52 protein-coding genes and 1 riboswitch (1 of these 53 running past the window's edge) are annotated in these 56,882 nt (G+C 69.4%); of the genes, 25 read left to right on the top strand and 27 right to left on the bottom strand.

Features of this window, described 5'->3' with window-relative positions; genetic code table 11:
* Window positions 1-30: 30 nt before the first annotated feature.
* From ACX80N_RS09910 to ACX80N_RS09885, 6 genes are read right to left on the bottom strand one after another with little or no spacing between them, the layout of a single operon-like run.
* Window positions 31-561, bottom strand: coding sequence for a hypothetical protein (locus ACX80N_RS09910; protein WP_157940168.1), 531 nt, complete (start codon window positions 559-561; stop codon window positions 31-33).
* A complete protein-coding gene (locus ACX80N_RS09905) occupies window positions 558-3,332 on the bottom strand; it encodes a galactose oxidase-like domain-containing protein (RefSeq protein ID WP_459339247.1) in 2,775 nt (924 codons plus the stop codon). Before ACX80N_RS09905 ends, ACX80N_RS09910 begins: the two co-directional genes overlap by 4 nt.
* A 27-nt stretch (window positions 3,333-3,359) precedes the next feature.
* Window positions 3,360-4,826: an ArnT family glycosyltransferase gene (locus tag ACX80N_RS09900; RefSeq protein ID WP_459339246.1), complete on the bottom strand. Its 1,467-nt coding sequence runs from the start codon at window positions 4,824-4,826 to the stop codon at window positions 3,360-3,362.
* Window positions 4,823-5,611, bottom strand: a complete 789-nt coding sequence (locus ACX80N_RS09895) for a polysaccharide deacetylase family protein (RefSeq protein WP_459339245.1) — start codon at window positions 5,609-5,611, stop codon at window positions 4,823-4,825. The genes ACX80N_RS09900 and ACX80N_RS09895 overlap by 4 nt, the downstream gene beginning before the upstream one ends.
* The gene (locus tag ACX80N_RS09890) at window positions 5,608-5,763 is read right to left on the bottom strand and encodes a peptidase (protein WP_157940170.1); all 156 of its coding nucleotides are present in this window, start codon (window positions 5,761-5,763) and stop codon (window positions 5,608-5,610) included. Before ACX80N_RS09890 ends, ACX80N_RS09895 begins: the two co-directional genes overlap by 4 nt.
* 16 nt (window positions 5,764-5,779) lie before the next feature.
* Window positions 5,780-6,931 (bottom strand): glycosyltransferase family 2 protein, encoded by a 1,152-nt coding sequence (locus tag ACX80N_RS09885; protein WP_459339244.1) that lies wholly within the window; start codon window positions 6,929-6,931, stop codon window positions 5,780-5,782.
* A 545-nt stretch (window positions 6,932-7,476) separates the two neighbouring features.
* On the opposite strand from ACX80N_RS09885, the gene ACX80N_RS09880 reads away from it, so the two are divergent.
* A complete protein-coding gene (locus ACX80N_RS09880; RefSeq protein WP_459339243.1) occupies window positions 7,477-7,914 on the top strand; it encodes a hypothetical protein in 438 nt (145 codons plus the stop codon).
* Between the two features lie 351 nt (window positions 7,915-8,265).
* Here ACX80N_RS09880 and ACX80N_RS09875 read toward each other — a convergent pair whose 3' ends face one another.
* The 5 genes from ACX80N_RS09875 to ACX80N_RS09855 form a co-directional block, all read right to left on the bottom strand.
* Complete coding sequence (locus ACX80N_RS09875) at window positions 8,266-8,883, bottom strand: GAF domain-containing protein (RefSeq protein ID WP_459339242.1); 618 nt, start codon at window positions 8,881-8,883, stop codon at window positions 8,266-8,268.
* 398 nt (window positions 8,884-9,281) lie between these two features.
* Window positions 9,282-9,677 carry a universal stress protein gene (locus ACX80N_RS09870; protein ID WP_459339241.1) on the bottom strand — a complete coding sequence of 132 codons (396 nt, stop codon included), beginning with the start codon at window positions 9,675-9,677 and terminating at the stop codon, window positions 9,282-9,284.
* Entirely contained in the window at window positions 9,674-11,383 is a 1,710-nt protein-coding gene (locus ACX80N_RS09865) for a tripartite tricarboxylate transporter permease (RefSeq protein ID WP_459339240.1), read from the bottom strand. The genes ACX80N_RS09870 and ACX80N_RS09865 overlap by 4 nt, the downstream gene beginning before the upstream one ends.
* Entirely contained in the window at window positions 11,376-11,918 is a 543-nt protein-coding gene (locus ACX80N_RS09860) for a tripartite tricarboxylate transporter TctB family protein (RefSeq protein ID WP_459339239.1), read from the bottom strand. The genes ACX80N_RS09865 and ACX80N_RS09860 overlap by 8 nt, the downstream gene beginning before the upstream one ends.
* A 2-nt stretch (window positions 11,919-11,920) precedes the next feature.
* Window positions 11,921-12,928, bottom strand: a complete 1,008-nt coding sequence (locus ACX80N_RS09855; RefSeq protein ID WP_459339238.1) for a Bug family tripartite tricarboxylate transporter substrate binding protein — start codon at window positions 12,926-12,928, stop codon at window positions 11,921-11,923.
* Window positions 12,929-13,111: 183 nt separating this feature from the next.
* Here ACX80N_RS09855 and ACX80N_RS09850 point away from each other — a divergent pair, with 183 nt between their 5' ends.
* Together ACX80N_RS09850 and ACX80N_RS09845 are read left to right on the top strand one after the other, a co-directional pair.
* The gene (locus ACX80N_RS09850; RefSeq protein WP_459339237.1) at window positions 13,112-14,701 is read left to right on the top strand and encodes an ATP-binding protein; all 1,590 of its coding nucleotides are present in this window, start codon (window positions 13,112-13,114) and stop codon (window positions 14,699-14,701) included.
* Window positions 14,698-15,450 (top strand): response regulator, encoded by a 753-nt coding sequence (locus tag ACX80N_RS09845; RefSeq protein ID WP_459339236.1) that lies wholly within the window; start codon window positions 14,698-14,700, stop codon window positions 15,448-15,450. Before ACX80N_RS09850 ends, ACX80N_RS09845 begins: the two co-directional genes overlap by 4 nt.
* A gap of 27 nt (window positions 15,451-15,477) precedes the next feature.
* Here ACX80N_RS09845 and ACX80N_RS09840 read toward each other — a convergent pair whose 3' ends face one another.
* From ACX80N_RS09840 to ACX80N_RS09830, 3 genes are all read right to left on the bottom strand, one after another.
* Window positions 15,478-16,596 (bottom strand): LamG domain-containing protein, encoded by a 1,119-nt coding sequence (locus tag ACX80N_RS09840; RefSeq protein WP_459339235.1) that lies wholly within the window; start codon window positions 16,594-16,596, stop codon window positions 15,478-15,480.
* A gap of 17 nt (window positions 16,597-16,613) precedes the next feature.
* A riboswitch (cyclic di-GMP riboswitch) is annotated at window positions 16,614-16,688 on the bottom strand.
* Window positions 16,689-16,839: 151 nt separating this feature from the next.
* A complete protein-coding gene (locus ACX80N_RS09835; protein ID WP_105031088.1) occupies window positions 16,840-17,460 on the bottom strand; it encodes a DnaJ family domain-containing protein in 621 nt (206 codons plus the stop codon).
* 160 nt (window positions 17,461-17,620) lie between these two features.
* Window positions 17,621-19,255: a glycoside hydrolase family 13 protein gene (locus ACX80N_RS09830; RefSeq protein ID WP_459339279.1), complete on the bottom strand. Its 1,635-nt coding sequence runs from the start codon at window positions 19,253-19,255 to the stop codon at window positions 17,621-17,623.
* 293 nt (window positions 19,256-19,548) lie between these two features.
* Here ACX80N_RS09830 and ACX80N_RS09825 point away from each other — a divergent pair, with 293 nt between their 5' ends.
* From ACX80N_RS09825 to ACX80N_RS09815, 3 genes are read left to right on the top strand one after another with little or no spacing between them, the layout of a single operon-like run.
* Window positions 19,549-20,688, top strand: a complete 1,140-nt coding sequence (locus tag ACX80N_RS09825; RefSeq protein ID WP_459339234.1) for an ROK family protein — start codon at window positions 19,549-19,551, stop codon at window positions 20,686-20,688.
* Between the two features lie 55 nt (window positions 20,689-20,743).
* The gene (locus ACX80N_RS09820; RefSeq protein WP_459339233.1) at window positions 20,744-21,409 is read left to right on the top strand and encodes an SDR family NAD(P)-dependent oxidoreductase; all 666 of its coding nucleotides are present in this window, start codon (window positions 20,744-20,746) and stop codon (window positions 21,407-21,409) included.
* 23 nt (window positions 21,410-21,432) lie between these two features.
* Entirely contained in the window at window positions 21,433-22,296 is an 864-nt protein-coding gene (locus ACX80N_RS09815) for an NAD(P)-dependent oxidoreductase (RefSeq protein WP_459339232.1), read from the top strand.
* Window positions 22,297-22,301: 5 nt separating this feature from the next.
* Here ACX80N_RS09815 and ACX80N_RS09810 read toward each other — a convergent pair whose 3' ends face one another.
* Window positions 22,302-23,786 carry a CoA-acylating methylmalonate-semialdehyde dehydrogenase gene (locus ACX80N_RS09810; protein ID WP_459339231.1) on the bottom strand — a complete coding sequence of 495 codons (1,485 nt, stop codon included), beginning with the start codon at window positions 23,784-23,786 and terminating at the stop codon, window positions 22,302-22,304.
* A 27-nt stretch (window positions 23,787-23,813) separates the two neighbouring features.
* Window positions 23,814-24,707, bottom strand: coding sequence for a 3-hydroxyisobutyrate dehydrogenase (gene mmsB, locus ACX80N_RS09805; protein ID WP_105031093.1), 894 nt, complete (start codon window positions 24,705-24,707; stop codon window positions 23,814-23,816).
* A gap of 120 nt (window positions 24,708-24,827) precedes the next feature.
* Here mmsB and ACX80N_RS09800 point away from each other — a divergent pair, with 120 nt between their 5' ends.
* Entirely contained in the window at window positions 24,828-25,733 is a 906-nt protein-coding gene (locus ACX80N_RS09800) for a LysR family transcriptional regulator (RefSeq protein WP_459339230.1), read from the top strand.
* Window positions 25,734-25,747: 14 nt separating this feature from the next.
* On the opposite strand, the gene ACX80N_RS09795 is transcribed toward ACX80N_RS09800, so the two are convergent.
* Entirely contained in the window at window positions 25,748-27,130 is a 1,383-nt protein-coding gene (locus ACX80N_RS09795; RefSeq protein WP_105031094.1) for an MFS transporter, read from the bottom strand.
* 231 nt (window positions 27,131-27,361) lie between these two features.
* Between ACX80N_RS09795 and ACX80N_RS09790 the strand changes: the two genes are divergently transcribed.
* The 4 genes from ACX80N_RS09790 (at window position 27,362) to ACX80N_RS09775 (ending at window position 31,753) form a co-directional block, all read left to right on the top strand.
* Window positions 27,362-27,811, top strand: a complete 450-nt coding sequence (locus ACX80N_RS09790) for a hypothetical protein (RefSeq protein ID WP_105031095.1) — start codon at window positions 27,362-27,364, stop codon at window positions 27,809-27,811.
* Between the two features lie 4 nt (window positions 27,812-27,815).
* Complete coding sequence (locus tag ACX80N_RS09785) at window positions 27,816-29,033, top strand: MFS transporter (RefSeq protein WP_459339229.1); 1,218 nt, start codon at window positions 27,816-27,818, stop codon at window positions 29,031-29,033.
* 88 nt (window positions 29,034-29,121) lie between these two features.
* Window positions 29,122-30,354, top strand: a complete 1,233-nt coding sequence (locus ACX80N_RS09780; protein ID WP_459339228.1) for a helix-turn-helix domain-containing protein — start codon at window positions 29,122-29,124, stop codon at window positions 30,352-30,354.
* A 211-nt stretch (window positions 30,355-30,565) separates the two neighbouring features.
* Entirely contained in the window at window positions 30,566-31,753 is a 1,188-nt protein-coding gene (locus ACX80N_RS09775; protein WP_459339227.1) for a ScyD/ScyE family protein, read from the top strand.
* Between the two features lie 113 nt (window positions 31,754-31,866).
* On the opposite strand, the gene ACX80N_RS09770 is transcribed toward ACX80N_RS09775, so the two are convergent.
* Window positions 31,867-32,346, bottom strand: coding sequence for a PGPGW domain-containing protein (locus ACX80N_RS09770; protein ID WP_459339226.1), 480 nt, complete (start codon window positions 32,344-32,346; stop codon window positions 31,867-31,869).
* A 147-nt stretch (window positions 32,347-32,493) separates the two neighbouring features.
* Between ACX80N_RS09770 and ACX80N_RS09765 the strand changes: the two genes are divergently transcribed.
* The 8 genes from ACX80N_RS09765 (at window position 32,494) to ACX80N_RS09730 (ending at window position 42,459) form a co-directional block, all read left to right on the top strand.
* Complete coding sequence (locus tag ACX80N_RS09765; RefSeq protein ID WP_105031099.1) at window positions 32,494-32,754, top strand: GlsB/YeaQ/YmgE family stress response membrane protein; 261 nt, start codon at window positions 32,494-32,496, stop codon at window positions 32,752-32,754.
* A gap of 165 nt (window positions 32,755-32,919) precedes the next feature.
* A complete protein-coding gene (locus ACX80N_RS09760) occupies window positions 32,920-34,155 on the top strand; it encodes a LolA family protein (protein WP_459339225.1) in 1,236 nt (411 codons plus the stop codon).
* A gap of 14 nt (window positions 34,156-34,169) precedes the next feature.
* Window positions 34,170-35,150, top strand: a complete 981-nt coding sequence (locus tag ACX80N_RS09755) for an ABC transporter ATP-binding protein (protein WP_459339278.1) — start codon at window positions 34,170-34,172, stop codon at window positions 35,148-35,150.
* Between the two features lies 1 nt (window position 35,151).
* Window positions 35,152-36,003: an ABC transporter permease gene (locus ACX80N_RS09750; RefSeq protein WP_459339224.1), complete on the top strand. Its 852-nt coding sequence runs from the start codon at window positions 35,152-35,154 to the stop codon at window positions 36,001-36,003.
* Window positions 36,004-36,096: 93 nt separating this feature from the next.
* Window positions 36,097-37,119, top strand: coding sequence for an extracellular solute-binding protein (locus tag ACX80N_RS09745; protein WP_459339223.1), 1,023 nt, complete (start codon window positions 36,097-36,099; stop codon window positions 37,117-37,119).
* Window positions 37,116-38,810, top strand: coding sequence for an ABC transporter permease (locus tag ACX80N_RS09740; RefSeq protein ID WP_459339222.1), 1,695 nt, complete (start codon window positions 37,116-37,118; stop codon window positions 38,808-38,810). Before ACX80N_RS09745 ends, ACX80N_RS09740 begins: the two co-directional genes overlap by 4 nt.
* Window positions 38,807-39,949 carry an ABC transporter ATP-binding protein gene (locus tag ACX80N_RS09735; protein WP_459339221.1) on the top strand — a complete coding sequence of 381 codons (1,143 nt, stop codon included), beginning with the start codon at window positions 38,807-38,809 and terminating at the stop codon, window positions 39,947-39,949. Before ACX80N_RS09740 ends, ACX80N_RS09735 begins: the two co-directional genes overlap by 4 nt.
* A complete protein-coding gene (locus ACX80N_RS09730; RefSeq protein WP_459339220.1) occupies window positions 39,946-42,459 on the top strand; it encodes an AMP-binding protein in 2,514 nt (837 codons plus the stop codon). The genes ACX80N_RS09735 and ACX80N_RS09730 overlap by 4 nt, the downstream gene beginning before the upstream one ends.
* A gap of 13 nt (window positions 42,460-42,472) precedes the next feature.
* Here the strand turns inward: ACX80N_RS09730 and ACX80N_RS09725 are convergent, their stop codons facing one another.
* The gene (locus tag ACX80N_RS09725) at window positions 42,473-43,036 is read right to left on the bottom strand and encodes a 3'-5' exonuclease (protein ID WP_459339219.1); all 564 of its coding nucleotides are present in this window, start codon (window positions 43,034-43,036) and stop codon (window positions 42,473-42,475) included.
* 239 nt (window positions 43,037-43,275) lie between these two features.
* On the opposite strand from ACX80N_RS09725, the gene ACX80N_RS09720 reads away from it, so the two are divergent.
* Complete coding sequence (locus ACX80N_RS09720; RefSeq protein ID WP_459339218.1) at window positions 43,276-44,103, top strand: nuclease-related domain-containing protein; 828 nt, start codon at window positions 43,276-43,278, stop codon at window positions 44,101-44,103.
* A gap of 171 nt (window positions 44,104-44,274) precedes the next feature.
* Here the strand turns inward: ACX80N_RS09720 and ACX80N_RS09715 are convergent, their stop codons facing one another.
* From ACX80N_RS09715 to ACX80N_RS09705, 3 genes are all read right to left on the bottom strand, one after another.
* Complete coding sequence (locus ACX80N_RS09715) at window positions 44,275-45,705, bottom strand: amidase (protein ID WP_459339217.1); 1,431 nt, start codon at window positions 45,703-45,705, stop codon at window positions 44,275-44,277.
* Window positions 45,706-45,747: 42 nt separating this feature from the next.
* The gene (locus ACX80N_RS09710) at window positions 45,748-46,428 is read right to left on the bottom strand and encodes a G5 domain-containing protein (protein WP_459339216.1); all 681 of its coding nucleotides are present in this window, start codon (window positions 46,426-46,428) and stop codon (window positions 45,748-45,750) included.
* Between the two features lie 103 nt (window positions 46,429-46,531).
* Entirely contained in the window at window positions 46,532-47,767 is a 1,236-nt protein-coding gene (locus ACX80N_RS09705; RefSeq protein ID WP_459339215.1) for an amidohydrolase, read from the bottom strand.
* Window positions 47,768-47,979: 212 nt separating this feature from the next.
* Between ACX80N_RS09705 and ACX80N_RS09700 the strand changes: the two genes are divergently transcribed.
* The 5 genes from ACX80N_RS09700 (at window position 47,980) to ACX80N_RS09680 (ending at window position 52,428) form a co-directional block, all read left to right on the top strand.
* The gene (locus tag ACX80N_RS09700) at window positions 47,980-48,639 is read left to right on the top strand and encodes an FMN reductase (protein WP_459339214.1); all 660 of its coding nucleotides are present in this window, start codon (window positions 47,980-47,982) and stop codon (window positions 48,637-48,639) included.
* Between the two features lie 77 nt (window positions 48,640-48,716).
* Window positions 48,717-49,802, top strand: a complete 1,086-nt coding sequence (locus tag ACX80N_RS09695; protein WP_459339213.1) for a CE1758 family FMN-dependent luciferase-like monooxygenase — start codon at window positions 48,717-48,719, stop codon at window positions 49,800-49,802.
* 205 nt (window positions 49,803-50,007) lie between these two features.
* Window positions 50,008-51,135 carry a hypothetical protein gene (locus ACX80N_RS09690; RefSeq protein WP_459339212.1) on the top strand — a complete coding sequence of 376 codons (1,128 nt, stop codon included), beginning with the start codon at window positions 50,008-50,010 and terminating at the stop codon, window positions 51,133-51,135.
* Between the two features lie 194 nt (window positions 51,136-51,329).
* The gene (locus ACX80N_RS09685) at window positions 51,330-51,743 is read left to right on the top strand and encodes an excalibur calcium-binding domain-containing protein (RefSeq protein ID WP_459339211.1); all 414 of its coding nucleotides are present in this window, start codon (window positions 51,330-51,332) and stop codon (window positions 51,741-51,743) included.
* 31 nt (window positions 51,744-51,774) lie between these two features.
* Window positions 51,775-52,428: a class F sortase gene (locus ACX80N_RS09680; RefSeq protein WP_459339210.1), complete on the top strand. Its 654-nt coding sequence runs from the start codon at window positions 51,775-51,777 to the stop codon at window positions 52,426-52,428.
* 99 nt (window positions 52,429-52,527) lie between these two features.
* Here ACX80N_RS09680 and ACX80N_RS09675 read toward each other — a convergent pair whose 3' ends face one another.
* From ACX80N_RS09675 to ACX80N_RS09655, 5 genes are all read right to left on the bottom strand, one after another.
* Window positions 52,528-54,018 carry an amidohydrolase gene (locus tag ACX80N_RS09675; RefSeq protein ID WP_459339209.1) on the bottom strand — a complete coding sequence of 497 codons (1,491 nt, stop codon included), beginning with the start codon at window positions 54,016-54,018 and terminating at the stop codon, window positions 52,528-52,530.
* The gene (locus ACX80N_RS09670; RefSeq protein ID WP_459339208.1) at window positions 54,015-54,632 is read right to left on the bottom strand and encodes an FMN-binding negative transcriptional regulator; all 618 of its coding nucleotides are present in this window, start codon (window positions 54,630-54,632) and stop codon (window positions 54,015-54,017) included. Before ACX80N_RS09670 ends, ACX80N_RS09675 begins: the two co-directional genes overlap by 4 nt.
* Before the next feature lie 204 nt (window positions 54,633-54,836).
* Window positions 54,837-55,460 (bottom strand): 3-hexulose-6-phosphate synthase, encoded by a 624-nt coding sequence (hxlA, locus tag ACX80N_RS09665; protein WP_459339207.1) that lies wholly within the window; start codon window positions 55,458-55,460, stop codon window positions 54,837-54,839.
* 46 nt (window positions 55,461-55,506) lie between these two features.
* Entirely contained in the window at window positions 55,507-56,082 is a 576-nt protein-coding gene (gene hxlB, locus ACX80N_RS09660; RefSeq protein ID WP_459339206.1) for a 6-phospho-3-hexuloisomerase, read from the bottom strand.
* A 134-nt stretch (window positions 56,083-56,216) separates the two neighbouring features.
* Window positions 56,217-56,882: the 3' portion of a helix-turn-helix transcriptional regulator gene (locus tag ACX80N_RS09655; protein WP_459339205.1), read on the bottom strand. 186 nt of this gene lie beyond the right edge of the window; only the last 666 of its 852 coding nucleotides appear in the window; the start codon falls outside the window, past its right edge; it ends in the stop codon at window positions 56,217-56,219.

The raw sequence follows: 56,882 nt of genomic DNA, 5'->3' as shown, positions 1-56,882 counted from the left end.
GTCCGTGTGGTCGTCCTGCCTGTCGTCGTCCTATTTGGCGTCGTCCCCCGCGCCACAGGCGATGCCGTCCCCGTTGGAGTCGAGCCCGAGCGGGTCCTCCTCCGTGGCCAGGCCGTCGGGGATCAGCGCCCGGACATCCTCGCAGGTGTAGAACATGGCCATCTCCGGCCCGTCCATCCCTGCGTGTCCTGCATGCTCCGCCGCCAGCCGGGGCGGGACGGGCGGGAGGCACCCCCCGTCCGTGCCGTAGCCCGGGACGCACCCGCCTGCCAGTGCCGTGTCGGAGACATCACCCGCCTCCAGGCCCTTGACCGTGTCGGAGGTCATGGTGATGCCCTCAGCCTGCTCGGGCCCGGGCTCGTTGACGTCAGCGGCCTCGGGGGCCACGTCCGCGATCGGGACCTTGGCCTCGGGGATCTGCGCATCCGGGCGGGCGTCCGCCGCCTGTACCGGGGGCGCCTCCACACCCGGGGCGCCCGGCGCGCCCACGGCGGGCTCGAGTGCGCACCCGCTGAGCAGCAGCAGTCCTGCTGCGGCGGCTGCCATGATCTTTGCTCTCATCGGACGTTCACCATCCTGGCGACGGAGGGGACACCGCTGGCATCAAGGACCGTGAGCATGTACGGGCCGGGCGGCAGCAGCGCGGAGTTGGACGGCACGGATGCACGACGCGTCGTACCGGTGCCGGTGATGGGCAGGTCGACCAGGCGGGCATTGGTGTCCGTCTGGTGGGTGGCCGACCCGACGGCGGTGAGCGAGGCGCTGACCACGTCGCCGGTGACGCCGAGGTCGAGGCCCGCACCGTAGGTGGTGGACCCCGGAGCTGCCGTGATCGTCGGGCGGGTGCCCTTGAACAGGTAGCCCGGTTCGTAGACCGACACGCGCATCTCGAACGAGCCGTCGGCCGGGTTGGAACCGAAGACCGCCACGCGGCCATCCATCAGCACCAGCGAGGAGGAGTGGTAGTTGCGGCCCACCGGGTCCGCCGCCACCGTGGTCCAGGCGTTGGTCGCGGGGTTGTACGTCGCCGCCCGCAGCACGTTGCCCGCACGGGGTCCGCTGCTGCCGTTGGAGGCCAGGACGGTGCGGTCGGGCAGCGTCGTGAGGTTTACGTACATCCGGCCTTCCGGCCCGGGCAGCGCCGGTCCGGCAGTCCAGGCGGGGTTGGCCGAGTTGAGGTTGATCAGGTCGACGCTGTTGGTCGCCCCGCCCCGGTCGGTCGAGCCGCCACCGGCAATCATGAAGGTCTGGTTCTGCGCCGGAGGGAGCAGGACCGAGCTGGCCTGGTCACGCAGCTGCCGGTCCCGCAGTCCGGGGACGTCGCCGCTGGTGGCGTTGCGCCAGTTGTGGATGACCGATCCCGTGGCCGACGGCGAGTTGCCGAAGGTGTAGCCACCCGTGAAGAACAGGTTGCCGTTGGCCATGAGGAAGAAGTGCGGGTAGGTACCCCAGTACCGGTTGGTCTGGGGGGTGGCCGCACGGGACTGCCACTGGTTGGTCGTGGCGTTGAACATCTCCACGGCCGTCGATCCCTTGGCCACGCCGTCGCGGTTGTCGTAACCGCCGACCGACCAGATGTTGCCGTTCTCGAGCTTGGTCAGCGTCGGGTACCAGTGTCCCTCGATGGTGTCGTTGACCTTCGTGTAGCTGTCGGTGCCCGGGTCGAAGATGTAGGACTGCTTGGACCCCACGTACCCGACCGCGTTCTTGTGACCGGCATAGCCCTCCGTGCCACCGCTGATGAGCACCCGGCCGTCCGGCAGGGTGACGTGCCCCGCGCAGAACATGTCGTAGGGCACCCGGATCTCCTTGAACGCCCCGGTGGAAGGGTTCCACACGGCGCTCTTGAAGGTGCCGGCGTCGAAGTCCCCGGTGTTGTTGCCGGAGCCCGCGAGCAGCAGGACCCTGCCGTCACGCAGCAGCGTGGAGTGGATCGCCCGGGCGGGCAGTGGGGCATTCGCGATGCTCCAGCGCCCTGTCGCCGCCAGGCCGGTGGCCGGGGGCGGCGTGGTGGGTGGCGGCGTCGTGGGCGTCGTCGTCGGTGGCGGCGTACCGCCCGGCAGGGTGACCGTCGCACCGACCGGCGCGTTGACTTCCAGCCAGCGCTCTGACTCGCCGTGGCCGGACAGGACATACCCTCCGCTCGGAATGGCCATGCCGGGCTGGCGCCTGCTGATCGTGGCGACCTTGCCGTCGGCTCCGACCGCGACTTCGAAGCCCCACATGTTGGCCGGGCTCGCGGTGCCGGTGTAGCGCACCAGGAAGTCGGCCTCGCGCGCCACGTTGGTGCCGTTCAGGACGTGCTTCGCCGTCCCGATCTGGATCTCGTTGGCAGCCGGCGGCGGCGTCGTGGGCGTCGGAGCGGGCGTCGTCGGCGATGGCGTCGGCGTCGGCGTCGGCGTCGGTGTCGGCGTCGGCGTCGGCGTCGGTGTCGGGGTGGGCGTCGGGGTGGGGGGCGGCGTCGTCGTTCCACCACCCACCTGGACCGTTGCCCCGACGGGGGCGTTGGCATCCAACCAGGCAGCGGATGCCTCATGCCCGGACAGCACGTAGCCCCCCGCCGGGATCGCAATGCCGGGCTGGTAGCGCGAGACGGCCGTCACCTTGTTGTCGGGTCCGACGGCCACCTCCACGCCGTACTGGTTGGCCGGGCTCCGGGTGCCGGTGTAACGCACGAAGGCGCCCGCCGCGCGGTAGATGTTCGTGCCCGTCAGGGTGCGGACGGCGGAGCCGATCCGTACCTCGTTGGCGGCCGGCGGGGTCGTCGTCGGCGGTGGGGTGGTGGTGCCACCGAAGTTGATGGTGACATTGGCCGCGGGACTGCGGCCGGGGGGCCCGCCCCAGGTGCGCACCCACTCCTCGTCGAGCACGTGCGCCTCGATGGAGTACCCGGCCGTATTCGGCAGGGTGTAGGTACGGGTGCCCGGCAGTTCGTAGGCTCCGTCCCTGGTGGTCATCCGGTTGGCGACGACCCAGGAATTACGCCAGGTGCCGTCCGTGCGGGTGCCTGCGGCCGGCGCGGTCGCCTCGGCGAGCAGGATCTTGCCCTCACCGTTCTCGGGGACCTGCCGGGTGAAGTCGGGGTGGTAGAGCCACCACTCGACCTTGACGATCGCACCGCGCGCGGGCTGGGCGACCCGCGCGGTCGCCTCCAGTGGCACGGTGCCGCTGAGGGTTGCCCCGGAGGCGGGTGCGGACATGCTGACGGCGACGCACTGCGTCCCCCAGACACACGGTGCGGCGCTCGCGGGAGAGACACCGACCAGGCCGACCAGGAGCACGGTGGTCAGCACGGCCAGGCCCCGGACGCGTAGAGCCCGTAGAGCGTTCATTCGATCCCTTTCTTTCCCCATGACGGATCAGCCACGGGTGTAGATGAGCCAGTTGTCGCCCGGGGCGGGCGACGCAGGGAATGGCTCGAAGGCCAGGGAATAGGCGGAGCTCTCCTCGAGGGCATCGAGGAGCACGGCCTGTGCGGCGTCCTGCTCGGGGTTGCCCAGAGTGGAGCTGCGGAGGATCACCGCCTGGTAGCGCTCGTCGTCGACGGCCGAGCGGATGCTGCCCTCGCCCTCGAAGTAGAGCTCGAACGTCGTCTCCCAGGCCACACCCGGGAGATCGCTCGTGTGGTAGTCGAGGGCGTCGGTGGATGAACTGATGTACAGCCCCTCCCGGGGGTCGGACTCGATCGCCGTCACCACGCTCTGGACGTTGGTCCAGCGGTACATGGCGTCGGCACGCACCAGGGGGAACAGCGCCATGATCATCACCGTGATCACGACGGGGGTGACCATCAGCGGGTAACGGGAGATGCGCGCGAGGCCCCATCCGACGGGGAGCGCGAGAAGCATGACCGAGTAGGCCAGGTGCTTCTCGAACGAGACCGCCTCACCCAGGATCATCTGCCCGATGGGCAGTGCCATCGAGGCGAGCACCAGGCCCGAGCCCAGGATCGACAGCCGCCGGTCCCCGGCTCGGAACATGAGCACCAGTGACACCGCTGCCAGCAGCAGGACGACGATCAGGTGGTCACCGGCCAGACCCAGGAGCGCCCCCGTGGTGGTCGGGGACAGGGCGGTCCGATCGGTGGTGGTGAAGGCGACGTCCCGGGCGATGCTCTCCCCCCATACCGCCCACAGGGTGGCCAGGATGCCGAGCGCCACTCCGGCGGCGACGAGTGCCCGGCGCGCTCCGAGAACGCCCAGGACGAGCGTCGCAGCGAGCACGACCGGTACGAAGATGCCTGCCGTGTACTTGGTCATGGCGGCCAGGGCCAGCACGGCGCCGAGGAGGACGGCCGAAGGGTAGCCCTTCCGGGTGAGGCCGATCCACAGACCCGAAGCGAGCAGGAAGATCACCGGGGCATCGAAGGTGCCGAGCCAGCCGGTGAAGATCACCGGGCCGGACAGCATGAAGGTGGCCGCGGCCAGCAAACCTGCGCGCTTGCCCCACAGGTGCCGCGCCGTGCCGTAGAGGGCCATCGCCGTGCCGAGTACGCACAGCAGGCTGAACGCCCGCACGAGGTAGAGGCCCCCCACGGAGTCCAGCAGCGCTGCCAGCACGGGATAGAGCGCGGGCAGGCCCGAGAAGAAGGCACCGGCGTCTCCGAGTGGACGGCCCTCGGACCAGTAGTCGAGGTAGGCGTTGCCGGCATTGATGTACAGCGCCTCGTCGATGAAGGCGGTGTTGCGCAGGCGGACCGCGAGCGCGACGCCGTAGGCGAGGACGAGGCCCAGGAGCAGCCATTGCCTCTTCGCACGGCTCATGGGCGGGCGGGCCGCGGGAGTGATCTGCGATGCTTCGGAACGCATCAGGGTCGCTGTGGTCATGGCTCCTGCTTGCTTGCTCGTGCCCGGTGGGTCAAGCCGAACCAGGCAGTGGGAAGTTCGATGTCAGCGGTGACGACCTGGCCGAAGCACAGGTTCTGCGCCCAGTAGTGCTCGATGATCAGGGGCAGCGCATCCACGGTGAGGGCCTTGCCGTCGTGCAGGAGGAGGATCCCGCCGTCCGTCATGCCCTTGGATTGCTCGGCGACCTGCTCCGCAGTCGCGGCCTCGAAGTCCTTGGAGTCGACGGTCCACATGACCTCGATCATTCCCCGGCTCTCGACGGCTGCCCTGAGTTCGGGGCTGGTGCTGCCGAACGGCGGGCGGAACATCGTCGGGGGTTCGTGCCCGAGGTCGCGGTGCACGACCGTCGACGCGTCGATGTCGGCGAGGGCCGCCTCCAGATCCATGGACAGCAGGTCGGGGTGGGTCATGCTGTGGTTGCCCAGCTGATGACCCGCCGCCTTCGTGCGCTCCACTTCGCGGGGGCGTGCCCGCTCCTGGACGCCGTTGTTGAAGAACACCGCAGGGACCTTGTAGTGGTCGAGCACGGCCAGGAGGTCGGAGGTGAACTCCGTGGGCCCGTCGTCGAACGTCAGCGCCACATACCCGGCGCAGGCGGTGGGAGCCGTCAGTACCGGCAGGTGACTCATGTCCGCCGCGTCGACCGCATTCTCGGACCGGGCGATCGGTGTGGGTGGCAGGGGTTCCTGACTCGAGCAGCCCATGACGCCGAGCAGGAGCACCGCGACGGCGGCCCTGACGCGCAGGGCCGCCGTGCGGCTCAAAACTCCTCCTTGGGCCGCAGCCGGGTCAGCACGACGCCGGCCATGACGAACGCCACGCCGGAGACGACGATCCAGAACGCATCCAGCCCGGTGGCTGCCAATGCGGTGGCCGAGGCGCCGGTTGCAGCGAGGCTTCCGTTTGCTCCGTACATTAGTTCTTCCCTCCTCTCAGGTGATCCAGACGCGCGCCTCGCGGCGCACGGCTCCTAGCAGGGAACGCCAGTACACGATGAACATGGCGTTGTCATAGAGCCACAGCGGGACGAAGAAGATGGCCGTCCGGATCGACGCCCGGTCCTTGGTCCGGTATGCGGTGACGATGTTCTCCGCCATGAAGATGGGCAGGAGGAACCAGTAGAACGGGTTGGGGGTGATGTCCCACAGCAGCCAGCTCAGGACCAGCGCGAGCAGCGCGGCCGGGAAGAGCAGGGACGAGAAGAACGTGAATGCGACCCCGCCCCAGGTGCGGCGGGTGATCTTGTTCCAGCCGTAGAGCCAGAGCGACTCCATGGCCCCTCGGTACCAGCGCAGGCGCTGGACCTCGAGGTCACGGATCGTCGGCATGACGTCGGTGACCACCGGGCAGCGCTTGGTGCTGGTGCAGTCGAAGCCGAGGTGCCTGATCGCGAGGGTCAGCTCGTAGTCCTCGGTCAGGGAGTCCTCCATGTAGACGCTCCCGGGGGCGCCTGGAAGTGTCTTCCCCCGCGCATCGGCGATGGCCCGGAAGACGTGCACCGGGAAGAGCGAGGCGGCACCGGACAGGACGTGCACCTTGCCGCCCTGGCGCCCCATGAGGCGGGTGCCACGTGCGTACTCGATGGCCTGAGCGCGTTCGATGAAGTTGTTGGGAGTGCGGGCGATGATGCAGCCCGACACCCCGCCCAGATTCGGCTTCACGTCATAGGCCCACAGGGCGTTCTTGACGAAGTCGTTGCTGAGCTCGCCGTCCGCGTCCTGGGCCAGGATGTAGTCCTCGTCGTCCAGCAGCGGCATGACAAGGGCCAGACCCTGATTGAGTGCGCCGGCCTTCTTGGCCTTGTTGCCCACCGTCTCCAGCACCTGGGCGCCGGCCTCGCGGGCCAGTCGCACGGTGTCGTCGGTGCAGTTGTCCGCCATGACGATGACCAACGCGGGTCTGATCGTCTGCGCGAACTGGCTGCGGACGGTCTTGACGATGCCGTCCTGCTCGTTGTGTGCCGGGATGAGCGACACGATGCGGGGCCCCGGCCGATCCAGGCCGGAGAGGTCCAGGCCGCCGGCGTCGGGGGCGGCGGAGGGCTGGGCGCCCCCGACGGAGAACTGGTCTGCGGTCAGTTGCACGACGGGCCTCCGTGCCGGACCTCGGCGCAGCGGCTGCAGGAGACTCTGGGGCGCTCTTGTTCGGGCCGGGGTCTCTCCTGCGGTTCAGGGGCCCGGGCGGGGGGCGTGGTGGTAGTGGCAGTCATGACTGCGCTCCTCTTGAAGTGAGACCACGAGCTCAAAGGCTCGCGACGAGACAGAATGCGCTTGTGCGCATGCAGGAAAGCACTTCACGACTGCCCTGTCGACGGCCGGACGGCAGTTGATCGGACAATTGATTTGCGTTCAGGAGAAAGCTTGTGTCGGTTCTCGAACTCGATCACGAGTAGGTGCTACTCCACCTTTATCGGGGACTACTTGGCCGGCTGGACCGCTTTACTCAGGACGCCCGCAACGGCCCGACAAACGAATGGCCGCCTCTTCCCCGTCATTTCAGGGGGATTTGTCCCGAAACGCCTGATGCTTTGTACTCGGGTCGGCGTTGTCGAATCATCAATGGACGTGGTCGATTCTTCCCCGACTCGCGGAGTGGCCTTCATCACAAATGGGACGCCCTTCGAGGCGGAATGGTGCAGACCCTTCCGACCGTGGATGGATTCCGGGTCGTGACGTCGACGCGCGGCGTAAGGGGGTGGACGACGGCGATCGACCAGGGCGCGCGACCTGAGCCGGCCGCCGCCCACAGTGGGGAAGAGGGTCGTCACAACTGCCCTCTGACCTGCGTGATCAATCCGGGGCCGGCCTTGATGACCGTGATGGAGAAGCTTCACGGAGCGGTTCCCGCGCTGATTTCCTCGGTACTCGACGGCCACACGGCGACGGGAGCACGGCCCCGCTGGGACACCGAAGAGGTGAAGCAGGAGTACTTACCCAGGCGTCCGCAATTGAGTGGCCGGCCTTATCACGACGCGGTCGCCGGCCAACTCGGCACGCGCTTCCCCGCGCTGTCATATATGCATGGTTCCGCGGGATCGTTCATGGAGAATTCGCCTCCCGGGGGTTGACTCCACCACGGGGTTCACGGTCCCGATTCCACGGAGCGATTCACGGGACAAGTAGCTCACGCTGTTCTCGAGGGCTTATCCGAAGTGCCGAATTGTGCCTCTCCGACCATTGGGAGGAGCGAATAAGTACTGGACCGGGGGAATTGAATAGGGACAGTGAGTAGTCGGAATTCAAGAACAGGTGGACGAAGTCACTGGTTCCGAGTGTGCCCTTGCGAAACTGTGTGGTATTCGCGGACGATTCCACCATGTCGCCTTCACCGTCGAGGATCGGGACGTACTCGACGACGCTGCCAGGCAGTTGGACGATCGTCCTGTCACGCACGCCGGAGCGAAGGACATCGGCGAGGGCTACATCCTGGAGTTCTGCGATCCTGACGGCATCGCACTCGAGCTCTTCACTCCGAAGGCGTAGGTACCGGGTGCGGCCGGCAGGGCGGAGCCCGCGCCGTTGACCTCGAGCTCGGCTTCGTCCGCCAGACGGCGGAGCTGCGCGAGCCCCTGTCGGTCGAGGTCCCGCGGCTGCGGGTCGAGGATGCACATGCTGCCCACGAACCACCCGCCGGGCCCCCGCAGCGGTACACCGGCATAGAAGCGGGTGTAGGGCGCGCCCTTCACGAGGGGGTTGTCCCGGAAGCGCGCGTCAGCGAGGAGGTCGGGCACCACCAGTGTCCTGTCGCTCTGGATGGTGACGTTACAGAACGCCGCATGACGTTCGACGGCGCGCGGAAAGGGCCCTGCGAACGACTTGAGGTACTGCCGGTCCTCGGCGATGAGCGAGATGATCGCGGTCGACACCCCGAACCGGGACTGCGCCCGGCGGGTCAGGCGATCGAAGCGTTCCTCATCGCCTGAGTCGAGGAGCCCGGACCGGTCCAGCGCCCTGAGTCGCTGGCGCTCCATCTCGCGGTTGGTGGTCGATGACGTCGGAAGGTCTGACGGGATCTCCGCACCGGAGGACAAAGGCATGGGCAAGAAGGGAATCCGCTCGGCTGGGGGTTGGGAAGACTGACCGTTCGCTGCGGCAACGGATATACCCATACTGCCTGTCGAATCTCAAGAGGGCGGCCGGGGAGGGGAGCGTGCGGCGAAAGCTTTGGCGAACTTTCCCTGTACTGCGGTGTGCGACAGGAGCTGCCGCTGTACGGGGCGCGGCTGATGGGCAGGCCTGCCCGAGGGCTGCACCCAGCCCGGTGGTCGACACGGCCCCGATCAGGCCCGCGTCACACGATCGGGCGGCGCACTCCCCCCGTCCCATCGGTACGCGGCATGGGTGCAACGCCAAGGGGTCATGCTGCGATGGTGCTGCAGCATGACCCCGTGGTGGGTCTCCGGGTCGGCCGGGACGACCCCCGGCATGACGGGCGTCAGGAGAGCTTGACCGCCAGCACGTTGCAGGGTGCCGACAGCAGGATGGTCTGCGCCGTCGAACCCATGATCAGCTTGCCCACCGGTGTGCGGTGCCGCAGTCCGATCACGATCAGGTCCGCAGCCAGTTCCGCCGCCGTGTCGACCACCTCCTCGGCCGCCGTGGCCTCCGAGATGCTGTGGCGGATGGAGTAGGGCACCCCTGCCGCGCTGAGCATGCCCTCCAGCTTCGAGACGTCCTCGGAGTCGGCATAGGCCGGGTTGACGAGGCGGTCGGCACGGGTGGTGTTGATGACCACCAGCTCGGCATCCCGGCGTCGGGCCTCCTCGACCGCTTCGGCCACGGCGGCCTCCCCCAGTGCGTTGGGAACATAACCCACCACGATGGTGCTCATCGGCCGGTGTCCTTTCGGTCGGATCCGGGCGACGTCGGTGACGACGGCGCCGCGGATGTGGCGGGAGACGACGGTGCAGACGACGTCGGTGAGCCGGGCGCGGGCACAGAGGGTGCCGTCGTCGACGCATCGGCCACGGCACCAGCCGTGCCGGCCTCCGATCCGCGGACGACGTCGGCCGCGTCGGCGTTCGCCGCGACCATGGCCTCGAACTGGCGCTGGCGCCGCTTGAGCAGGAGGGACAGGGCGAAGATCACCATCAGGACCACGTAGATGGTCGCGGCGACCGGCGACTGGATCAGCGCCACCGGATCACCCTGGGAGATCGCGAGCGACCGGCGGAGCTGGCTCTCGAAGATCGGACCCAGGATCAGGCCCACCACCATCGGCGCGATCGGGTAGCCGAAGCGCCTCATGAAGAAGCCGAGGATACCGACCACCAGCAGGATGATGACGTCGATCGGCGTGAAGTTCACCGAGAACGCACCGAGAACGGCGAACACCAGGATCCCCGCGTACAGGTAGGGCCGCGGGATCTGGAGGATCTTGACCCAGATGCCCACGAGCGGGAGGTTCAGCACGAGCAGCATCAGGTTGCCCACGTAGAGGCTCGCGATGAGCGCCCACACCAGCGCACTGTTGGATTCGAAGAGCTGCGGGCCCACGGGGATCTGGTACCGCTGGAAGGCCACGAGCATCATGGCGGCCGTGGCCGTCGTGGGGATGCCGAGGGTCAGCAGGGGTACGAGCACGCCGGCAGCCGCGGCGTTGTTCGCGGCCTCCGGACCTGCAACGCCCTCGATGGCGCCCTTGCCGAACTGCTTCTTGTTCTCACCCTTCGCGAGCTTGCGCTCGGAGGCGTAGGACAGGAAGGTCGCGACGTCGGCCCCGCCGGCGGGGATGGTGCCCACCGGGAAGCCGATGAACGTCCCGCGGAGCCAGGGCTTCCAGGACCTGCGCAGATCGTCCTTGCGGAGCCAGCTCGTCCAGCCGCCGGTCACCGGGATGACCTTGATGGGCCCATGCCGCAGGCGGGACGCCACGTAGAGCGCCTCGCCGACGGCGAAGAGCGCCACGGCCACGAGGACGACGTCGATCCCGTCCGCCAGGAACGGGCTGCCGAACGTGTAGCGCTGCTGGGCGGTGAGCGCGTCGAACCCGACGAGCGCGATGAACAGCCCGAGTCCCAGGGAGGCCAGGCCGCGCAGCACCGAGGAGCCGAGCAGGGCGCCCACCGTCAGGAACGCCACCACCATGAGCGCCACATACTCCACGGGACCGATCTGCACCGCGAAGGCCGCCACGAACGGGGCCAGGAAGCTCAGCAGGACGGTCGCGATGGTCCCGGCGACGAACGAGCCGACCGCGGCCGTCGCGAGCGCCGCCGCTCCCCTGCCGGCCTTCGCCATCTTGTTGCCCTCGAGGGCCGTGACGATCGAGGAGGACTCACCGGGCGTGTTGAGCAGGATCGACGTCGTGGACCCGCCGTACATGCCGCCGTAGTAGATGCCGGCGAAGACGATGATCGCCGCCGTCGGCTCGAGGCTGTAGGTGATGGGCATGAGCAGCGCCACCGTCATGGCCGGGCCGATGCCCGGCAGCACGCCGACCGCCGTGCCCACGAGCACCCCGCCGAGGGCGAAGAGCAGGTACATGGGCTGCATCGCCGTGGCGAAGCCCTCCATGAGCAGGAAGAAGTTATCCACCGAAGATCCCCAGCCCTTCGAGGAAGCCCGGAGGCAGCGAGACGCCGAGGAGCCCGCCGAAGACGAACTGCAGCACCAGGGCCAGGACGATCGCGGTCACGAGGTTGCGCCACCAGGGGCGCGCTCCGAGGGACCACGCGGCGCCGAAGAAGAGGATGGCCGCTGCGACGGGCCACCCGAGCGGCACGATCAGGAACGCGTGCAGCAGGACGAAGCCTGCGAGCTTCCCGACGGTCAACCAGTCGGTCTTCGCCTCGAGGTCCACGTCCTCACCCTCATCGGCGGAGCCGCGGTGGCCGCGGAGCACCTGGAACACCAGGCCCGCCCCGACTACCACGAGCAGTGCGGACACGGCGAAGGGGAAGGCACGGGGCCCGATGTCACTGGCCGACGGCGGGGTCTGGATCCCCGCGCCGGCCACGAAGCCGACGACGCCGATGCTCACGATGAGCAGTGCGAAGACCAGCTCACCGATCGGCTTGCCGGGAGCGGCGGCCGTGCCGCTCCCGGGGCTGTTCTGGACCGAGGTACTCATGGCTAGAGCAGGCCGATGTCGGTGAGGGTCGTCTTGACGCTGGCGATGTCCTCGTCGAGGAAGCTCTGGAACTCCTCGCCGGTCAGGAACGCGTCCGACCAGTTGTTCTCCTCGAGGGTGGCCTTCCAGGTGTCGGTCGCGTGCAGGTCGGTCACGAGCTGCGTGAGCTTGTCGGCCTGGGCGTCGTCGATGTTCCCGGGGGCGACGACGCCGCGCCAGTTGGTCAGCACGAGGTCCACGCCCTCCTCGGTGAGGGTCGGGGTGTCGGGCAGCTGCGGGGCGGCTTCCTCACCGGACACCGCGAGCGCCCGGAGCTTGCCGGCATCGACCTGCTCCGCGTACTCGCCGACGCCGGAGATGCCGGCGTTGACCTTGTTGCCGAGCAGTGCGGCGAGCGATTCGCCACCACCGGAGTAGGGGATGTAGTTGAGGCTGTCCGGGGAGATACCCGCCTCCTTCAGGACCGAGCCGGCCAGGATGTGGTCGGCGCCGCCGGCCGAGCCGCCCGTGATGGAGACGCCCTTGCCCTTGGCCTCGATGTCGTCGAGCAGGTCCTGGATGGTCTGGTACGGCGAGTCCGCGGGGACCACGATCACGAGGGGCTCCTCGGTGAGGCGGGCGATCGGGGTGGTGTCCTCGATGCGGGTGGCGGCGTTGTTGGTCTCCACGGCGCCGACCATGACGTAGCCCATGACCATCAGTGTGTTCGGGTCCGTCTCGGTGGCGAGCTGGGCGAGGCCGTTGGTGCCGCCGGCACCTCCGACGTTGACCACGGAGGCGTTGCCCACGAGGTCGTTCTCCTTGAGGTCCGTCTCGATGGCCCGGCCGGTCTGGTCCCAGCCTCCACCGGGATCGGCGGGCACCACGATGTTGAGTTTCTCGATCGTTCCTTCCGCGTCACCCGCGGTGGTGCTCTCCGTCATCGAGCCGCAGGCCGAGAGGGCCAGGGCGGAGACGAGGGCGAGTGAGGTGAGGGCTGAGCGGCGCGTCGCTGTGCGTTCGATTTTCATGGGGGTCTCTTCCTTGAGATGTGATGTGTGTCACCACTGCTGTCCTCAGGGTAGGAAGCCGTCTGATCGGCGGTAAAGCATGCGGTCGTAGTGCTCGTATTGGTCTTTGTGGTCTCGGGGTACGGTTTGTCCGCTCCGGTGTGATGCGCCCGGTCGTGTCACACTAAGGGGATGATCAGGTCGATGTCGCTTCGATCACAGCTGTTCCTGCTGCAGCTGGCCATCGTTCTGATCATCGTCGCCGTCGCCGGCTCCACGGCCGTCGCGATGCAGCGCCAGCAGATCCGGGAGCAGTACGAGGATCGCATGGTCGGCGTCGCCCAGTCGGTGGCTCAGCTGCCCTCCGTGATCGACGCCTTCGACGAGACGGATCCCAGCAAGACCATCCAGCCCATCGCCGACCTCATCCGCCAGTCCACCGGCGTGACCTATGTCGTCGTCACCGACGAGGACGGGATCCGCTACTCCCATCCGAATCCCGAGCTCATCGGCGAGGTCGTGTCCACCGACCCGTCCATCCCCCTCTCCGGGAAGACGTTCGTGGGCACCCAGACCGGCACGCTCGGTGAGTCCTGGCGCGTGAAGGTGCCCATTCTCGACGCCGACGGCAGCATCATCGGCACGGCATCCGTCGGCACCCTCGAGTCGGAGCTCGACGCCGACCTCTACGAGGACCTGCCCCGCCTGCTGGCCTGGCTGATCGTGGCCGCGCTCGTCGGGTCCGCGGGCGCCATCTGGATCTCCCGGCTCGTCTGGCGGCGCATCTACCGCCTCGAGCCCGAGGAGATCGCGTCCCTCCTCGAGACGCGCGACGCGATGATCCACGGCATCAGCGAGGGCATGGTCGCCGTCGACGAGCACCACCGGATCGCACTGCTCAACGACGAGGCGAAGAGGCTGCTGGAGCTCGACGACGACGCCACGGGCCGGCTCGCGGCCGACGTCATGGAACCCGCCCTGGCGCAGCTCCTCACCGACCCCGCCGACACGGACGAGACAGTCCTGTCAGGCGAGCGGGTGCTCCTCGCCCGCACTTCCGGCGCGCTCGTCGATGACAAACGCGTGGGCCGCGTGATGATCCTCCGTGACCGTACCGAGCTCTACCAGCTGCTGACCGACCTCGACGGCGAACGGGATGCCACCCAGGCGCTGCGGGCGCAGGCGCACGAGTTCGCCAACCGGATGCACACCATCTCCGGGCTGCTGGAGCTCGGCCGCACGCAGCAGGCCGTGGACTTCATCTCGCGGTCCGGGCACGGCGGCTCGCTCATGTCGGGCAGCATCGCGCCCGGCATCCAGGACCCTGACGCCGCGAGCCTGCTCATGACCAAGAGCACCATCGCCGCCGAGAAGGGCATCACCCTGACCATCGACGAGACCTCGGCGCTCGAGCCCGACGGCACCACCGACGTCGTCACCGTACTCGGCATCCTTCTCGACAACGCGATGGAAGCCGTGACCGGTAGCGGACGGCCGGACGGGCAGGTCGTGGTGCACCTCGCGACGGACGACGACGCCGTCCGCATCACCGTCGCCGACAACGGCCCCGGCGTCGCACCGGAGGACGTCGACGGCATCTTCTCCTCCGGCTACTCGACCAAGGACGGCGGCCACACCGGGACGCGCGGGTTCGGCCTCGCGCTCGTGGACCGCATCGCCCGCCGCCGCAGCGGGCAGGTCGTCGTCGACGACTCCGAGCTCGGCGGCGCCGAGTTCACCGTCTGGCTCGCGCCGTCGCTCGCCGGCACCCGTCCTCCGCTGCGCGTGCCATGAGCGCCCCTGCCCTGATCCCCACGCTGGTGGTCGACGACGACCGCGAGGTGGCCGGCATCCACACCGGCTTCCTGCTCGCGCACGGTGCGTTCGACGTCGTCGGCGCCGCACACACCGGAGCCCGTGCGCTCGAGCTCGCCGAGGCGCTGCGCCCGCGCCTCGTGCTGCTGGACATCCACCTGCCCGACATGACCGGCATCGACGTGCTGCGGACGCTGCGGAACCGACCCGGCGATCCGCTCGACGTCATCGCGATCACCGCGGCCCGCGAGCTCGACACCGTACGGGCGGCCGTGGCCGGCGGGGTGCTGCACTACCTCGTGAAGCCGTTCAGCGCCGCGGTGCTGGGCCAGCGGCTGGACTCCTACGTCGCGTACCGCCGCGAGCTCGACACCCACGCGGCTGACGGCTCCGCAGCGCTCGATCAGGGCCGCATCGACCAGCTGCTGCGGACGACGGCGGGGTCCGGTGCGGGCGGCGCGGGTGCGCCGTCCGGCACGGCGACCATCGTGACGCCGAAGGGCCTCTCGGCGCCGACCCTGGAGGCCGTCATGCTGGACCTGCGCGGTCATGGCCGGGGGACGTCGGCGTCCGATGTCGCCGAGCGGCTCGGTATGGCCCGCGTGAGCGCCCGGCGGTACCTCGAGTTCCTGGTCTCGCGGGGGCAGGCGCGGATCGTCCCGCAGTACGGGTCGGCGGGCCGTCCCGAGAAGTTCTACGTCTGGACGGACGGCGCCTCCCGCGGCTGAGCGGGGACAGGGCGGGCCGGGCCGGCGCTAGCGGCCTCCGACGACCACCGGTGAGCAGCGCACCGCATCGCAGACCTGGTAGCGCACGGACGCCGATTTCGCCGTCGTCGAGGTACCGCCCGTGTTCGGGACCGTGCGCCGGACCCCGTTGGTCAGCAGCGTCACGGAGGAGCCTGCGGCCCCCGACCAGCTGAGTGTCGTGGTGGTGGTGCCGCGGGTCTTGGTGCTGGACGCGGCGAGCGTGATGGTCGCCGGAGCGGGGGTGGGCGCCGGCGCCACGACCGGCGGTGCCGCGCGCGGAACGAAGGAGAAGTCGCGGACGACCACCTTCTCGGGAACGACGCGGGCGGGGTCCCCACCGCCTCCGCCGGTCACCCAGAGGTTGAAGTGGACGGTCTCGCGGGCCGGTTCCGGAACCTTCTCACCCATCAGGACCGTGCGCTTGAGGAGCTGGCCGGTGTAGCCCTCTCCCGCGAAGGTCTCGAAGGTGATCCTGTCCGGCTCCCACACCATCCTGTGCGTCAGGACCGGATGATCCGTGACCGCGAAGATCGCGGTGTCGTTCCCCACACCCGGGCCCTTGCTCGCATCGAACCAGTAGCCGTGCCCCTGCGTGATCGGCCACACCTGACCGAAGCTGCTGCCACCACCCCACGAACTCGCCTCGCACAGGTCGATCTCGTTGAATCCGGGGGCGGCCGCGGGGTCGTAGGTGAAGAGGCACCCCCACACCACCTCCTTCTGCAGGGTGCTGAGGTCCTTCTCGATGGTGGTGCTGTAGGTGCCGTACCCGAAGCCATGGCGCGTCGTGTTGAACTCGGCCCCGATCGCCGAGCCACCGGTCGGGTTGGAGAGCGTCATGGTGACATGCCCGTTCGCATCGGGGTTGCTGACGTTCGCCGGGTCAAACTGCTTGTTGTAGTTGGGGGCACCGGTCCACCAGCGCTTCTCCCAGTTGAAGCCCTTCCAGGCGAAGTCGCCGACCGGCCCGGGGTCCACGACGGCAGGCCTCGTCTCGCCGGCTTCGGCGGAGGTGGAGGCGGATACCGACACCGCCAGCAGGAGCGCGGTGAGCACGGAGGCGACGAGCGACGAGCGGCCGTCCGTCCGTCGGCGGGTCCGTGAGGTGACGGGCAGGAGGTGCATGCGGGGAGCCTTCGCTGTTCGGTAGCCCGGCGGACCGCGTGGGTCCCGTGGCTTTGCGTCGCCGGTTCGCACCGGGTTTGCCCTTGTCGCTGAGCGGTCGTGCCAGCGGCGCCGCCGGACGCGCTGCACGATGTCCGCCGGCCCCTCCATCGTCCTGCAGGCGTGCGCCAAGGACCCCGTCCTTCAGCGCAGGTCTTGCTCAGATTTGGCGCAGGTCCCTACGAACACGCCCCGGGGTCCGGGCTAGCCGGCTCCACGCCAGATGCGCCGCCAGAAGGAGGGCCGAGGCTGCTCGGGCGGTGCGGCGTCCTCGGCCGCACGGCGCGCCGCAGCCCTGCGTTCGCGCCAGAGCTCCACCTCGGCGTCCACGTCGCGGAGCTTCGTGATGACGGGCGGGCCCCCGAGGAGCTGACGCCTCGCGTCGATCACTCGGTAGTTGAAGTCCTCGAGCACCTCGCGGACCTGCTTCTCGGTGTACTGGCGGTCGAGGCGGTCGTCGAGTTCCGCGTCCTCCGTGCGCAGCAGGATGGCGCGGGGGCCGAGGCCCGTGATGTTCTCGCGCTGGATCAGGCCCTTGACCCACCAGTCGGGGTCGTGGGCCTCCCCCAGCCCCGGGATGGGCTTGCCGGCGAGCGCCAGGTCGTCGAAGTCCCCGCGTGCCACGGCCTGGTCCACGATGAGCCGCGCCCGCTTGACCTCGTCCTCGCCCGCGCGCAGCGGCGCCATCTCGCCGTTGGCCGCGTCGCCGTCGTTCTGGCGTTCGAGCTCGGCGAGCGCGTCGTCCGCATCCCGGGCTCCGCTGCGGGCAGCGCGGTACTGGGCCGCCTTGCGCAGCCTCTCCTCGTTCTCCTGGGAACCGCTGATGCCGCTACCCTTCGCCTGGTCGTGCCGTCCTCCCCAGTATTCCGAGGTCCCTGCCGGGCCCGCAACCGATTCTCCTGCGGACGAACGGCCCTTCCACCCGGCAGGGACGACGACGGCGGGCCACCCCCGGAAGGAGCGACTCGCCGTCGTTGGACTCCTGCTATACGAGCCAGGCGGTGGTGTCGCCCGGCAGCCTGCCGTCCTCGAGCGGTGAGCTGCTCAGCAGCACGGTGCCGGCGGGCAGGTCCACCGTGGCCGGGCCGAAATTGGTGACGCTGTGCCAGCCGCCGGGACGCGTGAAGTGCAGGACGTCGGCCGAAGGCTCGTCGACCCACTCGAAGTCCTCCTCGCCCTGCAGCTCGCGGCGCAGCTCGAGTGCACGGCGGTAGAAGCCGAGGTGGGAGGAGGGGTCCGCTTCCTGCACCTCGACGGCGTACTCCCCGAACCACGCGGGCTGCGGCAGGTGCGCTCCGCCGAAGCCGAAACCGAAGGATTCGCCGTCGCGCGTCCACGGCAGCGGCACGCGGCACCCGTCACGCCCCACGTCCACGCCCCTGTTGCGGAAGAACGTGGGGTCCTGGCGGTCCTCCTCGGCGATGTCGGCTACCTCGTGCAGGCCGAGCTCCTCCCCCTGGTACAGGTAGGCGGAGCCGGGCAGGGCGAGCATGAGCTGCGAGACGGCACGCGCACGGCGCTCCCCGAGCGCGCGGTCGAGCTCCGGCTCGATGCCGCCGCTCATGAGCCACGCGCCGCCGTCCTGGCCGTCGTCGCTGTCGGCTCCGACGGGAGGCAGCCCGTAGCGCGTCGCGTGCCGGACGACGTCGTGGTTGGAGAACACCCAGGTGGACGACGCCCCCGAGGACGTCGCCTCGACGAGGTTCTTCGTGATGATCTCCCGGAACTGGCGGGGGTTCCAGTCGGCCCTGAGGAGGTCGAAGTTGAACGCCTGGCCGAGGCCGTCGGGGCTGGCGTAGCGCGCCCGGCGGTCGGCGTGCACCCAGGCCTCGGCGACGGCGGTGCGCGGCGGCGTGTACTCGTTGAAGACCGTGCGCCATTCAGCGAAGACCTCGTGCACCTCGTCGCGGTCCCAGAAGGGGTGCTCCCCCAGATTGTTCCCGCCCTGGGGGCCGAGCTCGGCCTTGGACGGCAGCGGCTCGGTCAGGTCCTTGGTGAGGGCGTGCGCCACGTCCACGCGGAAGCCGTCCACGCCGCGGTCGGACCAGAAGCGCAGGGTCTTCAGGAAGTCGTCACGGACCTCGCGGTTGTCCCAGTTCAGGTCCGGCTGCTCTCGGGCGAAGATGTGCATGTACCACTGGCCGTCCTCCGTGCGCTCCCAGGCGGGGCCGCCGAACACCGAGTCCCAGTCCGAGGGCGGCCGGGAGCCGTCGGGGCCGAGCCCGTCGCGGAAGATGTAGCGGTCGCGGGCGGCGGATCCCTTCGGCGAGGCCAGCGCCTCCTGGAACCACTCATGGAGGTTCGAGGTGTGGTTGGGCACGATGTCGGCGATGAGCTTGATGCCGGCCTCGTGCAGCGCAGCGATCATCTCGTCGAAGTCGGCGAGGGTGCCGAGCTTGGGGTCCACGTCGCGGTAGTCGTCGACGTCGTACCCGCCGTCGGCGAGCGCGGACGGGTAGAACGGGCTGAGCCAGACGGCGTCCACGCCGAGGGACTTCAGGTACGGGATCCGGGACGTGATGCCCTTCAGGTCACCGATGCCGTCGCCGTTCGAGTCGGCGAAGCTCCGCGGGTAGATCTGGTAGACGGAGGCCTGGCGCCACCAGTTCGGATCCTCCATCGTCGCGGCGAGCGCCGCGGCGGGGGCGTCGACGGCGGATTCGAGGTCGGGGTTGACGGTGGAAGTCACGGGACGGGGTCCTTTTCGGGGATCGGTGAGGGCGGACGTCGAGCAACGAGCCATCGCCGGAAGGACGCCAACGGAATCGCTCCAATAATTTTTACGGTAGAAATAAGAACGACGTCAACCGCCGGACTCCCACCCGGAACCGCTCAGTTCCGCATTGACATCACCTCGACGTAGGGTTCTCAGCACCACCCCCACAGAACATGCCTGCCTGCGAACGGAATGCTATGGACGCGGTCACCTCGCTCGCCCCCTCCAGCCCGGCCCGAGCACTCGCACGCGAGGTCCTGATCCGCGGGCCGATCTCGCGCGGCGACCTCGCGGCACGCCTCGGGCTCTCGGTGGCGAGCCTCACACGCCTCAGCCGGCCGCTCCTCGACTCCGGCGTCCTCCGCGAAGCCGACGAAGCCACGAGCACCTCGATCGGACGCCCCATCCGCCCCCTCGAGGTCAGCCCCGAGAGCCACCGGTTCGTGGGCGTGAAGCTCACCGGGGACAGCGCTGCGGCTGTCGCCACCGACCTCAGGTCCGATGTCATCGGCTCGAGCGAGCGCCCCCTGCCGAGCCACGGTGTCGAGGACGTGGTGGGGACCATCGCCGACGCCGTCGCGGACCTCGGCGCGCCCGGTGACTTCAGCGGTATCGGCGTCAGCATCGGTGGCAAGGTGGGGCTCGGCGACATGGTGCTGCGTGCCCCCTTCCTCGGGTGGCGCGACGTCCCCCTCGCCGCCCTCCTGCAGGAGCGGACCGGCCTGCCCGTCGCCGTCGAGAACGACGTCGTGGCCCTCACCGTGGCTGAACAGTGGTTCGGCGCGGGGCGCGGCGAGAAGGACTTCGCCGTCCTGACCGTGGGCGCCGGGGTGGGCTACGGGCTGGTCGTCAATGACGCCGTCATCGCGCCGCCCGACGCCGGCCTGGGCCTCGTGGGCCACTTCCCTCTCGAGGCCTCCGGGCCACGCTGCAGCGAGGGGCACCGCGGCTGCGCCTCCGCCGTGCTCACCATTCCCGGCATCTGCTCCCGGTTTGCCGCCTCCACGGGGCAGCAGGCGCCCTACGCGGCGATCCTCGCACTCGCGGCGGAGCGCCACCCCGCTGCCTCGGAGATCGTCGACACCGCCGGCGCAGCCCTCGGCACGCTGGTCTCGGCGGTCGCGAACCTGACGATGGTGGAGCTCGTCATCCTGTCGGGCGAGGGCATGGACCTCGCGGACGTGGCAGCCGCTTCCCTGCACGGGTCCGTCACCCGCCATCGCGATCCCGAAGCCACGGCCGTCCGGCTGAGCCGGCAGCCCTCGGATTTCGCGCAGTGGGCGAGGGGAGCCGCCGCCGTCGCCATCCAGCGCACCATCCTCGGGACGCTGCGCTGACGTGCACGGCCGCTGGTCACGGAATTATTACGGCGCGCCGGTCCTTGCACCCGGTATGACTACTCTCGCGATCATCGGAGCAGGACGCGGCCTCGGTGCCGCCGTGGCACGGCGGTTCGGAGCCGAAGGGTTCTCCGTGGCCCTGCTCTCCCGCAACCAGGGCAAGCTCGACGCCCTCGCGGACGACCTCGGCAAGGAGGGGATCCACGCCCGGGGCTTCGCGGCCGACGTCCGGAACCCCGACTCCATTGCCGCAGCCCTCGAGTCCGCGGCCGAGACCCTCGGCCCCATCGAGGTGCTGCAGTACAGTCCGCTGCCCCAGAAGGACTTCATGCGTCCGGTCCTCGAGACGACGCCCGCGGACCTCAGGGGTCCCATCGAGTTCTCCATCTACGGGTCCGTCGCCGCCGTCCACCAGGTACTGCCCGGCATGCGGGCCCTCGGCGCGAACCGCGGCACGATCCTCTTCGTCAACGGCGGGTCCGCGGTGAAGCCCGGACGTTCCGTCACGGGAACCTCGGTGGCGTTCGCAGGCCAGGCCGCCTACGCGCAACTCCTCCACGAGGTGCTCGGCGAGGAGGGCATCCAGGTGTCCCAGCTCATCATCGGCGGGCGGATCGTCGAGGGGGACCCCGAGAAGGATCCGAACCTCCTCGCGAACCTCCTCTGGGAGCTCCACGCGAAGCGGGACACCTTCCGCCACCAGGTCAGCGAAGACTGACCATCCCGACCTCCGGAGGATTCATGAAGATCGCACTGCTCGGCGTCGGACGCATGGGCCACGAGCTCGGCGTGCACCTGCTCGCGGCCGGTCACGAGCTGACCGCCTGGAACCGGACCCCCGCGGCCGTCGAGCGGCTCCGCGACGCCGGAGCCACGCAGGCCGACTCCCCCGAGGATGCCGTCCGGGACGCCGACGTGGTGATGACGGTCCTCTTCGGCCCGGACACGGTCCGCGAGGTGGTGCTCTCCGGGCTGGAGATCCCCGCCGAAGCCGTCTGGTTCGACGTCACCACGGTCTCCCCCGAGGACGCCCGCGAGTTCGCGGACTACGCCGTCGCCGCGGGCGTCCGCTACGTCCACGGGCCGGTCATCGGGAGCCTCGCACCGGCCAGGGCGGGCCGGCTGGGCGTCCTGCTCGGCGGCGCACCGGAGGACGTCGACGTCGTCGAGCCGCTGGCCGCGCTGTGGGCCGACGCCGAGCGGCTCCGCCGCGTCGCCACGCCCTCGGACGCGGCGACGGGCAAGCTGCTCGCCAATCTCGCCCTCGGCGTCACCCTGCAGGGCCTCGTGGAGGCGCTGCGCCTGGGCCGTGCGAACGGTGTGGACGCCGCAGGCGTGCTGGACCTGCTCGAGGGCACGGGCCTCGGCGTCATCGCCGGCATGAAGGGACCCGTCATCACCGGCGGGACCTTCGGGGACACCCAGTTCTCCGCCGACCTGCTGGCCAAGGACGCGCGGCTCATGCTGCGCTCCACCCCCGACCCCCTGCCCGCGGTCACCGCCGTCCTGCAATCGCTCACCGACGCGCAGCGCGCCGGCTCGGGCGACGACGACATCGCCGTGATCACGAAGCCCGAGCTCGGCCCGCGCCCGCGGAACGGGTAGCCGGCTCAGTCCACCTGGGGGAAGCCGAGGTCGATCTTCGACGTCGACGGATCCGGCCACCGTGTGGTGACGACCTTGCCGCGCGTGTAGAACCGGATGCTGTCCGGCCCGTACATGTGGGTGTCGCCGAACAGCGAGTCCTTCCAGCCACCGAACGAGTACGTACCCACCGGCACGGGGATCGGCACGTTCACGCCGACCATCCCGGCCTCCGCCTCGACCTCGAACTGGCGGGCCGCACCGCCGTCGCGCGTGAAGATGGCGACGCCGTTGCCGTACTGGTTCTCGTTGACGAGCCGCACCGCGTCGGCGTACGTGTCCACGCGGACCACGGACAGCACGGGGCCGAAGATCTCGTCGTCGTACACCTTCATGCCCGGCTTCACGTGATCCACGAGCGAGACGCCTATGAAGAAGCCGCCGGAGTCGAACTGCTGCTGCGTCCCGTCCACGACGACGGTGGCGCCCTCCGTAGGCGCGTTCGTCACGTAGGACGCCACGCGGTCGCGGTGCTCGGCCGTGATGAGCGGGCCCATCTCGGACGCCGGATCCGTCCCCGGGCCGATTCTCAGGCTCTCCATGCGCGAGCGCACGGCCTCGACGAGGTCGTCGGCGATGTCGCCGACGGCCACCATGACGCTGATCGCCATGCAACGCTCCCCCGCCGACCCGTACGCGGCGGAGATGGCGGCGTCAGCGGCCATGGCGAGGTCGGCGTCGGGCAGGACCACCATGTGGTTCTTCGCGCCGCCGAGCGCCTGGACGCGCTTGCCGTTCGCGGCGGCCCGCGCGTAGATCGTCTTCGCGATCGGTGTCGAGCCGACGAAGCTGACCGCTTTCACGCCGGGGTGGTCGAGGATGCCCTCCACCGCCTCACGATCGCCGTGCACCACGTTCAGGACGCCGTCGGGCAGGCCCGCCTCCGTGAAGAGTTCGGCGATGAACACGGACGACGACGGATCCTTCTCGCTCGGCTTCAGCAGCACGGTGTTGCCGCACGCGATGGCACTGCCGATCATCCACAGCGGCACCATCGCGGGGAAGTTGAACGGCGTGATGCAGGCGACCACGCCCACCGGCTGGCGGATGGAGTGGACGTCGACGCCGGAGGACACCTGCTCGGAGCGCTCACCCTTGAGCATGTGGGAGAGGCCGGTGGCGAACTCGATGTTCTCGAGGCCGCGGGAGATCTCGCCCTCCGCGTCCGAGAGGACCTTGCCGTGCTCGCTCGTGAGGATGGCTGCCAGCTCGGATTTCCGTTCGGTGAGCAGCTGCCGGACGCGGTAGAACACGGCCGCGCGCTTGGCGAGGCTCGCCGAACGCCAGCCGGGAAGTGCCGCCTGGGCCGCGGCGACGGCCTCGTCGATGCGCGACGCCGATGCCAGGGCCACCTCCTTCTCCTGCTCGCCGGTGGCCGGGTTGAAGACCGGGCCGAAGCGCTCGGCCTCGGCCACGCGCCGTCCGTCGATGTAGTGCGGTATCTGCTGCATGGGGATCCTTCGTTTCCTGGTGGGGAGCTACTGGAGGGAGCCGTCGACGAGCTTGATGATCATGGAGCAGTCCTTGCCGCCCTCACCCTCGTCGATGAGGCGCTGGAAGAGCTGCTGCACGTGCGTGCCGATCTCGAGCGGGGTCCCGGTGTCCCGGGCGGCGGCGATGGCGAGACCGATGTCCTTGTTGGCCAGCTCGGTGGTGAAGGTCGGCGCGAAGTCGTTGTTCGACGCCGCGGTCTCGACCACGCCCGGCACCGGGTACCAGGTGCGCAGGGCCCAGCTGTCGCCGGAGGACACCGAGGCGATGTCCCAGAACACCTGCTTGTCGAGGCCGAGGCGGTCCGCGAGGACCGCACCCTCCGCCGTGGAGGCGAGGTTGATGAACAGCATGAGGTTGTTGCAGATCTTGGCGGCCTGCCCCGTCGTCGCCCCGCCGGTGGGGATGATGTTCCTCGCCATGGGCTCGATGAACGCGGTCGCGTCCTTCACGGCGCCCTCCTCGCCCCCGATCATGAAGGTGAGCGTGCCTGCTTTCGCTCCGCTGATCCCGCCGGATACCGGGGCGTCCACGAAGCGGAAGCCCTTCTCCGCGGCAGCCTCGTGCAGCGCTGCTGCCGACTCGATGTCGATCGTGGACGAGTCGACGAGGAGCGTCGAGGTGTCGGCGTGCGCGAGGACGCCGTCCTCGCCGAGGTAGACCGCTCGGGCGTGCTCGCCCTTGGGCAGCATCGTGAAGACGACGTCGGCCCCCTTCACCGCGTCCTCGATGCCGGCCACCGAGGTGACGCCGCCCGCCTCGGCCGCGGCCACGGCGCCGGGGTTCAGGTCGAAGCCCCTCACCGTGTGGCCGGCCTGCACGAGGTTGGCCGTCATGGGGCCACCCATGTTCCCGAGTCCTATCCAGCCGATCGTTGCCATGGTCAAGCTCCTTTGCTCGTGGGTGTCATCCGGTCAACCCTCTCCCGCTGCTACAGTGCGATCAAGGGAAGAAATCACAGATCTCATGAACATTTCTGCACAGTCGCAGGGAAGGATGCCGTGGTCGACCCCAAGCGCCTGCCAAGCCCCGACGATCTCCTCATCCTCCTGACGGTCGCTCGCCTGGGCCGCTTCAATGCCGTCGCGGAGTCGCTCGGGACCACGCACACCACCATCTCCCGGCGCATCCTCGCCCTCGACCGGCAGCTCGGCGGGCGGACGCTCGAACGCACGCCGCAGGGGTGGGAGCTGACGGCGCTCGGGACCGACGCCGTGGCCGCCGCGGAGGCGATCGAGGCGAGTCTGGGGGAACTCGACGCCCGGCTCTCGAACAGTGACGCCCTCACGGGCCTGGTGCGCATCAGCACCCCCGACGGCTTCGGCGCGCGCTTCGTGACGCCGGCAATGGTCCGCGTGCAGCGGCAGAACCCGAGGCTCGACGTCGAGATCCTCAGCGCCACGAGGAAGGCCAGCCGGAACCGTTCCGGCGTGGACCTCGAGGTGGTCGTGGGCCGCACGGGGACCGTGAACGCCGAGCCGATCTTCCTCACCAACTACTTCCTGCGCCTGTACGCGGGCTCCGCCTACGCGGACCGGCGCGGGCTGCCCGAGCGGCTGGAGGACATCCGGCACCACGGTTTCGTCTCCTACGTGGAGTCCGCGCTGCAGGTCCCGGAGCTGGGCCACCGCTCGTCGCAGCTGCCCCTGCCGGCGACGTCCTTCCAGTCCACCAGCATCTTCGCCCAGATCGAGGCGGTGCACGCAGGCGCGGGCCTCGGGCTGCTGCCGAGCTTCATGGTGCCCGCGGGATGTGGACTCCTGCCCGTCCTGCACGACGACTTCCACCGGCAGCTGCCCATCTGGGCCGTCGCCCGCCCCGAATCGCTCCGGTCGGCCGCCGTGCAGGGCGCGGTCGTGGCCATCCGGCAGGAGATCGAGGACCGCGCCCACGAGCTCGACGCCTGATACCGACGCCGCGGCTACTTCTTCGAGTTGGCGAGGAGATCCGCCGTCCCGCGGGCGTCCGCCTCGTCGACGTCCTGGAGCGAGATCCCGCGCGTCTCCTTGAGCACGAGCACCGCGACGACGGTCACGCAGCAGGCGAGCAGGAGGTAGACGGCCACCGGCGTGGAGGAGCCGTAGTCGCGCAGCAGCGTCGTCGCGATGATCGGCGCGAGCGATCCGGCGACGATCGAGGTGACCTGGTAGCCCAGTGAGACGCCCGAGTACCGCATGCGGGTGGGGAACATCTCCGCCATGATGGCCGGCTGCCCCGCGTACATGAGCGCGTGGAAGAACAGGCCGATCGTGACGGCGAGCAGGATGATGAGGTCGTTCCCGGTGTCCATCATCGGGAAGGCGAAGAAGCCCCACGTCCCACCCAGCACCGCGCCCGCGAGGTACACGGGCTTCCGGCCGAACCGGTCCGAGTAGCGTCCCACGATCGGCACGGCGCAGAAGTGCAGGAAGTGCGCCACGAGCAGGAGCAGGAGGATCCGGGTGCGGTCCTCCCCCACGACGGTGCTGAGGTAGGTGATGCTGAAGGTGACCACCAGGTAGTACAGGATGTTCTCCGCGAAGCGCAGGCCCATGGCGGTGAACACGCCCCGGGGGTAACGCTTGAACACCTCGACGACGCCGTAGCCCTTGGCCTCCTCGACGACCTCCTTGCGTGCCTCGAGGAAGATCGGGGCGTCGTTGACCTTGGTGCGGATGTAGTAGCCGACGATCACGATCACGGCCGAGAGCCAGAAGGCCACGCGCCAGCCCCAGCCGAGGAAGGACGCTTCGTCGAGGACGGCCGAGAGGCCGAACAGCACGCCCGTGGCGAGCAGGTTGCCCATAGGGACGGCCGACTGCGGCCAGCTCGCCCAGAAGCCGCGGCTCCTGCTGGGGCTGTGCTCGGCAACCAGCAGGACGGCCCCGCCCCACTCGCCGCCGACGGCGAAGCCCTGGATGAAGCGCAGCACCACGAGGAGACCGGGCGCCCAGTAGCCCACCTGATCGAAGGTGGGCAGGCAGCCCATGAGGAACGTCGAGACGCCCACGAGGATGATGCTCAGCTGCAGGAGCTGCTTGCGCCCGTACTTGTCACCGAAGTGGCCGAAGACGATGCCGCCGATGGGCCGCGCCACGAAGCCGACGGCGTAGGTCAGGAACCCGGCGATGATGGCGTCCAGCTCGGAGTCCGCGCTGGGGAAGAAGACGGTCGCGAAGACGAGGGTGGCGGCCGCCGCGTAGAGGAAGAACTCGTACCACTCGACCACGGTGCCGGCCATCGACGCGACGACGACCTTCTTCAGTCCCGACTGTTCGACGTCGGGTTCCTGCCGCGACGGTGGTGTGTGCTGCGCTGAACTCATGCGGGCTACTCCTTCGGTGTCCTCGTTGACACGGTGTGCCGTGACCGGCTCCGCTGACAGGTGCGGCCTGTGACACAGGGCACACCGGGGCGTTATGAGTATCGCGTTCGCGGGCAGGGTGATCAACGCCGATTAGTGCAGAGCACTTCTGCATTTACGCACAGCTCTCCCCGGCTCCCGGGAGGCGGTAGCGGCTGTTTGAGCGCCGACCCGCTGGGTACGGTACGAAGTATGGCTACCATCGACACCCCCGGTCCCGACGCAACCCACCAGCGCCCCGAGGGCGTCTCCGACACCACGGTCGAGGCGCTCGGTAAGCTCTCCGAGGCCCTCGAGGTCGTGGAGAACGCCCGCGGCTTCCTCTACAACTTCCACCGCCTCACCGGCACGGCGGACCTCAACCTGTCCGAGGCCGAGGAGCTGTTCCGGAAGGCCGGTCACACCGAGCTCGCGGACAAGCTCGCGCGCGAGATCATCGGCCGCAACGTGATCGAGGGCCGCTGGACCTTCCAGATCATGGAGGACTACGACGACCACTACTACGCCGAGTTCAAGGCCTTCGAGAAGGAGGCCCGCGACACCCTCGTGGAGGGCAAGCGCCACCTGTTCGAGGCGGAGATGAAGGAGGAACGCCGGACCAAGGGCAAGGAACACCACGAGGCGCTGCCACCCGAGGCCTGACTCGGTGACCCGTCCCGCGGCCGAGGCGCCCTATCCGGCGCAGCGGCTCGGCCGCGCCCGTCTCGCCGTCAGCGTGCTCTTCCTGACCAACGGGGCGATGTTCGCGAACCTCCTCCCGCACTACCCCGCCATCAAGGACGGACTGGAACTGAGCAACGCCGCGTTCGGCGTCTCGGTGGCGGCGTTCCCCCTCGGCGCCATCGTGGCGGGCCTCGCCTCGGGTGCCCTGGTCCGCCGCTTCCGGTCCTCGCGCGTGGCGACGGCGGGCACATGGCTCATCGGCCTGTCGATCCTGCTGGCCGGCATCGCGCCGTCGTGGGCGGTCCTCACTGTCACCCTGTTCGTCGCCGGGGCGATGGACGCCATCACCGACGTGGCGCAGAACTCGCACGGCCTGCGCGTCCAGAAGCTGTACCGCCGCTCCATCCTGAACTCGTTCCACGCGGTCTGGAGCATCGGCGCGGTGCTGGGCGGTCTGATGGGTGCGGCGGCCGCAGGGCTCGCCGTTCCGCGCGGGCTGCACCTGACGGTCTCGTTCGTGCTCTTCAGCATCCTCACGCTCGCCTGCTACCACCTCCTCCTCCCCGGCCCCGAACCGTCGGAGCCGGCGGGCGACGCATCCGTGGAGCCGGGCAGCGGCAGGGCACGACGCCGGACGGTGACGGTCGGCATCCTTGCCGCCCTGGTGGTGGTGGGGATCGCCGGGGCACTCGTGGAGGACGCCGGGAGCACCTGGGCGGCCGTCTACCTCACCGGTTCCCTCGGCGCCGCGCCCACCGTCGCAGGGCTCGGGTTCGTGGCGCTCGTCGGGCTCCAGTTCGTGGGGCGCCTGTTCGGGGACCGCCTTGTGGACCGGTTCGGCCAGCGCGCCGTCGCCCAGGCCGGTGGTGCCCTGGCGGCAATCGGCATGGGCACGGCCCTGCTCTTCCCGTCCATCCCGCTGACCATCGTCGGCTTCGGACTGGCCGGCCTGGGCGTCGCGACCCTCGTCCCCGCGGCCATGCACTCGGCGGATGAACTGCCCGGGCTCCGGCCCGGCACGGGCCTCACCGTGATCAGCTGGCTACTGCGCCTGGGATTTCTGCTCTCGCCCCCGATCGTCGGCGCCGTCGCGGACGCGTCGTCGCTGCGCGTGGGCCTGATCGTGGTCCCGCTGGCGGGCATCCTGACCCTGTTGGCCTCGCCCGTGCTCCCCCGGCGGGTCCCGCCCCGCCGCCTCTGATGCGCAGTACGGGATATGCCGTGCGTCATAGTGTCCGGAGCATCTGTTAGACAATAAGGAGCACGCACGCTCGGGGGATGGGGAACAAATGCGATTCGGTGATTTGCTGCGCCAGGCCCGCAGCGCCAAGGGGCTCACACAGGCCGAACTGGGCGCCGGGGTGTACTCCACCCATTTCATCTCCCTGCTGGAGCGTGGATTCCGCCAGCCCACCCCGGAGATGGTGCAGCACTTCGCCACGCTCCTGGGAATGGACGTGCAGACCCTGAACTGGTGGGTGGAGCCGCCGTCCGCCGAGGACCAGCCGGCGCTCACCACGGCGATGTTCGCTGCCAACTACGCCCGCGACATGCAGGACGACGCCCTGGCCGCCTCCGAGGCGGAGTACGCCGCGAGCGTCGCCTACGAGCAGCGGAACGGGCCGGCCTGGTGGGACATGTCGATGCTGCGGGCGCAGTCGCTCATCGCGCTCCGGCGGCTGGAGGAGGCGGAGGGCGTCCTGCTGCAGATGGACAACCGGTCGCTGATGGCGCCCACCCCCGAACTGCGCTCCGTGGTGCAGGGACGGCTGTCCACCATCGCCCGCAATTCAGGGCGCCTGCTCGAGGCCCTCGACCTCGCCCAGGCATCGGTTGCATCCGCGGCCGAACTGCCCGACCAGGCTCCGGCGCGCCTGCAGGCGGCCTTCATCCTCATCGCCGCCCTGGCGGTCAAGGGTGACCTGGACGAGGCCTGGGAGGTGGCGACCAGCCTCAACATCGCGGATGCAGCACCCACCGTGCCGTCGCTCCTGATCGCGCGCGGAGCATGGGCGATCGGCAACGTCGCGTTCCGCCGCGGTGACGTGGAGGTGGGACAGGAACAGTACGCCCTCGCCGCACGGCTCCTGCTGCCGCAGTCGGACCTCGAGACGTGGGCGGAGTTCCACAAGTCGAGCGCCGAGTTCAAGCTCAAGGCCGGCATCGTGGACCCCTCCGTCCGGGAGTCGCTGACCCACGCGGACCTGGGATTCAGGCTGGTCGGCAGCCCTGTCCACCGCCTGGAGCTCAGCCTCGTGCAGGCCCGCCTCGCCCTGCTGACCGCTGAGCCAAGGACGGCGAAGGAGCTGCTGGACATCGTCGACGAACAGCGTGCCCTGCTCGGTTTCGAGGCGACGACCGATCTGGAGGAATGCCTCGGCCAGTACCACGCTGCCAGCGGCTCCCCCACCCAGGCCGCCCGCCACCTGACGGCGGCCGCCCACCTCTACGCGGAGGCGGGCGCCGACGAGAAGGAGCGCGAACTGCTGGAGCAGGCGCGGGCGCTGCGGAACCGGGCGTGATGGAGCAAACAGCCTCTCCTGCACCTCGTGCACCGGGCATGGACTTTTTCGGTCGTCCCCATGGACACCCTGCGAAGCCCGTCCTACTCTCTTAACCGCCGTCAGCCGCGGGGACCCGCGGGTTGTGCGGGTGATACGGCGGCGGAGCCGCCGCTCGGTGCTGGAGCCGGTCAGAGCGTCTCGACACTTCCTCGCACCGAAGGACAGGCCCATGAGAGGTACCCGTACATCCATCGTGGCGGCAGCACTCGCCGTCACCCTCACGTCCACCGCAGGCGCCGCGATCGCGACTTCACCAGACCCTTATCACGACGGCGGACGATCAGTCACTGCAGGTGAATCCAGCGAACTCGCGACCGGCCTCCTCGGGCCGCTCCGCGTGGCCGTCGGCCGCGGCAACACCGCCTACGTGTCGCAGAATCTGGGCGGCAAGCTCACCAGGGTGGATCGCAGCGGCGAGATCACCACCCTGCTGGACAGACCGGGCATCGAGATCGGTGGGGTCTCCACCCGACACGGCGAGGTGTATTTCACCGAGAGTTCCGGCGGACCGCAGGACCCCGAAGCTCCATACGTCGCCAACGTGAGCGTCCTCGAGGACGGGGAGACGCGCGTGCTCGCGGACCTCGCCGCGCTCGAGACCGAATACAACTACGACGCCGGCAACGAGTACGGCTTCCAGGGCCTCCCCGCCGAATGCGCGAGTCGGATCCCGGCCGACCTTGCCCCCATCGCCCTGCCGCACGGGGGCGAGGCCTACTCACACCCCTACGCCACGGCGGTATCGGATTCCGGACGCTACGTGTACGTCGCGGATGCCGGAGCTAACGCCATCTTCACCGTGGACACGCGCCGCGGCAGTGTGGACGCGACGGTGCTCGAGCCGGTTCCCACCTTGGTGACCGCCGAACTCGTCGCCTCCCTCGCGGAACAGGGCTTCGCCCTGCCCGAATGTGTCGTCGGCGCGACGTTCAACGCGGAGCCCGTCCCCACGGACATCGAGTTCGGCCCCGCCGGCCTGCTGTACCTGACGTCACTGCCGGGCACTCCGGAGGCCCCGGGTTCGGGCTCCGTGCGCAGCTTCGATCCGAGGTCGGGCGACGTCGACGTCGTCGTCGCCGGGCTGAACACACCCACCGGTCTGGCGTTCGACCGGCGCGGGAATCTCTTCATCGCCGAACTGTTCGCGAACCGCATCCTGGTGGTGCCGGCGGGGACCGACGGGGCAGTGCCTTTCACGGAGGCTGTGCTGCCTGCGGATGTCGAGGTGGACGGCAAGTACCTCTATGCAACCACCAACGCGCTGCCCTGTAGCCCCGAGGTGGTCACGGATCCCCCGTGCGACCCGGCACCGCAGGGTGCGCTGGAGCGCACCCGCCTGGAGTACGGCCGCAAGTAGCACCACCGACGACGGCGCGTCCCGCTCGGGGCGCGCCGTCGCCACGGGTGCCATGAATGCTCGGGAAATCAGTACCCGGTCGGTCGGTGCTGGGTCGGTCCCTGCGGAGCCCGTCAGTGCTGGGGCCGGAAGCGCCGGATGCTGTAGACGATGAACCCGGCCGCCAGCACCCCGGAGAGGATGAGGCTCGAACCGACGCTCCACCCGCCGGGCAGCCACCAGCGCTCGTCGAGCGGCCACCAGGACGGCATGGGCGGATTCACTCCCCACAGCACCCCGAGCAGGATCAGCACGAGGGCGCCCGTGAAGCTGAGCACGATGGCCGTCCTGGTCCTCACACCCTGTGCCGCCGCCGCGAAGGCCTTCTGCTTGACGGGCTGCAGCCAGCGCCGCGCCCACTCGTACTGCTGCGCGAGCACGGCGAGCCCCGCGACGAGGGCCAGGAGTCCGGGGCCGGGCAGCACGAGGGCCGCCAACCCGATCAGCACCAGCAGCCAGCCGACCACCAGCCCGACGATGCGGCTGACGCCGTGGGGCCTCGTCCGCCCCGCGAATCGGGCGCCCCGGGGACGGCGGCGCTCGGGTCCTGCCATCACCAATTACTCAGTAGGCTTCGCATTCCTCTATCCTTGATGCAAGAGCCGTCCTTGGCAACGCCCGGCAGACCCGGGCCACACCCTTGCCACCACCAGGACTCCAGGCTTCCCGCGCACAGCGGGCCCAGTACAAGGAGATTCATCATGATCGGTTTCATCGTCGCGGGGCTCATCATCGGCGCCCTTGCACGCCTCATCAAGCCCGGCAAGCAGAACCTGGGGCTGGTGGCCACGCTGCTGCTCGGCCTCGTCGGGTCCGTCATCGGCGGCTCGATCGCGAGCCTGCTCGGCACGGGCGACATCTTCGAGCTCAACGTCTTCGGTTTCATCGTGTCGGTCATCGCCGCCGTGCTGCTGATCGGTGTGGCCGAGTCGGTTGCCGGCCGCCGCCGCGTCACGCGCTAGGAGCTCTGCACTCCACGGGAAGGGCGGCTTCGGCCGCCCTTCTCTCGTATCCGGGGCACGTCCCGGCCGCCCCGCTCGTTCTCCGATGTACCCGTGCCCAACTCCCAGCCTGCAGGTGTAGCGTTGGCGCCAGATGGGGCACAGATCCGTTCGGAAGGCTCAATCATGAACAAGAACTGGCGCTGGCTTCCTGCCGGCATCGTTCCGGTCGTCATCGTCACCGCCGCCGTCAGCGGCTCCGCTGTCGCCGAAGCCCAACCGCAGCTGCCCGCGAAGACCGCGCAGGAGCTCCTCGAGTTCGTCGCCACCAGCACCGACGACGCCTACTCCGGCACCGTTGAGCAGTCCTCCGACCTCGGCCTCCCGGATCTCGGGGCGGTCGACGCCCCGGGCCGCACCTCCAGCTCCGACCCGACCTCCATGGCCCTCGAACTCCTGACCGGGGAGCACACGGCCCAGGTGTACGTGGACGGGACGGACAGGGCACGTGTCCAGGTGCTCGACCAGCTGGCGCAGCGCGACGTCGTCGTCAACGGGAACGATGTCTGGTACTACGACTCCGAGTCCAACGAGGCCGCCCACGCCGTGCTGCCGGACAAGGCGGCGGCGAAGGCCGAACTCGAGGCGAAGCTGCAGGAGAAGTCGGCCGAGTACCCCGAGCTGCAGGATCTTCCCCGGACGCCTGCCGAGGTCGCCGAGGTGGTCCTCGCCACGATCGATCCCAGCACCGACATCAGGGTGGACGGCACCAGCCGCGTGGCCGGTCGCAGCGCCTACGAGCTCGTCCTCACCCCCGAGGACGAGGCGACCCTCGTCGGCTCCATCACCGTCAGCGTCGATTCCGAGACCGGCGTCCCGCTGAACGTCACCGTGCTCGCCAAGGGCCAGGAGGAGCCGGCGTTCTCCGCAGGCTTCAGCTCCGTGGACTTCGGCGCCCCCGACGCCGACATCTTCGAGTTCACTCCGCCGACAGGTGCCACCGTCACGGAAGCACCGACCGCCGACGAGGCGAGGGCCGAACTGGATGCCAGGGCCGAGCTGGAGGCCGGGCAGGCGCCGGCCGATTCACCCGCCCAGATGCCCGCAGAGGGGCAGCAGCCCACCGTCATCGGTGAGGGCTGGAGCACCATCGTCGAGCTTCCCGCCGGGACCGCCGGCGGACTGGGTCTCGACCTCGGCACCGGTGACACCGCGGGCATGGGCGAGATCATGGAGATCAAGCCCGGCATGGATCCCGACGAGGTGGCAGGCGCTCAGGCCCTCCTGGAGCAGGCACTCACCCAGGTGGACGGCGGCCGCGCACTGCAGACCTCGCTCGTCTCGGTGCTGGTCACCGACGACGGCCGCATCCTCGCAGGCGCCGTCGGCGTCGACCAGCTCGTCGCCGCCTCCCAGCGGTGACCGCGGGAGTGCCCGTGCGGTCCGCCCACGACGAGCGGACCGCGCGGGAGGGCGCCACAGGATTGGCGATCGAGACGCGCGGACTCACCAAGGTCTTCGGTAGGCAGCGGGCCGTCGACGGCGTGGACCTCGCCGTCCCCCGCGGGACGGTATTCGGCTTCCTGGGCCCCAACGGCTCGGGCAAGACCACCACCATCCGCATGCTCCTCGGTCTCGCCGCGGCATCGAGCGGCGACATCCGGCTGCTCGACGGCGCCATGCCGAAGGACGCCCGCGCCGTCCTCCCGCGGGTGGGAGCCCTCGTGGAGGGACCCGCGATCTATCCGTTCCTCTCGGGGCGCGCGAACCTCCAGCGGTTCGATGCCGCCGACCGCCACACCTCCCCCTCCACCCGGAACGCGCGCGTGGATGCAGCCCTGGAGCGTGTGGGCCTCGGCCACGCGGCGAAGAAGCGGGCCCACGCGTACTCGCTCGGCATGAAGCAGCGCCTGGGCATCGCCAACGCCCTGCTCGCACCACGCGACCTGCTGATCCTCGACGAGCCCACCAACGGGCTCGATCCCCAGGGCACGCGGGAGGTGCGCAACCTCATCCGGTCCCTGTCCGACGACGGCACCACCATCTTCGTCTCCAGCCACCTGCTCGCCGAGGTGGAGCAGATGTGCACCATGATCGCCGTCATGAGCGCCGGTCGGCTCGTAGCGCAGGGCACGCTCGACGACCTCCGGTCCCAGGGCACCGCCCGGGTCCGCATCACCACGCCCGATCCCGCCGACGCCCGCCGCATCCTCAGCGGACTCGGGCTCGTCCCCGAGCCCCACGGGCGAGACGACGTCGTGACCGCCGAGCTCTCCGTGCCCGGGCTGCAGCCGGAAGCGGTGAACGCCGCCCTCGTCCGCGCGGACGTGCGCGTGCGGGGTCTCGAGGTGAGCGGCGCGTCCCTCGAGGACCGCTTCGTCGCACTGACGGGAGAGGGGTTCGACGTTGCCGGCTGACATGGCGCAGGTGCGGCCCGCCCGCGGGCGTCGGTCCCTCGGATTGACGCTGGTGGTCTCGGAGATCACGGTCCTGTTCCGCAGGCTCCGCACTTGGGCGATGATCGGTGCATTGGCGTTGATCCCGATCCTCATCGCCGTCGTCGTCCGCGTCTCCTCCGACGGCGCGGCGAGCGGCCGCGGCCCGGCCTTCCTCAACAGCATCACGCAGAACGGCCTGTTCGTCTCGCTGACGGCGCTCACCGTCGCGATCCCCCTGTTCCTGCCGCTGACCATCGGCGTCGTGGCCGGTGACACGATCGCCGGCGAGGCCAATCTCGGCACGCTGCGCTACCTGCTCGTGGCGCCTGCGGGGCGCCTCCGACTGCTGCTCGTGAAGTACGCGGGGGCGGCCCTGTTCTGCTTCGTGGCGACCCTGACCGTCGTCGTGACCGGTGCGATCATCGGGGCGCTCCTGTTCCCGGTGGGTCCGGTGACCCTGCTCTCCGGGGACACCGTGGGTATCCCCGGGTACTTCGTGCGGCTGCTGCTGCTCGCCCTGTACGTGACGGTGTCGCTCATGGGCCTCAGCGCCATCGGCCTGTTCATCTCGACGCTGACCACCATCCCCGTCGGGGCCATGGCGGCGACCGCCGCGCTGGCTGCCGTCGCGCAGATCCTCGGCGCCCTCCCCCAGCTCGAATGGCTGCACCCGTGGCTGTTCACCAACTACTGGCTGGGGTTCGGTGACCTGCTGAGGGAGCCGATCGTGTGGACCTCCTTCGCGGACAACGCCCTGCTGCAGTTGGGCTACATCGCCGTGTTCGGCACGCTGGCGTACGGGCGGTTCAGCACCAAGGACATCCTGAGCTAGCCGGAATGGCTCTGCGTTCTTAACTTAGGCTACCCTTGGTCGTCGAGCCCTTCGCGTTCGACGGACATCCCCCACGGCCCGAGAAGAGACCTGATGCACCTGCGCCCCCTGACGACCACCCTCGTTGGACTGACCGCACTGACATCGATACTCACCGGGTGTAGCGCCATCGGCGGTTCGTCCGCGGACCTCCAGATCTATTCGGCGCGCCACTACGATCTCGAGGGTGCCTTCGGACAGTTCACGGAGGAGACCGGCATCACCGTCGAGTTCATCAGCGGCGACGACGCCGAACTCCTCGAGCGCCTCAAGGCGGAGGGTGAGGACACCCCGGCGGACGTGTTCATGACCGTCGACGCGGGCAACCTCTGGAACGGCGTGCGCCAGGACGAACTGGCCCCCACCAGTTCCGCCGTGCTCGACGAGGCCGTCCCCGAGGACCTCCGCGACGCGGACGGCCGCTGGTACGGACTGGCCCTGCGCGCACGCACGGTCACCTACAACCCCGACGCCGTGGATCCCGCCGAGTTCGACGCGGTCGACACCTACGCGGGCCTCGCCGATCCGACGTGGAAGGGCCGCCTGTGCATGCGGGACGCCACCTCCGCCTACACGCAGTCCCTCGTGGCAAGCCTGATCGACCTCCACGGCCGGGAGCGGGCCCTCGAGATCGTGCGCGGCTGGGTGGCCAACGAGGTCTCCATCCTGAGCAACGACGTCCTCCTCCTGGAGGCCATCGACGCCGGGACATGCGATGTCGGCATCAACAACCACTACTACCTCGCCCGAACCCTGGCGGAGAACCCCGACCTGAAGGTGGACCTGTACTGGGCGAGCCAGGAGGGTGCCGGGACGCACGTCAACATCTCCGGTGCCGGCGTAGTGCAGGGATCGGACAACCCGGAGGACGCGCAGAAGCTCCTCGAATGGCTCGCCACCGACGGACAGAACGCCTTCGTCGACGCCAACCACGAATTCCCCGTCAACCCTGCCGTCGAACCCGAGCCGGTCATCGCCACCTTCGGCGACTTCGAGCGCATGCCGCTGAACGCCGAGGCCTACGGGACCCTGAACGCCGACGCCGTCGACCTGCTCGCCGAGGCCGGATACAAGTGACCGATACGGCGGCGCTCGCCGAACCGCGGCCGCCCCGCCGACGCCCCCGGACCCACGGAGTCGGGCGTCCCGCGTGGTCGGCACTGGTCGTCACCGTGGCCGCCGTCGTCGCCACCCCCGTCCTGGCGGTCGTCGTCGACGGCCTCGGCAACAGCGCCGCCCTCCCGCGGGACCTCGGGCAGATGATCCTCACCACCCTCGCCCTGATGCTCGGCGTCGGTGCGGGGTCGCTGGTGGTGGGCGGAGGCCTGGCCTGGCTGGTGACCGCCTACCGCTTCCCGCTGCGTAATCTCCTGGTGTGGCTGCTCGTCCTGCCACTGGCGATGCCCGCCTATGTCCTCGGGTTCGTCTTCCTCTCGGTCTTCGACGTCGCCGGGCCCGTCCAGTCCTTCCTGCGCGCCGTGTTCGGGGCCGACGTGTGGGTTCCCGAGGTACGGTCGCTGCCCGCCGCGATCATCGTCATGTCGCTCTCGCTCTACCCCTACGTCTATCTCATGGCCCGCTCGGCGCTGATCGAGCAGTCCATGGGTACCTACGACGCGGCACGCACCCTCGGAGCGAACCGGGGCCGGGCGCTTCGGCGGGTGGTGCTGCCGCTCGCCCGGCCGTCCCTGGCCGCAGGGCTGGCCCTGGTGATGATGGAGACACTGACCGATTTCGCCACGGTGCAGTACTTCAACGTGCAGACCGTCTCCGTGGGGGTCTACCTCGTCTGGAAGGGCACGTTCGACTTCCACGCCGCCACCCGGCTCGCCGTCCTCGTCCTGCTGTTCGCCGTGGCCGTGCTGGTCGCGGAGAGGGCCCTGCGCGGGCGGGCGCGCTACCACCAGCAGGGCGGCCGGCGGCAGGGCTTCGAGCCGGAGGGCCTGCGGGGAGCGCGCGCCTGGGCCGCGACGGCCCTGTGCCTGGCGGCCCTGTCCGCCGGGTTCCTGATCCCCGTCACACAGCTCCTGGTGTGGGCGGTCGGGCAGGTCATCTCGGATGCGTCGTTCCTCGCCGATCCCAGGTTCGCGGAGTACCTGGCCAACAGCCTGCTCGTGGCAGGAGTCACCTCCCTGGTGTGCGTCGGCCTCTCCCTGTCCGTCGGTCACGCCATCCGGCTGGGCGGCGGCCGGCTCGTCTCCGGGGCGGCGCAGCTGACGACATTCGGGTACGCGGTACCCGGCGCCGTGGTGGGCATCGGGGTCCTGCTGTCCTTCGCCGCCCTCGACGCCGGGCTGGAGCGCGCAGGCGTCCCCGGGGGTACCGGGCTGATCGTGACGGGTTCGGTGGTCGGCATCCTCTACGCCTATGTCATCCGCTTCCTCGCCCCTGCCTACCAGTCGGTCAGTGCGAGCCTCGAGAAGATCTCCCCCACCCTCACGGCTTCCGCCCTGAGCCTGGGTGCCGGACCGCGCCGCATGCTCGGCCGGGTGCATCTGCCCCTCGCCCGGCCCGGGGTCGCCGTGGCCCTGATGCTGGTGGTCATCGATGCCGTCAAGGAACTGCCGATCGTCCTGCTCCTGCGGCCCTTCGGCTTCACCACGGCGTCCGTGTGGGTGTACGAGCTCGCGCGGGAGAACTTCTGGGAGAAGGCATCCCTCCCGGCCCTGGTCATCGTGGCTGTCGCCATCATCCCGGTCTTCGTGCTCGTCGGTCAGACCCGACGGCGCGAGGCCCATCGAACGGTTCCCGGAAAGGCAGGACAGTGACGGCCCAGACCAAGAGTGCGCCGGCCGGTCGCGACGCAGTGGGCGCCCCTCCCGCGCTCACCCTCGAGGGAGTGACCAAGCGGTACGGATCGGCCCGGGGAGTCGAGGGGATGGACCTGGTCGTTCCCCCGGGAGAACTCCTGACGCTGATCGGCCCCTCGGGCTGCGGCAAGTCGACGACGCTGCGGCTGGTCGCCGGGCTGGAACGGCCCGACGCCGGGACGATCACCGTCGCCGGGCGGGTCGTCGCGGACACCCGCCGCTTCGTCGAACCGGAGCGCCGGCGGGTGGGGCTCGTCTTCCAGGACCATGCCCTCTTCCCGCACCTCACGGTCGGGAAGAACGTCGAGTTCGGCCTCCACGACCTGCGCAGCGGTGAGCGCCGATCCCGCGCAGGGGAACTCCTGGACCTCGTCCAGCTGACCCATCTCGCCGACCGCTATCCGCACGAGCTGTCGGGAGGCGAGCAGCAGCGCGTCGCCCTGGCGCGCGCACTGGCCCCGCGGCCCGCCGTCGTCCTCCTCGACGAGCCGTTCTCCAGCCTGGACGAGTCGCTGCGCGCCCAGGTCCGCCGGGACACCGTGACGACGCTGCGCGAGACCGGCACCACCGGGGTGCTCGTCACCCATGACCAGACCGAGGCCCTGTCCGTGGGCACCCGCGTGGTCGTTATGAACAACGGCCTGATCGAACAGGCCGACTCTCCCGAGAAGGTCTTCGAACGGCCGTCCACCCGGTTCGTCGCCTCCTTCATGGGTGACGCCGATTTCCTCCCCGCGCACGTGCACCGCGCCCTGCTGACCTGCGAGATCGGGATCGTCTCCACGGTCTCCGGTTGGGCGGACAGCGACGCGGACGTCGACGTCGTGCTGCGGCCCCACGAGGTGGCCCTCAGCCCTTCGGCGGACGCCACCGCGCGGGTGTCCGCGGTGGAGTACCACGGGGCGTTCGTCCTGCACCACGTCCGGCTCGCCTCGGGACGGACCCTGCGCTCCTGGCAGCCCCACGATGTGCGCCACCCCGTCGGCACACCCGTCACGGTGACCGTGGCCGCCGGCACCTCGCCCACGCTGCTCGTGGGTGATCGGGCCGTCACCACGCCGCCCGGCAACGCCCCGAGGATGGCGGTGGCACCGTGAGCCTCAACCCGGACCTCTCCGAGGCCACGTTCACCGACCTCGCCCGCCATGGCGACCGGCCCGCGGTCCTCACCGCCGACGGCGCCCTCTCGTACCGCGAGCTAGCAGCGCGGGTCGACGACGTCGCTGCGCGCCTCGGCACGGAGCGACGCCTGGTCCTGCTCGCGGCACGCAACGACGTGGAGACCCTCGTGGCCTACCTGGCGGCGATCACGGCCGGCCACCCGCTGCTCGTGGTGCCGGCGGACAAGCCCGCTGCGCTCGAGTCCCTCGTCTCCGGGTACGAGCCCGATGTGGTGCTCCGGACCGGGAACGGCTCGCTCGCCATCGACGAGCGGTGGCCCGGCACCCGGCACGAGTTGCACCCCGATCTCGCGCTGCTGCTCAGCACCTCGGGGTCCACGGGCTCCCCGAAACTGGTCCGGCTGTCGCGGGCCAACCTCGAGGAGAACGCACGGTCGATCGCCGGGTACCTGGGCATCGGCCCCGGCGACCGGGCCGCCACCACCCTGCCGTTCTCCTACTGCTACGGCCTGTCGGTGGTCAACAGCCATCTGGCCGGCGGGGCCAGTCTCGTCCTCACGGACCTGTCCGTCGTCGACCCCTGTTTCTGGGACCTCTTCCGCGAGCGCGGTGCCACCTCCTTCGCCGCCGTGCCGTACAGCTTCGACCTGCTCGAGCGGGTGGGCTTCGCGGACATGGACCTGCCGACCCTGCGCTACGTCACCCAGGCGGGCGGGCGGCTCGCTCCGGAGAAGGTGCGGACCTGGGCGGAGACCGGCCAGCGGCGGGGCTGGGACCTCTTCGTCATGTACGGGGCCACGGAGGCCACGGCACGGATGGCCTACCTGCCCCCCGACCTGGCGGCGGAGCACCCGGGAACCATCGGGGTGCCGGTCCCCGGGGGCTCCTTCCGGATCGATCCCGTCGACGGCCTTCCCGCCGGGGAACTGGTCTACACCGGCCCGAACGTGATGCTGGGCTATGCCGAAGGGCCGGGTGACCTCGCGCTCGGGCGCGAGCTGCAGGAACTCCGGACGGGGGACCTCGCCCGCCGGCACCCGAACGGCCTCTACGAGGTGGTCGGCCGGCGCAGCCGGTTCGTCAAGATCGCCGGGTTGCGGGTGGACCTCGGGCAGGTCGAACGGATCCTCGCCGACCTGGGCGCCACCACCGCCGCCACCGGTTCCGACGACGACGGCCTGGTCATCGCTGTCGAGGGCGACCACGACACGGCCCTGCTGTCCAAGGTGCTCGCCACCGACCTGGGACTGCCCCGGGCCTCGGTCGCGCTGCATCCGGTGGAGCGCCTGCCCCGGCTGCCCACGGGCAAGATCGACTATCCCGCCGTCCGGAACCTCGCGGCCGCGCAGGTCGTACCTCCTGCCGACGGAGGACGGCAGCAGGAGGGTCCCGCCGACGTGCCGCGGATCTTCGGGGAATGCCTCGACCGTGCGGATGTGCGTGCGACGGACACCTTCGTCTCGCTCTCCGGTGACTCGCTCTCCTACGTGGCACTGTCCGTCCGGCTCGAGGCCGCCCTCGGGCCGCTGCCCGCCAACTGGCATCTCCTGCCCGTCGGCGAACTGTCCGGCCGCAGCAGGCCACGGCGCCGGCGGCTCATCTCCTTCCTGGAACCGTCGATCGTGCTGCGGGCCGTCGCGATCATCTGCATCGTCGCCGCCCATGTGGAGCTGTTCACGTTCCATACCGCGCACCTGCTGTTCGTCGTCGCCGGTTTCAATTTCGCCCGCTTCCAGCTGACCGGGAACCGGCCCGAGCGGCTGCGGCGCCATGCTCGGAGCCTGGCGAGGATCGTCGTCCCGTCGGTCGCCTTCATCGCGGTGGCCTATGTCCTCACCGACAACTACAGCGTCGCCAACATCCTCCTGCTCAACGGCATGGTGGGGCCGCAGGAGGTGACCAGCGAGTGGCACTTCTGGTTCGTCGAGATGCTGGTCTACGTGCTCGTCGCGGTCATGCTCCTGCTGGCCGTCCCCTGGGTGGACCGGTTCGAGCGCCGCGCGCCGTTCGCGTTCACCCTGGGTCTCCTGGCGGTCACGCTGCTCAGCCGGTACGACATCGTCGATCCCGGCCTGCCCAAGCCCCTCCCCGTCTTCTGGCTCTTCGTACTCGGGTGGGCGGTCGCACGGGCCGGCGACACCCGGCGTCGGCTGCTGGTGTCGGCCCTGGCCGCGCTGACGGTGCCGGGCTCCTTCGACGAGCCGCTCCGTGAGGTGACCATCGTGCTGGGCCTGCTGCTCATCACGTGGGTGCCGGCGCTGCCCGTGCCGTCGATCCTGCGCCGCGTCACGGGCTGGCTCGCCGCGGCGTCGCTGTACATCTACCTCACGCACTGGCTCGTCTACCCGATGCTGATGCCCTTCGGCCAGGTCGTCGCCGTCGTCGGATGCCTGCCGGTCGGGGTCGGCTACTGGGCGCTGTGCCGGTGGGCGCCCGTCGCATTCGTACGATGGAGGCGGCGCAGGGCCCCGATCCTCGCGTCGTAGGTCCTGCCGGGGGTCACCGGGACCGCACGGGCTGCGCCGCGGGCCACAGCCCGTCCAGGGAGTGCAGCGCGTGCCTACGCGCGATGGCGACGACGGCGGACGCGCACGTCTCGGCGTCGCTCCCCGCGTCGTGGTGCCTGAACGCGCCCAGGCCGAGGGCCTTCGCGACATCCGGCAGCTTGTGGGACTCGAGGGCGAGGAGTCGCCGTGCAAGATGGACGGAGCAATGGAACGCCGTCTCGGGTGCCGGAAGGCCCGACTCCGCGCAGGCACCCCGCAGCACGGACCGGTCGAAGGAGGCGTTGTGCGCCACGAACGAGTCGGTGCCGGCGAACGCCTGGATACGCTGCAGGCTCTCGGGCCAGCGAGGAGCCGTCCGGACGTCAGCAGGGCGGATGCCGTGGACCTCAATGTTCCGCGGCGCGAACTCCCCCACCGCATGAGGTGGCCTGATCAGCCAGGACGCCGAGTCGACGACGACGCCGTGCCGAACCTTCGCGAGGCCGACGGCGCAGACCGAACCGCGCTTGCTGTTCGCGGTCTCGAAGTCGATAGCCGTGAAGTTGAGACCGTGCACTGTTCCCCCTGAAGACCCCACCGCTGGTTCCGCGGCCTCCGACAGCCTACCGGCCGCAGATCGCACGATCCCGCAGCGCCGGCGTCCGCGAGGTGCGGAAACCCTGACGGAATCCTGCCTCGAACCCGTGCGGGCGGCGGACCGGCAGCGGCCCCGCGGCCGATAGATTCGTGGTATCCGGCGAGGCTCAGCTCGCGCGGGACGCGCAAGGGGACTCTCATGACCATCGGACACCGGCGATGACCGCCGCCGTACCGCTCGACGGCGAAGCCGCGTACGTGGAGCCCGCGACGCTGGGGCTGCTCAAGCGGCGCATCCCCGGGCAGTCCGTGATGGAGGAGCTCCTCGACACCCACGCCCGGAGCACCGAGCGCGGGCTTCTCGCGCGCGTCCTGGGGGTCCACCCGTTGAGTTCCGAGAGCCGTCCCTGGTACTGGGGCGCGCTGGGCGAGCGCGCCACCGGTCGCACTCTGGCCTCGCTGGGACCCGAGTGGACGGTCCTGCACGCCGTCCCCGTGGGTGAGAAGTCGGCCGACATCGACCACGTGGTGATCGGCCCCACGGGCATCTTCACGATCAATACGAAACGCCACCCCGGCCAGAACATCTGGACGGCGAAGGGCACCTTCATGGTCGCCGGGACCCGCTACCCGTACGTCCGCAATTCCGAGCACGAGGCGACCCGGGCAGGGAAGCTGCTCTCGGCCGCGGTCCGCCAGAACGTCGTGGCTACCGCCGGAATCGTCGTCGTCGGCGCGCGTCAGGTGACGGTCAAGGAGAAGCACCGGACGGTCTCGGTGCTCACGCAGGGTCACTTGCTGCGCTGGATCACCCGGCGGCCGGTCGTCTACTCCCCCGAGCAGGTGGCCCTCCTGTCGGCGGCCGCTGCGCAACCCTCCACCTGGCGGCGTACCACGCCCGTCCTCCGCGACGCGGCGGAGATCGTGGGCCCGTTCGAAGCACTGCACCAGCTCGTGGAGCAGGCACGACGACGGCGGATCGGCTGGCTCCTGGCCGCTCCGGTGGCCTTTTTCGCGTCGGTTGCCGGCGTGCTGCCGTCCTTCTGACGCTTCGCGACCCGAGAGTTTTCCGTGCTGCCCAGCCTTGCCCGACGGCCTTGGATGTCGTGCCTCGCGCGGGCAGCAGCAGCATGCACCCCAGCGTCGATCGACGCAACTGATCCTTCGATCGTCCGGCTCCCGAAGTAGCGGACGGTTTTAGCTACTGCCGGTCTCGACCTACAGCTCCGGCGCCCGCTTCGCCCAACCCGTCGCCTGCTCGAACGCATACGCCACCTGCAGCAGCTCCACGTCGCTGCCGTGCGGCATCGCCAGCTGCAGCCCGAGCGGTAGCCCGCTCTCGCTGAAGCCCGCCGGCACTGACACCGCCGGCAGGCCCGTCGCCGAGATCAGGGTCGCGGAGCGCATCCAGTCGACGTACGTCTCGAACTCGACGCCGTTGACGGACGTCGGATACCGCTCGGTGGCGTCGAACGGCAGCACCTGAGCGGTGGGGCTCGCAAAGACGTCGTACTTCCCGAAGTAGCGGCGCACGCTGGCATCGAGCCGCGTCCGTGCGAGGGCGGCGTCGACCATGTCCTGCGCGGTCAGCTGCAGGCCCTGCTCCACGTTCCACCGGATCTCCTGCTTGATCGTCTCGCCGTGCTTCTTGACTATCCCGCCGAGACCGAGCACGAAGTCGAAGGCGCGCGTCGTCCGGAACACCAGATCGGCCTCGCGCAGGTCGGGCGCGGCTTCCTCGACCACGGCGCCCAGATCGGTGAAGACCTGCAGTTGCCCCTCGAGCACCCGCAGCACCTCACGGTCCACGGGCACACCGAGTCCGAAGTCTGCGGACCAGCCGATCCGCAGACCGGTCAGGTCGCGCTCCAGAGGCGCTGCGAACGAGCCCGACACCGGATAGGCGTAGGGCACGGCGGGATCCGCCCCAGCAATCGCGGTCATACCCAGGGCGATGTCTCCGACCTCGCGCGCCATCAGTCCGGCGCGGTTCAGCCACGCCCAGGCGTTGCGGGTCGGCAGGGAGGGGACGACCCCGATCGACGGACGGTATCCGGCCACGTTGCAGAACGACGCCGGGTTGCGGAGCGAACCACCCATGTCGCTGCCGTCGCCGAGCGGCTGGATCCGCGCTGCGATCGAGGCGGCCACTCCCCCGCTGCTGCCGCCCGCGCTCCGGGTGGTGCCGTACGGATTGACCGTCGTCCCGAACACCTCGTTAAAGGTGTGAGCGCCGGCGGCGAACTCCGGGACGTTCGTCTTGCCGGTCGTCACGACGCCGGCGCTCTTCAGGCGGCTGATGATCGAATCGTCGAACGTCGGGACGAAGTTCCGGAAGGCCATCGACCCCTGCGTGGTGCGCAGGCCCTTCGTGTTGTGCGTGTCCTTATGCGTCATCGGCAGACCGTGCAGCGGCGGCAACTGCGCACCCGACGCCGTCAGTTCGTCCGCTGCGGCTGCGAGCGCTGCGGCGCGTTCCCGATCCTCCGTGACGACGGCGTTGAGCACGCCGTTGACGGCGTCAATCCGCTCGAAGTGCGCCTCGAGCGCTTCCCGTGCGGACACCTCGCGACGCCGGATGGCGCCGGTCAGCTCGACGGCGGACAATTGCAGGATCGGGGCGACATCGTGTGTCGATGCGGAGATCATTCCTCGACCCTAGCGACTCCGCGCGAGGGACGATGAACTCAGCTATTCGCAGCCGATCCCGTCGCCGTCCTTGCCGTCCAGACCGTAGATATCAGTACCCACGACGCGTACAGGACCCTGGACGTAGGACGGGCCATTGCCGTTTCCGCTGGCGCAGTCGACGTCGCTGTCAATGGGTACGCAGTCGCCTTCGTAGTTCGGATCGCATCCGCTGGCAGCGGGTACGGCGGCTTGCACCGGAGCGGGAGGCGCGATGACGACGGGCGCTTTCGAGCCCACGGCGATGACCTCCTGCACCGGTACCACGCGCATCTCCTCACCTGCGGGCACGCGCCCTGTCTCGACGCCATCCGTCAGGGTCACCTGGAAGCGGGTCGCTTTGACCCCCGCGACTCCCACGATTGCGAGCGCCTCCACGCCGCGATCCAGATTCGGATCGTCCTGACGTCGCGAGGTGAAAGCCACAGGTTCTTCCACCCACTCCTCGTGGACGGTCACGACCGGCTCGGGCGTCGATGTCGGTGCGGGGCTCGGAGTCGACGCGGGCATCGGCGGAGCACTGGGCAAAGGACTCGGGGTGGCTGAAGCGGACGGCGCAGCAATGGTGTCCGCCACCTCGACCAGCGATGCGTTCGACCCTCCGCCGCAACCGGTGAGGGCCAGCAGCCCGACTCCCAGGAGCGCCGAGCAGAGCCTGGTTTTGGACAGGACGGACCTAGACATGCTTATCCCCATATTCGTGAACGCAGATGTGTTTCGTTCAGTATGCGGATAACGCGTCTCAAGCTCCCGCAGGTTTGGCGCAGGCTTGGAGAAGCCCTGGGTCCTACGCGCCGGTCCCCACCTTGGACAGCAGAGCTGCCAGCGCCGCCCGGACGCCGGTGGTCAGCGTGGGCTCGATCGCCGGCGCAAAGAACGGCGAGTGGTTGCCCGGCACCTGGCCGTCGCCGTCGAGCAGTTCCTGCGGGTGCCCACCGAAGAACCAGTAGACGCTCGGGACGCCGATCGCCGCAGCCAGGAGACCGAAGTCCTCGCTGCCCATCACCGGCGGCGCCTCGATGACGGCGTCCTCACCGAGCACCCCGCCCAGCACGGTGATGAGGTCCTCGGTGGAGGAGGGGTCGTTGTAGCACTGGGGGAAGCTCGTGATCTCCTCGATGACCGGCTCCGGCGCGCCCGACGCCGCGGCCTCCGCACTGATGATGCGCCGCAGCGAAGCGAGCACGCGCTCGCGCACATCGACGTCGAACGTGCGGACATTGAGGGTGAACTCGGCCGACGCCGGAATGATGTTCTCCTTCAGCCCGCCGTGGAAGGTGCCGATCGTGACGACGGCGGACTTCATCGGATGCACCTCGCGGGAGACGACGGTCTGGAGCCGCACGACCATGTGCGCGCCGAGCACGATCGGGTCGATCGACTGCTCGGGCTGCGATCCGTGCGCCTGTTTCCCGAGCACCGTGACCTTCCACGAGTCGGCCATGGCCATCGCCGTGCCCTTGGTGATGTTCACGGTGCCGGCGAGGCCCGGCCAGACGTGCTGCCCGTAGACGATGTCCGGCCGCGGTGCCTTGTCCCAGAGTCCGTCCTCGACCATGGCCTCTGCACCCTCGCCGATCTCCTCGCCGGGCTGGAAGACGAACACCACAGTGCCGGACCAGGCGTCGCAGTTCTCCATCAGGAGCTGGGCGGTGGTGAGTGCCACGGTCACGTGGGTGTCGTGGCCACATCCGTGCATCACGGGGACCTCCGTGCCGTCGGCGAGGGCGCCCGTCGTCGTGCTCGCGTAGTCCAGTCCGGTGTCCTCCTGGATGGGCAACCCGTCCGTGTCGGCGCGGAAGGCGACCACCGGCCCGTCGCCGTTGCGCAGGACCCCGACGACGCCGGTCCCGCCGCACATGAACGCATCCAGCCCGAGGTGCCCCAGCCGCTCGAGGATGAACGCGGCCGTGTGCGTCTCCTGCATGGACAGCTCGGGGTGGGCGTGCAGGTGCCGGTACAGCTCGTGCATGGCAGTGGTGTGCGCGTCGGTGAGCTCGAAGACGGCGTTGTCGATGGTCATGGTGTCCTTCCGGAGGGTTCGATATCGGAGCTTAGTCGACGAGGGCCTGCACATCGGTGGGCGTCGTCGAGCGCGGGAACCCTACGCGGTGACGGTCGTACGACGGCGCGGTCGATGCCCGATGATGCCGGGAGCGGTGGAGCGGAATTTATCCCTGCCCGCCCGGGTTGAGTAGGGTACATGCATATGCATGAAGAAGAAGGAGCGTCACCATGAAGATCACCGTCGTCAGCGCGGGCCTCGGGGTCCCGTCCTCCAGTCGGATGCTCGCCGACCAGCTCTCGCACGCGGTTCGTGAGGAATTGACCACCCGCGGGAAGTCGGTGGCCGTCACTACTGTCGAGGTGCGCGACTACGCCGTCGACATCGCCAACAACCTCGTCACCGGTTTCGCTCCGCCGTCCCTGGCCTCGATGCTGCGGGAGATCACGGAAGCCGACGCACTGGTGGTGGTGACCCCGGTCTTCTCCGGGTCCTACAGTGGACTGCTCAAGTCGCTCTTCGACGTCATCGATAACACCGCGTTGCGGCGGATGCCCGTCATCCTCGGAGCGACAGGAGGAAGCGCCCGCCACTCGCTCATGCTCGACCACGCGATGCGTCCGCTCTTCTCCTACCTGCGGGCGCGTGTGGTTCCCACCGCGGTGTATGCGTCTCCGCAGGACTGGGGTGCGGGCGACGACGACGAGCCGGCCCTGGACGAGAGGGTTCGCCGGGCTGCGCGAGAACTGGCTGAGATGACCGGGGCATCCTCAACACCCCGATCGCCCGAAGAGCCTCTCGCTTCACTGCCGTTCGAAGACCTCCTGGCCAACATCACGAAACCGGCCGGACAGCGCACGCAAGCACCGGAGCACTCCTCGAACCGCTGACCATCCCGCCCTCCGGCGTCGACCACAGGCTCCCCGAGCCGGCCCAGCAACAAGCATCCAACCCACAGGAAGTAACCATGGAAATCGGCGTTTTCACCGTCAGTGACATCACGCGGAACCCTCTCACCAGCGAGATCCCCACCGAAAACCAACGCATCAAAGCAGCCGTCGCCATCGCCAAGAAGGCCGAAGAGATCGGGATGGATGTCTACGCCACCGGCGAGCACCACAACCCACCCTTCTACGCCAGCTCCCCCACGACGATCCTCGGATACATCGCCGCCCAGACCGAGCGGATCACCCTCTCGACCTCCACCACGCTGATCACCACCAACGACCCGGTGAAGATCGCCGAGGACTTCGCCACCCTGCAGCACCTCGCCGACGGTCGGGTCGACCTGATCCTCGGACGCGGCAACACCGGGCCGGTGTACCCGTGGTTCGGGAAGAACCAGCAGGACAGTGTCGAGCTGACCATCGAGAACTACCACCTGCTGCGCCAGCTCTGGGACAACGACGTCGTGAACTGGGAAGGGAAGTTCCGTACTCCGCTACGCAACTTCACCTCCACCCCGCGCCCGCTCGACGGCGTCGCCCCTTTCGTGTGGCACGGCGCCATCCGCACCCCGCAGATCGCCGAGATCGCCGCCTACTTCGGTGATGGTTTCTTCGCGAACAACATCTTCTGGCCCAAGGAGCACTACCAGCAGCTCATCGGTCTCTACCGCGAACGCTACGCCCACTACGGCCACGGAGCGGCGGACCAGGCGATCGTCGGCCTGGGTGGACAGTTCTTTATGGCGAAGAAGTCACAGGATGCCGTCAAGGAGTTCCGACCGTTCTTCGACAATGCACCCGTGTATGGCCACGGACCGTCGATGGAGGACTTCATGGCGCAGACGCCGCTGACAGTCGGCAGCCCGCAGGAGGTCATCGAGAAGACGCTGTCCTTCCAGGAGTTCTTCGGCGACTACCAGCGCCAACTGTTCCTGATCGATCACGCGGGCCTGCCACTGAAGACCGTGCTGAACCAGCTGGACCTCTTCGGCGAACTGGTCCTGCCCGAGCTGCGCGCTGAGTTCGCGAAACGCCGCCCGACTCACGTTCCTGACAGGCCGGTCCACACCACCCGCAAGGCCAACCCGGTCCCGGCTCCGGCCTGAGTTCCCGTCGTAGGGCCCCTCGGGGTCCGAAGGGCTGACGGACGAGAAGGAGGCGCCGGTCGACCGACCGGCGCCTCCTTCTCTTGCACCCCGCCTCGAGCCTTCGCGGGCTATTCATCTCGGGGCTTCGCTGACTCCACCCGCCAGTGGCCCGGCGTCGACAGCGTGGAACCGACACCAACGCTGCCCGACGAGGAGACCTCCCGTGAAAGCAATCGTCCGCGCCATTCCCCTTCTCCTGTCCGCAGTCCTCGTGACCGGCGCCGCGAAGCCCGCCGTCGAGGACTTCCCCGCCACGGTCGACGGCGGTGCCTGGCCCGCCGGCCATGTGCAGGGCATCGCCGTCGACACGGAGAACGAGGTGGTCTACTACTCCTTCACCTCGATGCTCGTGAAGACCGACCTCGACGGCACCGTGCTCGGCACCGTCACCGGTTTCACCGGGCACCTCGGCGACCTCGACTTCAATGAGAAGGACGGTCGCGTCTACGGGTCGCTGGAGTACAAGGAGGCCGAGTCCTTCTACATCGCCATCTTCGACGTGGACCGGATCACCGGGCTGGACATGGACGCGGAGACGGACGGCATCGTCACCGCCGTCTACCTCGACGAGGTGGTGCAGGACTTCACCGCGGACATGGACGGTGACGGCGTGTTCGACGGCAACATCGCCGATACCCCGGACCACCGCTACGGCAGCAGCGGGATCGACGGCGTCTCCTTCGGCCCCGCATTCGGCCGCAAGAACGGCAGGCAGCTCCTCACGGTGGCCTACGGCGTCTACTCGAACACCGAGCGCCCCGACAACGACCACCAGGTGCTGCTGCAGTACGACGTCGCCGGCTGGAAGAAATACGAGCGGCCCCTCACGCAGACAGCCCCGCACACCAGTGGCCCCGTCACCACCGACGGCAAGTACTTCGTCCGTACCGGCAACACCACCTACGGCGTGCAGAACCTGAACTACGACGCCTTCACCCACACCTGGCTCCTCGGCGTCTACAAGGGCGTGAAGGAACAGTTCCCCAACTACTCGCTCTTCGCCGTCGACGGCGCCTCCCGCCCCACGCGCGGCGTCCTCGAGGGCCAGCCCACCTACGAGGAAGGCCTGCTCCTGCCCCTCCTCCAGCAGGGCCTCCACCACGAGCCCACGGGCATCCGTGGCTGGAACTTCACCGCAGACGTCGGCATGGAGTCGCTTGGCAACGGCTACTTCTACATCGCCACGCAGGGCCGCGTCGTCGAGGACGGCATCACCCGGCAGACTGCGGTGCTCGACCTCTACCGCTGGACCGGAGCGGCAAAGTCGCCCTTCGAGCTCGTTCGAAGGTAGGCGGCGACGGGTCCCGACCCGCACCCACTGGACGCCCGAAGAGGAGCTTTCCGAGGACGAACTCGCCGACGACCGAGCTGTGACGGTTCCAGACACACGCCCGCCCGGATGATCCCTGTGCTATACCTTTTCCTGTCATCCGCTCCGGCGATGTCAGTCGCCGGAAGCATCTCGTATCGTGCAAGGGGGCAACCATGAAGAAGAGCACCGCGACGATCACCCTGGGTGCGGCAGCGGCATTCACCGCGCTGTCAGCAGCGCCGGCCCATGCCTTCCCGTACTCGAGCTGCGACGAGGCCGCCGCAGCCGCCGTCTACAACATCCCGGTCGGCTCACCGGCCTACAGTACGGCCCTCGATGTCGACGGCGACGGCGTCGCCTGCGAGAGCGACCTCTACGTCTACCGCCCCGAGTTCGTCCCGGGCGGCACCACGGAGATCCGCGGGGCGGAACCCCAGGTCGGGCAGGTGCCCGTCGGCGGTGCCGATACCGGCGTCGCGCAGGAGCCGGCGGACAATTCACCGTCCCTGGCACTCGGTGCAGGCCTCGTCTTCGCGGCAGTCGCCGGCAGCACGTTCGTCGTCCGTCGTCGCGAGGCCCGGGCCTGACCCACCTCCCCGACCGGACCGCATGACATTGATGGCGGGTTCAGCACGCGATCGCCGCAGAAGTGCTCTGGCTTCTGCGGCGATCGCCGCTACGCTGCTCACCGGTTGTGCCGGACAGCCGTCAGCAGACCGCCCCACGCCCCACCCCGTATGGTCCGAGAGCGCGGCACCGACCGCCACACCCGGCGCCCACCAGGAACAGGCAGCGACGTCGGAGCCTCCGGTCCTGCCGGCATCACGACCGGAGACCCTCACCATCCCGTCGACCGGGACGACGACGGAGTTGCTGTCGCTCGGGCTGCAGCCCGACCGCACCCTCGAGGTTCCTCCGGGAGACCCCGGCGCGCCTGCCGGCTGGTACAACCTGTCCCCCACACCCGGTGAGCGCGGTCCGGCCGTGCTCCTGGGACACGTCAATGCGACCGACGGCGGACCGGGGGTCTTCGCGCAGCTTCGGGACATGGGGCCAGGCGACACCATCGCTGTCACGCGCGCGGACGGCACGACGGCGACCTTCGAGTTCCAGCGCGGTGAGCAATACGCCAAGGACGCCTTCCCGACGCAGGAGGTGTACGGCAACACCGAAGGTGCCGAACTCCGCCTCATCACCTGTGACGGCTTCGACCCCGAGACGGGTCGGTTCGACGACAACTACGTCGTCTACGCGACACTCGTCGCCGGATAGGCGGGACGTCATGGACCGCAGCGGATGGCGCCAGGCGGCGTCGAGGAAGATCTGTACCGCCGGACCCGGGCACCGTCGACCGCGGAAGCACTCAGGGTGTCAGTCGAGGGTGAAGTGCGTCCAGCGGCCTCCGAGCATGGTTGCCGCAACATCGAACGACCGCAGTTGATCGCCGGTGGCGACGAGCGGATCCGTGTCCGTCACGACGAGGTCGGCAACGGACCCCACCCGGAGCGTCGTCCGCCCGTCGGTCGACGCCGCAAGAGCGACCGACGCCAGCACGCGTTGCTCGGCGTGCCAGGGTTCCCGACCGTCCCGTGCACGGGAGATGGCGGCGGCCATCGAGACCCATGGGTCGAGTGACGCGACCGGCGCATCCGAACCGAGGGTGATCGTCACGCCCGCGGCCACCAGGCTCGCGAAGGCGAAGGCCCGGTGCGTCCGCCCTGGCCAATAGCGATCAGCGACATCACGGTCGTCCATCGCATGTTCCGGCTGGACACTGGCGACGACGCCGAGACGTGCGAACCGCTCGAAATCGGCCTCGTGGACGAGTTGGGCGTGCTCGATACTTCCACCACAACCCACCTCCTCGAACGCATCGAGTGCGAGAGTGTTCGCCGCGTCGCCGATCGCATGGACCGCCGGGACGAGGCCGGCCGACGACGCGCGGCGGAGGTACCCGACGAGCTGGTCCGGATCGATCGTCAGGATGCCCTGCCCCTCGTGGGCGCCCTCGAGTCCGGGGTACGGATCGTGGCAGTACGCCGTGCGGGTGTTCAACGACCCGTCCGTGATGATCTTGAACGGACCCATCGTCACCAGGCCGTCGGTGCCCTCGATGACGTCCCCTGTGCGCAGGCCCCGTGCGATGACGGCCTCGAGATCGTGCGGGTACACGCCGGCGCGGACCCTCAGGCCGCGCGAACCGCCGGCGATACGTCGCGCCCACCGGTCGATGGAAAGGGTCATCTCGAGGTCGACGATACCGACGACACCCCGGGCGGCCGCGGCGTCGACCGCTTCTGCCACCCATCCGTCGAGCTGCTCCTCGGGTACCGCACTGACCCGCACGTTGACGTCGAACGCGGCCTGTTCACGCAGCAGCCCGGTCGGGTGGCCTGCGTGCCCGTGGTGGACGAGGGTGCTCGTGTTGAGCCACGCCGCGTGCAGATCCTTGCTGACGAGGACGACGGGCACATCGGCGCTGACCGAGTCGAGCAGTTCCCGCGTCGGGGCGTCCGGCCACAGTCCGTCCTGAAAGCCGTAGCCGATGAGCGGCTGACCCGCCTGCGGCGGCTTCGCCTGCAGGCGCTCGGCGACGAGGGATGCCGCACCGGCGGCGGAGGTGGCCGAGGACAGGTCGAGACGCTGGCGCGTGAGGGCCCACTGGTCCATGTGGACGTGGGAGTCCCAGAGCCCCGGTGCCACCCATCGCCCACCCAGATCGAGCTGCCGGGTTTCTCCGGCGTCGAGATCTGCACCGACCGCCGTGACGATCCCGTCCTCCACGAGGACGTCGAGTGGCTGACCCGATCCCCCGACGAGCCGCGCGGAGCGCAGCAGGACATCACCCATCTCGCCCGTCATGCGTCGTGCACCCGCCGCATCTCCCGGGCGAGGGCGGGATTCGCGTAGTGCGCGCCGTGCTCGAGCTCGTCCACGATCCGGTCGACCACTGCGGGAGCCTTGTTCTGGCTGAGCTTGAGCCGCGCGTCGAAGCGGGTGACCCGCAGGCGGATCCCCACCGTCCCCCGGGCGACGCGGCGTGATCCTTCGACGTCCAGGGCCAGGGAGCTCGGCGCCGGCATGGCGTGTTCGAAGTGATCCACCAGCTTCCCGAGCACCCGGAAGTTCTCCTCGTCGGACAGGATCTCCGGCCTGCCGTACAGGTGCGCGGTGACGTGGTTCCACGTCGGGATGATCTGGTCCTCGGGGTACCAGCCGGGCGAGATGTAGCCGTGCGGCCCCTGCACGATCAGCAGCACCTCGTGGTCACCGAGTTCGTGCAGCTGCTCGTCGGGGCGGCCGACGTGGCTGACGATGCTGATGCTGTCGTCGGACGTCTCTTCGAGCACCACCGGATAGTGGGATGCCACGAGTCCACCGGCCGGTGAGGACACGAGCGTCGCCCACGGATTCTCGCGGACGAGTCTCTTGACCTCGCCGACGTCGGACAGGACGAAATGGGGCGTGTGGCGCATGCCAGCCACTCTGTCACACCCCACTGGCTCGATGAGAGGAACGTCCGCGCGGAGCTCTGGAGCATGTGAGGCTTCAGCAGATACGACGACGGCGGGGCACCCACCTGCGTGACTGCCCTGCCTGCGCCTGGTCGATACCGGCCAGGAAGGCCGGTCCCTGCGGACCGGCCTTCCTGATCATGCACTGCTGCCCGGCGGGTAACGTCAGCCGATGGCGTCGCGCAGGTCCTTCGCGGCCTGGCCGGGATCGTCAGCGCTGTAGATGCCACCACCGACCACGGCGACGTCGGCACCCGATGCCTGAACGTCCTTGAGGGTGGCGAGCTTCACGCCGCCGGCGACCGAGAAGGCGACACCGGACTCCTTGCCGGCGGTGAGCAGGGCATTCAGGTCGTAGCCCTCCTGCGCCTGCTCATCGAGGCCGGCGTGGAACTCGACGAACTCGGCGCCCAGGGCGGTGACCTCCTTGGCGCGCGCAGCCTTGTCGTCGACGCCGATGAGGTCGACGACGACGCCCTTGCCGTGGGCCTTCCCGGCCTTGATCGCTCCGGAGATGGTGGAATCGTCCGCGACGCCGAGCACGGTCACGAGATCCGCGCCGGCCTTGAAGGCGACGTCGGCTTCGAGCTCGCCGGCATCCATGGTTTTGAGGTCGGCGAAGACGATCTTGTCCGGGTGGGCTTCCTTGATGGCAGTCACGGCGGACAGGCCCGCGTTCTTGACCAGCGGAGTGCCCAGTTCGATGATGTCGACGTACTCAGCGACCTTCCCGGAGAGCTCGAGGGCGTCTTCGACGGTCAGTACGTCCATGGCGAGTTGCAGTTTCACGAGGTGTCCTTTGCTGGGTGGAATCGGTAAATGGGTGCGGCGCGCGCTATTCGAGATTCGCGTGTCGCGGCCACAGGTCTTCGGCGGGGGTGCCCTCGGTCTGCCAGAGGGTATGGAAGACGGCGTCGAGCACCAGGAGCAGGGACTGCTCGAAGAGGCTCCCCGAGTACTGGCGCGATGCCGTCCCGCGGTGGTCGGTCTTCTGGGCTGCGGGGATGACGACCACGCAGTCCGCGAGGTTCGCAAGCTTCGAGGCGCCATCAGTGGTCAGGGCCGCCACGCGCGCTCCGACATCGGCTGCCGTCCCGGCCGCGGCGACCGCGCCCGTCGTCGTGCCTGAACCGGACGCGACGAGGAGCAGGTCTCCGTCGCCGATGGCCGGCGTCGTCGTCTCACCCACAACGTGGACTGTCAGACCCAGATGCATGAGGCGCATGGCGTGCATGCGCAGGGCGAGCCCGCTGCGTCCTCCCCCGGTGACGAACACGCGTCCGGCCTGCTGGAGCTCCGTGACGAGTGCGGCGAGCTGGTCGTCCTGCAGGCCTTCCGCTGCACCGACCAGTTCCTGGTGGAGCAGGCGCAGGCTGACGGGCACCGAGGGGTCGTCGGGTGCTTCGGTCATCAGGGGCTCCTGCCGTTCGGGGTTGGTCCGGACTCCAGTCCATCACCCCCGGGACGCCCGTCAGGGCGTAAGCCCTACCCCACGGAACCTAGGTTGCGCAGGGCTAGCCGGATCCGTGAACCACGCCACACGCGTCAGGCGTGAGCCGGGGACGACGTCGTCGATCGAGCCAGGCGCGCGAGCGCGGCTTCGCTGCTGGAGCCCGGCGCCCCGTAGTAGGTGCAGACACTCTGGTCCGCCTCACCCGGGACGAGGAGCGTCTGGTAGTGCAGCACGAACTCGCCGGCCACCGGGTGGTTGAAGCGGATCTCGCCCTGGTCCTTCTCGTGGACGTTCTGGTCGTCCCAGAAGCGGGTGAAATCCGGGCAGCCCTCGCGGAGGTCGGTGATGAGCTCGGCGAGCCGCCGGTCGTCCGGGAAGCGTCCGACGTCGAGGTGGAGCATCGCGGTGGTCTGCTCGCTGACCTGCTCCCAGTCCTGGTAGAGCTCCCGGGCCTTCGGATCCAGCAGGATGAAGCGCGCGTAATTGCGATGGGTGGCCGGCAGCGCCTCGAAGTCCGTCATGAGCGCCCGTGCCAGGCGGTTGCTGGCGAGCACGTCCGTGCGACGGCCGAGGATGATCGCGGGAACCGACTCCATGACGGACAGCAGGTCGTACAGCCCGGGCCGTACGCGCTGCGGCTCGTACGTGGGCGCGTGGTGAGGCGTCGGGGTGCCGCAGAGGTTCAGGAGGTGGTTCCGTTCCACCGTGTCGAGCCGGAGGGCCTGGGCGATGGAGTCGATGATCTCGAGGGACACCGC

This window comes from Arthrobacter sp. MDT2-16, from assembly GCF_054510925.1.
Note: the sequence above shows the minus strand (reverse complement) of the source record. Positions and strands in the feature narration are given on the sequence as shown.

Bases quoted from the DNA above. Each gene is read 5' to 3' on its own strand.
- ACX80N_RS09910 (WP_157940168.1), bottom strand. From the start codon at position 561: ATGAGAGCAAAGATCATGGCAGCCGCCGCAGCAGGACTGCTGCTGCTC.
- ACX80N_RS09905 (WP_459339247.1), bottom strand. From the start codon at position 3,332: ATGAACGCTCTACGGGCTCTACGCGTCCGGGGCCTGGCCGTGCTGACC.
- ACX80N_RS09900 (WP_459339246.1), bottom strand. From the start codon at position 4,826: ATGACCACAGCGACCCTGATGCGTTCCGAAGCATCGCAGATCACTCCC.
- ACX80N_RS09890 (WP_157940170.1), bottom strand. From the start codon at position 5,763: ATGTACGGAGCAAACGGAAGCCTCGCTGCAACCGGCGCCTCGGCCACC.
- ACX80N_RS09880 (WP_459339243.1), top strand. From the start codon at position 7,477: ATGGTGCAGACCCTTCCGACCGTGGATGGATTCCGGGTCGTGACGTCG.
- ACX80N_RS09875 (WP_459339242.1), bottom strand. From the start codon at position 8,883: ATGCCTTTGTCCTCCGGTGCGGAGATCCCGTCAGACCTTCCGACGTCA.
- ACX80N_RS09870 (WP_459339241.1), bottom strand. From the start codon at position 9,677: ATGAGCACCATCGTGGTGGGTTATGTTCCCAACGCACTGGGGGAGGCC.
- ACX80N_RS09860 (WP_459339239.1), bottom strand. From the start codon at position 11,918: ATGAGTACCTCGGTCCAGAACAGCCCCGGGAGCGGCACGGCCGCCGCT.
- ACX80N_RS09855 (WP_459339238.1), bottom strand. From the start codon at position 12,928: ATGAAAATCGAACGCACAGCGACGCGCCGCTCAGCCCTCACCTCACTC.
- ACX80N_RS09850 (WP_459339237.1), top strand. From the start codon at position 13,112: ATGTCGCTTCGATCACAGCTGTTCCTGCTGCAGCTGGCCATCGTTCTG.
- ACX80N_RS09845 (WP_459339236.1), top strand. From the start codon at position 14,698: ATGAGCGCCCCTGCCCTGATCCCCACGCTGGTGGTCGACGACGACCGC.
- ACX80N_RS09840 (WP_459339235.1), bottom strand. From the start codon at position 16,596: ATGCACCTCCTGCCCGTCACCTCACGGACCCGCCGACGGACGGACGGC.
- ACX80N_RS09830 (WP_459339279.1), bottom strand. From the start codon at position 19,255: ATGGAGGATCCGAACTGGTGGCGCCAGGCCTCCGTCTACCAGATCTAC.
- ACX80N_RS09825 (WP_459339234.1), top strand. From the start codon at position 19,549: ATGGACGCGGTCACCTCGCTCGCCCCCTCCAGCCCGGCCCGAGCACTC.
- ACX80N_RS09820 (WP_459339233.1), top strand. From the start codon at position 20,744: ATGACTACTCTCGCGATCATCGGAGCAGGACGCGGCCTCGGTGCCGCC.
- ACX80N_RS09815 (WP_459339232.1), top strand. From the start codon at position 21,433: ATGAAGATCGCACTGCTCGGCGTCGGACGCATGGGCCACGAGCTCGGC.
- ACX80N_RS09810 (WP_459339231.1), bottom strand. From the start codon at position 23,786: ATGCAGCAGATACCGCACTACATCGACGGACGGCGCGTGGCCGAGGCC.
- mmsB (WP_105031093.1), bottom strand. From the start codon at position 24,707: ATGGCAACGATCGGCTGGATAGGACTCGGGAACATGGGTGGCCCCATG.
- ACX80N_RS09795 (WP_105031094.1), bottom strand. From the start codon at position 27,130: ATGAGTTCAGCGCAGCACACACCACCGTCGCGGCAGGAACCCGACGTC.
- ACX80N_RS09790 (WP_105031095.1), top strand. From the start codon at position 27,362: ATGGCTACCATCGACACCCCCGGTCCCGACGCAACCCACCAGCGCCCC.
- ACX80N_RS09780 (WP_459339228.1), top strand. From the start codon at position 29,122: ATGCGATTCGGTGATTTGCTGCGCCAGGCCCGCAGCGCCAAGGGGCTC.
- ACX80N_RS09775 (WP_459339227.1), top strand. From the start codon at position 30,566: ATGAGAGGTACCCGTACATCCATCGTGGCGGCAGCACTCGCCGTCACC.
- ACX80N_RS09770 (WP_459339226.1), bottom strand. From the start codon at position 32,346: ATGGCAGGACCCGAGCGCCGCCGTCCCCGGGGCGCCCGATTCGCGGGG.
- ACX80N_RS09765 (WP_105031099.1), top strand. From the start codon at position 32,494: ATGATCGGTTTCATCGTCGCGGGGCTCATCATCGGCGCCCTTGCACGC.
- ACX80N_RS09760 (WP_459339225.1), top strand. From the start codon at position 32,920: ATGAACAAGAACTGGCGCTGGCTTCCTGCCGGCATCGTTCCGGTCGTC.
- ACX80N_RS09750 (WP_459339224.1), top strand. From the start codon at position 35,152: ATGGCGCAGGTGCGGCCCGCCCGCGGGCGTCGGTCCCTCGGATTGACG.
- ACX80N_RS09745 (WP_459339223.1), top strand. From the start codon at position 36,097: ATGCACCTGCGCCCCCTGACGACCACCCTCGTTGGACTGACCGCACTG.
- ACX80N_RS09720 (WP_459339218.1), top strand. From the start codon at position 43,276: ATGACCGCCGCCGTACCGCTCGACGGCGAAGCCGCGTACGTGGAGCCC.
- ACX80N_RS09715 (WP_459339217.1), bottom strand. From the start codon at position 45,705: ATGATCTCCGCATCGACACACGATGTCGCCCCGATCCTGCAATTGTCC.
- ACX80N_RS09710 (WP_459339216.1), bottom strand. From the start codon at position 46,428: ATGTCTAGGTCCGTCCTGTCCAAAACCAGGCTCTGCTCGGCGCTCCTG.
- ACX80N_RS09705 (WP_459339215.1), bottom strand. From the start codon at position 47,767: ATGACCATCGACAACGCCGTCTTCGAGCTCACCGACGCGCACACCACT.
- ACX80N_RS09700 (WP_459339214.1), top strand. From the start codon at position 47,980: ATGAAGATCACCGTCGTCAGCGCGGGCCTCGGGGTCCCGTCCTCCAGT.
- ACX80N_RS09695 (WP_459339213.1), top strand. From the start codon at position 48,717: ATGGAAATCGGCGTTTTCACCGTCAGTGACATCACGCGGAACCCTCTC.
- ACX80N_RS09685 (WP_459339211.1), top strand. From the start codon at position 51,330: ATGAAGAAGAGCACCGCGACGATCACCCTGGGTGCGGCAGCGGCATTC.
- ACX80N_RS09680 (WP_459339210.1), top strand. From the start codon at position 51,775: ATGGCGGGTTCAGCACGCGATCGCCGCAGAAGTGCTCTGGCTTCTGCG.
- ACX80N_RS09675 (WP_459339209.1), bottom strand. From the start codon at position 54,018: ATGACGGGCGAGATGGGTGATGTCCTGCTGCGCTCCGCGCGGCTCGTC.
- ACX80N_RS09670 (WP_459339208.1), bottom strand. From the start codon at position 54,632: ATGCGCCACACGCCCCATTTCGTCCTGTCCGACGTCGGCGAGGTCAAG.
- hxlB (WP_459339206.1), bottom strand. From the start codon at position 56,082: ATGACCGAAGCACCCGACGACCCCTCGGTGCCCGTCAGCCTGCGCCTG.